56 protein-coding genes and 1 riboswitch (2 of these 57 only partly in view) are annotated in these 55,952 nt (G+C 63.2%); of the genes, 26 read left to right on the top strand and 30 right to left on the bottom strand.

The annotated features are described in order from the left end of the window. The 3 genes from MUO32_RS10910 to sugE all read left to right on the top strand — a co-directional run. Positions 1 to 449, top strand: partial view of a DUF1345 domain-containing protein gene (locus MUO32_RS10910; RefSeq protein WP_257948310.1) — the 3' portion only. 208 nt of this gene lie to the left of the window's left edge; 449 of the gene's 657 nt are visible here — the last part of the coding sequence; its start codon lies off the left edge, out of view; it ends in the stop codon at positions 447 to 449. An 18-nt stretch (positions 450 to 467) separates the two neighbouring features. Continuing rightward, positions 468 to 1,301 carry an S-formylglutathione hydrolase gene (gene fghA, locus MUO32_RS10915; RefSeq protein WP_257948311.1) on the top strand — a complete coding sequence of 278 codons (834 nt, stop codon included), beginning with the start codon at positions 468 to 470 and terminating at the stop codon, positions 1,299 to 1,301. 163 nt (positions 1,302 to 1,464) lie between these two features. After that, positions 1,465 to 1,779 (top strand): quaternary ammonium compound efflux SMR transporter SugE, encoded by a 315-nt coding sequence (gene sugE, locus MUO32_RS10920; protein WP_257948312.1) that lies wholly within the window; start codon positions 1,465 to 1,467, stop codon positions 1,777 to 1,779. Here the strand turns inward: sugE and MUO32_RS10925 are convergent. The 7 genes from MUO32_RS10925 to MUO32_RS10955 form a co-directional block, all read right to left on the bottom strand. Next, positions 1,776 to 2,171, bottom strand: coding sequence for a DoxX family protein (locus MUO32_RS10925; RefSeq protein WP_257948313.1), 396 nt, complete (start codon positions 2,169 to 2,171; stop codon positions 1,776 to 1,778). The genes sugE and MUO32_RS10925 overlap by 4 nt on opposite strands. Positions 2,172 to 2,186: 15 nt before the next feature. Then, a complete protein-coding gene (locus MUO32_RS10930) occupies positions 2,187 to 3,719 on the bottom strand; it encodes an acyl-CoA carboxylase subunit beta (RefSeq protein WP_257948314.1) in 1,533 nt (510 codons plus the stop codon). Positions 3,720 to 3,818: 99 nt separating this feature from the next. Beyond that, positions 3,819 to 4,472 (bottom strand): hypothetical protein, encoded by a 654-nt coding sequence (locus MUO32_RS10935; RefSeq protein ID WP_257948315.1) that lies wholly within the window; start codon positions 4,470 to 4,472, stop codon positions 3,819 to 3,821. A gap of 74 nt (positions 4,473 to 4,546) precedes the next feature. After that, the gene (locus MUO32_RS10940; RefSeq protein WP_257948316.1) at positions 4,547 to 5,332 is read right to left on the bottom strand and encodes an ATP12 family chaperone protein; all 786 of its coding nucleotides are present in this window, start codon (positions 5,330 to 5,332) and stop codon (positions 4,547 to 4,549) included. After that, complete coding sequence (locus tag MUO32_RS10945) at positions 5,332 to 5,991, bottom strand: HAD-IA family hydrolase (protein ID WP_257948317.1); 660 nt, start codon at positions 5,989 to 5,991, stop codon at positions 5,332 to 5,334. Before MUO32_RS10945 ends, MUO32_RS10940 begins: the two co-directional genes overlap by 1 nt. Then, the gene (locus tag MUO32_RS10950; RefSeq protein ID WP_257948318.1) at positions 5,991 to 6,983 is read right to left on the bottom strand and encodes an RluA family pseudouridine synthase; all 993 of its coding nucleotides are present in this window, start codon (positions 6,981 to 6,983) and stop codon (positions 5,991 to 5,993) included. The genes MUO32_RS10945 and MUO32_RS10950 overlap by 1 nt, the downstream gene beginning before the upstream one ends. Before the next feature lie 56 nt (positions 6,984 to 7,039). Continuing rightward, positions 7,040 to 7,276: an Lrp/AsnC ligand binding domain-containing protein gene (locus MUO32_RS10955; protein WP_257948319.1), complete on the bottom strand. Its 237-nt coding sequence runs from the start codon at positions 7,274 to 7,276 to the stop codon at positions 7,040 to 7,042. 213 nt (positions 7,277 to 7,489) lie between these two features. Here MUO32_RS10955 and MUO32_RS10960 point away from each other — a divergent pair, with 213 nt between their 5' ends. From MUO32_RS10960 to gcvP, 4 genes are all read left to right on the top strand, one after another. Next, positions 7,490 to 7,777 carry a hypothetical protein gene (locus MUO32_RS10960; protein ID WP_257948320.1) on the top strand — a complete coding sequence of 96 codons (288 nt, stop codon included), beginning with the start codon at positions 7,490 to 7,492 and terminating at the stop codon, positions 7,775 to 7,777. Positions 7,778 to 7,920: 143 nt separating this feature from the next. Then, a riboswitch (glycine riboswitch) is annotated at positions 7,921 to 8,022 on the top strand. Positions 8,023 to 8,176: 154 nt separating this feature from the next. Continuing rightward, positions 8,177 to 9,316 carry a glycine cleavage system aminomethyltransferase GcvT gene (gene gcvT / locus MUO32_RS10965; RefSeq protein WP_257948321.1) on the top strand — a complete coding sequence of 380 codons (1,140 nt, stop codon included), beginning with the start codon at positions 8,177 to 8,179 and terminating at the stop codon, positions 9,314 to 9,316. Positions 9,317 to 9,359: 43 nt separating this feature from the next. Continuing rightward, the gene (gene gcvH, locus MUO32_RS10970; protein ID WP_257948322.1) at positions 9,360 to 9,722 is read left to right on the top strand and encodes a glycine cleavage system protein GcvH; all 363 of its coding nucleotides are present in this window, start codon (positions 9,360 to 9,362) and stop codon (positions 9,720 to 9,722) included. Beyond that, on the top strand, positions 9,722 to 12,583 hold the full coding sequence (gene gcvP, locus MUO32_RS10975) for an aminomethyl-transferring glycine dehydrogenase (protein ID WP_257948324.1): 2,862 nt from the start codon (positions 9,722 to 9,724) through the stop codon (positions 12,581 to 12,583). Before gcvH ends, gcvP begins: the two co-directional genes overlap by 1 nt. Positions 12,584 to 12,654: 71 nt before the next feature. Here the strand turns inward: gcvP and MUO32_RS10980 are convergent, their stop codons facing one another. From MUO32_RS10980 to MUO32_RS11025, 10 genes are all read right to left on the bottom strand, one after another. Beyond that, on the bottom strand, positions 12,655 to 13,062 hold the full coding sequence (locus tag MUO32_RS10980) for a response regulator (protein WP_257948325.1): 408 nt from the start codon (positions 13,060 to 13,062) through the stop codon (positions 12,655 to 12,657). Then, positions 13,046 to 14,908 (bottom strand): ATP-binding protein, encoded by a 1,863-nt coding sequence (locus tag MUO32_RS10985; RefSeq protein ID WP_257948326.1) that lies wholly within the window; start codon positions 14,906 to 14,908, stop codon positions 13,046 to 13,048. The genes MUO32_RS10980 and MUO32_RS10985 overlap by 17 nt, the downstream gene beginning before the upstream one ends. A 117-nt stretch (positions 14,909 to 15,025) precedes the next feature. Continuing rightward, a complete protein-coding gene (gene sufA, locus MUO32_RS10990; protein WP_257948327.1) occupies positions 15,026 to 15,415 on the bottom strand; it encodes a Fe-S cluster assembly scaffold SufA in 390 nt (129 codons plus the stop codon). A gap of 135 nt (positions 15,416 to 15,550) precedes the next feature. After that, the gene (locus MUO32_RS10995; protein ID WP_257948328.1) at positions 15,551 to 15,931 is read right to left on the bottom strand and encodes an SUF system Fe-S cluster assembly protein; all 381 of its coding nucleotides are present in this window, start codon (positions 15,929 to 15,931) and stop codon (positions 15,551 to 15,553) included. 12 nt (positions 15,932 to 15,943) lie between these two features. Continuing rightward, complete coding sequence (locus MUO32_RS11000) at positions 15,944 to 17,182, bottom strand: cysteine desulfurase (RefSeq protein WP_257948329.1); 1,239 nt, start codon at positions 17,180 to 17,182, stop codon at positions 15,944 to 15,946. A 67-nt stretch (positions 17,183 to 17,249) separates the two neighbouring features. Then, a complete protein-coding gene (gene sufD / locus MUO32_RS11005) occupies positions 17,250 to 18,524 on the bottom strand; it encodes a Fe-S cluster assembly protein SufD (protein ID WP_257948330.1) in 1,275 nt (424 codons plus the stop codon). Positions 18,525 to 18,546: 22 nt separating this feature from the next. Then, positions 18,547 to 19,302, bottom strand: coding sequence for a Fe-S cluster assembly ATPase SufC (gene sufC / locus MUO32_RS11010; protein WP_257948331.1), 756 nt, complete (start codon positions 19,300 to 19,302; stop codon positions 18,547 to 18,549). 49 nt (positions 19,303 to 19,351) lie between these two features. Further along, the gene (locus tag MUO32_RS11015) at positions 19,352 to 19,513 is read right to left on the bottom strand and encodes a hypothetical protein (protein ID WP_257948332.1); all 162 of its coding nucleotides are present in this window, start codon (positions 19,511 to 19,513) and stop codon (positions 19,352 to 19,354) included. Between the two features lie 113 nt (positions 19,514 to 19,626). Beyond that, entirely contained in the window at positions 19,627 to 21,096 is a 1,470-nt protein-coding gene (gene sufB, locus MUO32_RS11020) for a Fe-S cluster assembly protein SufB (protein ID WP_257948333.1), read from the bottom strand. A gap of 138 nt (positions 21,097 to 21,234) precedes the next feature. Next, positions 21,235 to 22,404, bottom strand: a complete 1,170-nt coding sequence (locus MUO32_RS11025; protein ID WP_257948334.1) for a cysteine desulfurase family protein — start codon at positions 22,402 to 22,404, stop codon at positions 21,235 to 21,237. Positions 22,405 to 22,616: 212 nt separating this feature from the next. Here MUO32_RS11025 and MUO32_RS11030 point away from each other — a divergent pair, with 212 nt between their 5' ends. After that, complete coding sequence (locus MUO32_RS11030; RefSeq protein WP_069058938.1) at positions 22,617 to 23,294, top strand: alpha/beta hydrolase; 678 nt, start codon at positions 22,617 to 22,619, stop codon at positions 23,292 to 23,294. A gap of 63 nt (positions 23,295 to 23,357) precedes the next feature. Here MUO32_RS11030 and MUO32_RS11035 read toward each other — a convergent pair whose 3' ends face one another. Together MUO32_RS11035 and MUO32_RS11040 are read right to left on the bottom strand one after the other, a co-directional pair. Then, the gene (locus MUO32_RS11035; protein ID WP_257948336.1) at positions 23,358 to 24,536 is read right to left on the bottom strand and encodes a diguanylate cyclase; all 1,179 of its coding nucleotides are present in this window, start codon (positions 24,534 to 24,536) and stop codon (positions 23,358 to 23,360) included. Between the two features lie 91 nt (positions 24,537 to 24,627). Beyond that, the gene (locus MUO32_RS11040; RefSeq protein ID WP_257948337.1) at positions 24,628 to 25,758 is read right to left on the bottom strand and encodes an anhydro-N-acetylmuramic acid kinase; all 1,131 of its coding nucleotides are present in this window, start codon (positions 25,756 to 25,758) and stop codon (positions 24,628 to 24,630) included. Positions 25,759 to 25,846: 88 nt separating this feature from the next. On the opposite strand from MUO32_RS11040, the gene tyrS reads away from it, so the two are divergent. After that, entirely contained in the window at positions 25,847 to 27,100 is a 1,254-nt protein-coding gene (gene tyrS, locus MUO32_RS11045) for a tyrosine--tRNA ligase (RefSeq protein WP_257948338.1), read from the top strand. A gap of 47 nt (positions 27,101 to 27,147) precedes the next feature. Here tyrS and MUO32_RS11050 read toward each other — a convergent pair whose 3' ends face one another. Beyond that, a complete protein-coding gene (locus tag MUO32_RS11050; RefSeq protein WP_257948339.1) occupies positions 27,148 to 30,543 on the bottom strand; it encodes a DUF3971 domain-containing protein in 3,396 nt (1,131 codons plus the stop codon). A gap of 151 nt (positions 30,544 to 30,694) precedes the next feature. Here MUO32_RS11050 and MUO32_RS11055 point away from each other — a divergent pair, with 151 nt between their 5' ends. From MUO32_RS11055 to MUO32_RS11075, 5 genes are all read left to right on the top strand, one after another. Then, positions 30,695 to 31,162: a peroxiredoxin gene (locus tag MUO32_RS11055; protein ID WP_257948340.1), complete on the top strand. Its 468-nt coding sequence runs from the start codon at positions 30,695 to 30,697 to the stop codon at positions 31,160 to 31,162. A gap of 22 nt (positions 31,163 to 31,184) precedes the next feature. Then, positions 31,185 to 32,012, top strand: coding sequence for a ferritin-like domain-containing protein (locus MUO32_RS11060; RefSeq protein ID WP_257948341.1), 828 nt, complete (start codon positions 31,185 to 31,187; stop codon positions 32,010 to 32,012). Between the two features lie 97 nt (positions 32,013 to 32,109). Then, positions 32,110 to 33,399, top strand: coding sequence for a M23 family metallopeptidase (locus MUO32_RS11065; protein ID WP_257948342.1), 1,290 nt, complete (start codon positions 32,110 to 32,112; stop codon positions 33,397 to 33,399). A gap of 192 nt (positions 33,400 to 33,591) precedes the next feature. Further along, positions 33,592 to 35,097 (top strand): DEAD/DEAH box helicase, encoded by a 1,506-nt coding sequence (locus MUO32_RS11070; protein WP_257948343.1) that lies wholly within the window; start codon positions 33,592 to 33,594, stop codon positions 35,095 to 35,097. 9 nt (positions 35,098 to 35,106) lie between these two features. Then, complete coding sequence (locus MUO32_RS11075; protein ID WP_257948344.1) at positions 35,107 to 35,526, top strand: NUDIX domain-containing protein; 420 nt, start codon at positions 35,107 to 35,109, stop codon at positions 35,524 to 35,526. Between the two features lie 99 nt (positions 35,527 to 35,625). On the opposite strand, the gene MUO32_RS11080 is transcribed toward MUO32_RS11075, so the two are convergent. From MUO32_RS11080 to MUO32_RS11115, 8 genes are all read right to left on the bottom strand, one after another. Beyond that, the gene (locus MUO32_RS11080) at positions 35,626 to 37,737 is read right to left on the bottom strand and encodes a TonB-dependent receptor domain-containing protein (protein WP_257948345.1); all 2,112 of its coding nucleotides are present in this window, start codon (positions 37,735 to 37,737) and stop codon (positions 35,626 to 35,628) included. A gap of 103 nt (positions 37,738 to 37,840) precedes the next feature. Beyond that, positions 37,841 to 38,161 (bottom strand): TfoX/Sxy family protein, encoded by a 321-nt coding sequence (locus tag MUO32_RS11085; RefSeq protein WP_257948346.1) that lies wholly within the window; start codon positions 38,159 to 38,161, stop codon positions 37,841 to 37,843. A 3-nt stretch (positions 38,162 to 38,164) separates the two neighbouring features. Further along, positions 38,165 to 39,775, bottom strand: coding sequence for a molybdopterin-binding/glycosyltransferase family 2 protein (locus MUO32_RS11090; RefSeq protein ID WP_257948347.1), 1,611 nt, complete (start codon positions 39,773 to 39,775; stop codon positions 38,165 to 38,167). Continuing rightward, positions 39,772 to 40,470 (bottom strand): XdhC family protein, encoded by a 699-nt coding sequence (locus MUO32_RS11095; protein ID WP_257948348.1) that lies wholly within the window; start codon positions 40,468 to 40,470, stop codon positions 39,772 to 39,774. Before MUO32_RS11095 ends, MUO32_RS11090 begins: the two co-directional genes overlap by 4 nt. Then, positions 40,470 to 40,796 carry an XdhC family protein gene (locus tag MUO32_RS11100; RefSeq protein WP_257948349.1) on the bottom strand — a complete coding sequence of 109 codons (327 nt, stop codon included), beginning with the start codon at positions 40,794 to 40,796 and terminating at the stop codon, positions 40,470 to 40,472. Before MUO32_RS11100 ends, MUO32_RS11095 begins: the two co-directional genes overlap by 1 nt. Before the next feature lie 10 nt (positions 40,797 to 40,806). After that, on the bottom strand, positions 40,807 to 42,048 hold the full coding sequence (locus MUO32_RS11105; protein WP_257948350.1) for a VWA domain-containing protein: 1,242 nt from the start codon (positions 42,046 to 42,048) through the stop codon (positions 40,807 to 40,809). A 3-nt stretch (positions 42,049 to 42,051) separates the two neighbouring features. Beyond that, positions 42,052 to 42,927: a MoxR family ATPase gene (locus MUO32_RS11110; RefSeq protein ID WP_257949201.1), complete on the bottom strand. Its 876-nt coding sequence runs from the start codon at positions 42,925 to 42,927 to the stop codon at positions 42,052 to 42,054. A 78-nt stretch (positions 42,928 to 43,005) separates the two neighbouring features. Beyond that, a complete protein-coding gene (locus MUO32_RS11115; protein ID WP_374708635.1) occupies positions 43,006 to 43,518 on the bottom strand; it encodes a flavin reductase family protein in 513 nt (170 codons plus the stop codon). A gap of 155 nt (positions 43,519 to 43,673) precedes the next feature. Here MUO32_RS11115 and MUO32_RS11120 point away from each other — a divergent pair, with 155 nt between their 5' ends. The 6 genes from MUO32_RS11120 (at position 43,674) to purB (ending at position 49,150) form a co-directional block, all read left to right on the top strand. Then, positions 43,674 to 44,753 carry an ABC transporter substrate-binding protein gene (locus MUO32_RS11120; RefSeq protein ID WP_257948352.1) on the top strand — a complete coding sequence of 360 codons (1,080 nt, stop codon included), beginning with the start codon at positions 43,674 to 43,676 and terminating at the stop codon, positions 44,751 to 44,753. 3 nt (positions 44,754 to 44,756) lie between these two features. Beyond that, positions 44,757 to 45,758 (top strand): P1 family peptidase, encoded by a 1,002-nt coding sequence (locus tag MUO32_RS11125; RefSeq protein ID WP_257948353.1) that lies wholly within the window; start codon positions 44,757 to 44,759, stop codon positions 45,756 to 45,758. A gap of 69 nt (positions 45,759 to 45,827) precedes the next feature. Further along, a complete protein-coding gene (rpe, locus tag MUO32_RS11130) occupies positions 45,828 to 46,505 on the top strand; it encodes a ribulose-phosphate 3-epimerase (protein WP_257948354.1) in 678 nt (225 codons plus the stop codon). Then, on the top strand, positions 46,502 to 47,236 hold the full coding sequence (locus MUO32_RS11135; RefSeq protein ID WP_257948355.1) for a DUF2259 domain-containing protein: 735 nt from the start codon (positions 46,502 to 46,504) through the stop codon (positions 47,234 to 47,236). The genes rpe and MUO32_RS11135 overlap by 4 nt, the downstream gene beginning before the upstream one ends. A gap of 1 nt (position 47,237) precedes the next feature. Continuing rightward, positions 47,238 to 47,780 (top strand): hypothetical protein, encoded by a 543-nt coding sequence (locus MUO32_RS11140; protein ID WP_374708636.1) that lies wholly within the window; start codon positions 47,238 to 47,240, stop codon positions 47,778 to 47,780. A gap of 62 nt (positions 47,781 to 47,842) precedes the next feature. After that, positions 47,843 to 49,150, top strand: coding sequence for an adenylosuccinate lyase (gene purB, locus MUO32_RS11145; RefSeq protein WP_257948357.1), 1,308 nt, complete (start codon positions 47,843 to 47,845; stop codon positions 49,148 to 49,150). 171 nt (positions 49,151 to 49,321) lie between these two features. On the opposite strand, the gene MUO32_RS11150 is transcribed toward purB, so the two are convergent. Next, positions 49,322 to 50,122 (bottom strand): DUF2189 domain-containing protein, encoded by an 801-nt coding sequence (locus MUO32_RS11150; RefSeq protein WP_257948358.1) that lies wholly within the window; start codon positions 50,120 to 50,122, stop codon positions 49,322 to 49,324. 173 nt (positions 50,123 to 50,295) lie between these two features. Here MUO32_RS11150 and MUO32_RS11155 point away from each other — a divergent pair, with 173 nt between their 5' ends. After that, complete coding sequence (locus MUO32_RS11155; protein ID WP_257948359.1) at positions 50,296 to 50,856, top strand: alpha/beta hydrolase; 561 nt, start codon at positions 50,296 to 50,298, stop codon at positions 50,854 to 50,856. Between the two features lie 86 nt (positions 50,857 to 50,942). Then, complete coding sequence (locus tag MUO32_RS11160; protein WP_257948360.1) at positions 50,943 to 53,531, top strand: EAL domain-containing protein; 2,589 nt, start codon at positions 50,943 to 50,945, stop codon at positions 53,529 to 53,531. A gap of 66 nt (positions 53,532 to 53,597) precedes the next feature. On the opposite strand, the gene MUO32_RS11165 is transcribed toward MUO32_RS11160, so the two are convergent. Next, on the bottom strand, positions 53,598 to 53,918 hold the full coding sequence (locus MUO32_RS11165; RefSeq protein ID WP_257948361.1) for a DUF1476 domain-containing protein: 321 nt from the start codon (positions 53,916 to 53,918) through the stop codon (positions 53,598 to 53,600). 225 nt (positions 53,919 to 54,143) lie between these two features. On the opposite strand from MUO32_RS11165, the gene purC reads away from it, so the two are divergent. The 4 genes in view from purC to purQ are tightly spaced (at most 46 nt apart) and all read left to right on the top strand, a layout consistent with a single transcriptional unit that may run on beyond the window. Continuing rightward, positions 54,144 to 54,908, top strand: a complete 765-nt coding sequence (gene purC, locus MUO32_RS11170; protein WP_244759074.1) for a phosphoribosylaminoimidazolesuccinocarboxamide synthase — start codon at positions 54,144 to 54,146, stop codon at positions 54,906 to 54,908. Positions 54,909 to 54,954: 46 nt separating this feature from the next. Next, on the top strand, positions 54,955 to 55,197 hold the full coding sequence (gene purS / locus MUO32_RS11175; RefSeq protein ID WP_257948362.1) for a phosphoribosylformylglycinamidine synthase subunit PurS: 243 nt from the start codon (positions 54,955 to 54,957) through the stop codon (positions 55,195 to 55,197). A gap of 17 nt (positions 55,198 to 55,214) precedes the next feature. Then, positions 55,215 to 55,475 (top strand): hypothetical protein, encoded by a 261-nt coding sequence (locus MUO32_RS11180; RefSeq protein ID WP_257948363.1) that lies wholly within the window; start codon positions 55,215 to 55,217, stop codon positions 55,473 to 55,475. Further along, positions 55,472 to 55,952, top strand: partial view of a phosphoribosylformylglycinamidine synthase subunit PurQ gene (gene purQ / locus MUO32_RS11185; RefSeq protein ID WP_257948364.1) — the 5' portion only. It continues 191 nt past the right edge of the window; 481 of the gene's 672 nt are visible here — the first part of the coding sequence; its start codon is at positions 55,472 to 55,474; its stop codon lies off the right edge, out of view. The genes MUO32_RS11180 and purQ overlap by 4 nt, the downstream gene beginning before the upstream one ends.

Genomic DNA, 55,952 nt, shown 5'->3' on the forward strand with positions numbered 1-55,952 from the left:
CGACAGATGCCGACGAGCCTGTTGTCACCATTTTCGCCGTCACATTCCTGGCCGTGGCCGTTTCCACGGGCTCGCTCTTCGTCGTCCTCAACGAACCCGCCGCGTCGGGCGTCGAGTTCGTTCTCGCCTTCGCCTCCGTGGCACTCGGCTGGCTCACCATCCACACCATGGCGGCGCTGCACTATGCCCATCTCTACTGGCGCCCCGGCAGCACGGAAAAGAGCGAAGACGCTGGCCGCGGCCTGGATTTTCCCGGTAAGGCACCGCCCGGCGTTTACGATTTCCTCTATTTCGCCTTCGTGATCGGCATGACGGCGCAGACTTCCGACGTCGCCATCACCTCGACGGCGATGCGCAAGGTAAACCTGCTGCACGCCGTGGTTTCCTTCTTCTTCAACACGGTGCTGGTCGCCGCCGCGGTTAATGCGGCGGTGTCGCTCGCCTCCTGAAAACCATCGGAGTTTTTGATGAAAGTGCTTTCCCAGAACACGGCCTTCGGCGGCATGCAGGGCGTATTCGCCCATGAGTCCGAGGCCTGCAAGACCGAGATGACCTTCGCCGTCTTCATCCCGCCGCAGGCGATCAGCGAACCGCGCCCGGTGCTCTGGTATCTCTCGGGCCTCACCTGCAGCCATGCGAATGTCATGGAAAAGGGTGAATACCGCCGCATGGCCGCCGAACTCGGCCTCATCGTCGTCTGCCCGGACACCAGCCCGCGCGGCAACGACGTGCCGGACGAGCTGACCAACTGGCAGATGGGCAAGGGTGCCGGCTTCTATCTCGACGCCACCGAACAGCCCTGGGCCGAGAACTACCAGATGTACAGCTACGTGACGGAAGAGCTTCCGAACTTCCTGCGCCAGCATTTCCGCATGGACATGGACCGCCAGGGCATTTTCGGCCATTCGATGGGTGGCCATGGCGCCATGACGATCGCGCTGAAGCATCCGGACCGTTTCAAGAGCTGCTCGGCTTTCGCGCCGATCGTCGCTCCGTCCAGTGCCGACTGGTCCATGCCTGCCTTCGAAAAGTACCTCGGCGCCGACAAGGCGGCCTGGCGGAATTACGATGCCTGCGCGCTCGTCGAGGATGGTGCACGTTTCCCGGAATTCCTGATCGATCAGGGCAAGGCCGACGGCTTCCTCGACAACGGCCTGCGTCCGTGGCTGTTCGAGGAAGCGATCAGGGACACCGACATCAAGCTGACGCTGCGCATGCACGAACGCTACGACCATTCCTACTACTTCATCTCGACCTTCATGGACGAGCACCTGAAGTGGCACGCCGAACGCCTCGGCTAAAGAGCGGTTCGATATGGCGGGGGCGCATGGCTGACATGCCACCTCCGCCCTTGCCCTTCCGCTCGCGATCGGCAATATTCCGCTCCGGTAGACGGCTACCGCCGGGAACAATCCCGGTCACGATCGCGGGGACGGCCTCGCTCCTTTGAAACGGAGTAGCCACATGCCCTGGATCCTTCTTACCCTCGCCGGCATCTTTGAAATCGGTTGGGCCATCGGCCTCAAATACACCGATGGTTTCACCAAGCTGGTCCCCACCGTCCTGACCGCTGGCTCCATGGTGATCAGCATCGTGCTTCTCGGCCTCGCCGTGAAGACGCTGCCCATGGGCACCGCCTATGCCATCTGGACCGGCATCGGCACGGTCGGAACCGTCATTCTCGGCATCGTCCTCTTCGCCGAGCCTGTCACCGCCATGCGTATCGGCTGTATCGCGCTGATCGTCACCGGCATTCTCGGCCTGAAGTTCGTCGCCTAACGGTTACGATTGTCGAGGGCGAAAGCGCCCGGCCCCGCTGCCGTAAGGTAGAGGAAGACGAAGCAGAAGAGGATCGCGGCATCGCCGCGATTGTTGACCGGGAAGAAGCTCTGCGGCGCGTGCGCCATGAAGTAGGCGACAGCCATGAAGCCGCAGAGCACGAAGGCCACCGGCCGCGTGAACAACCCGATCAGCAGCAATATCCCGCCGACCACCTCCAGCCCGCCCGCAAGCCCGATAAGGTTCATCAGGTCGCCGAACGGCTGTTCGGCCGGCGGGAAATTGAAGAATTTCTGCGTGCCGTGCTCGATGAAGAGCAGCGCCGAGACGATGCGCAGCACGGCAAGCGCCTGCGGCTGATAGGCGGACAAGCGATCGAACACGGCGTGCACTCCCTCCCGTTTCACTCAGAGGGGAATGTTATCATGTTTCTTCCAGGGGTTTTCCAAATCCTTGTTGCGCAGCAGCCGCAGCGCCCGCGCAATGCGCTTGCGCGTGGAATGCGGCATGATCACCTCATCGATATAGCCCCGCTCGGCGGCCACGAAGGGTGAGAGAAAACGATCCTCGTACATCTTCGTATGCGCAGCGATTTTTTCGGGATCGGCGATATCCTTGCGGAAGATGATCTCCACCGCCCCCTTGGCCCCCATGACCGCGATCTGCGCCGTTGGCCAGGCATAGTTGAAATCGCCGCGCAGGTGCTTTGACGCCATCACATCATAGGCGCCGCCATAGGCTTTTCGGGTGATCAGCGTCACCTTCGGCACGGTCGCCTCGGCGAAGGCGAAAAGCAGCTTTGCGCCGTGCTTGATGAGGCCGCCATATTCCTGCGCGGTGCCCGGCAGGAATCCCGGCACGTCGACGAAGGTGACGACGGGGATGCTGAAGCAATCGCAGAAGCGCACGAAGCGCGCCGCCTTGCGGCTGGCGTCCGAATCAAGCACGCCTGCCAGAACCATCGGCTGGTTGGCGACGAAGCCGACCGTCGAGCCCTCGATGCGGCCGAAGCCGCAGACGATGTTTTTGGCAAAACTCTCCTGGATCTCGAAGAAATCGCCCTCGTCGACGGTCTTGAGGATCAATTCCTTGATGTCATAGGGCTTGTTGGCATTGGCCGGGACCAGCGTGTCGAGCGAACCGTCCGTCTCTTCCACGGACTGGAAACATTCGATTTCCGGCACGGGCGACGTGTTCGACTGCGGTAGGAAATCGACGAGGCGGCGCACCTGCAACAGCGCATCGACGTCATTGTCGTAAGCGCCATCGGCGATCGACGATTTCGTGGTGTGAACCGAAGCACCGCCGAGTTCTTCCGACGTCACCGTCTCGTTGGTGACGGTCTTCACGACATCGGGGCCGGTCACGAACATGTAGGACGTGTCGCGCACCATGAAGATGAAGTCGGTCATGGCTGGCGAATAGACGTCGCCGCCGGCGCAGGGCCCCATGATCACGGAAATCTGCGGGATGACGCCGGAGGCCAGCACGTTGCGCTGGAAGACTTCGGCATAGCCGCCGAGTGCCGCCACGCCCTCCTGGATGCGCGCGCCGCCTGCGTCGTAAAGACCGATGATCGGCGCGCGGTTCTTCAGCGCCATGTCCTGGACCTTCATGATCTTCTGGGCATGGGTTTCGGACAGCGATCCGCCGAAAACGGTGAAATCCTTGGCGAAGACGAAGACGGTACGGCCGTTGACGGTGCCCCAGCCGGTGACGACGCCGTCGCCGGCGATCTTCGACTTCTCCATGCCGAAATCCGTCGAGCGGTGCTCGACGAACATGTCGAATTCCTCGAACGAGCCCTCGTCCAGAAAGATGTCGATGCGTTCGCGCGCCGTCAGCTTGCCGCGCTTGTGCTGCGCATCGATGCGCGCCTGGCCGCCGCCCATGCGGGCGCGCTCGCGCCGGACTTCAAGCTCGTGGAGAATTTCTTTCATAATCCCTCGGTTCCTCCCGTTGTGACAACGGCTTAGCATGGGGAAACGGGGGCTTGAAGGGGCAGTGCCTAGGTCGATGGTCTTAGACGGCGGGGAAGATCAGTCGCAGCTGATCTTCTGCGTGACGACGCAGGGAGCGACCTTTTTCGTGGACCCTTCGCCCAGCGCGCGCGAACGCACCGTCAGCGCCGCATCCGTCGGAACGACCAGCGGACGGTCATCCTTGCGCGGGCGGGACTGCACACTGCGCTGCTCGGCCGGTTTGCGCTTTCCGCCGGCATATTTGCGGCCCTTGGAGGGGCGCTTGCCTTCATTGAGCTTACCGGCAGCGACCGGCGACAGGCGGTAGGCAATGGCCACGCGCTTGGCGATGGCGTCGCCCAGCGCCGCCTCGCGTCCCTTGCTGGACGGCATGAAACTGTTGACGGTCAGCGTGTTGCTTGATGCAGCGCCTCCCTTGAGGTCGGAAAGCGTGACCGTGACATTTGCCGAACTTGCACCATTCGCCGCTTGCTTGACGCCGGTCACGCGCACATCCATCGACGCCCGGTCGATCGTCACGGCCCGACGCGTCGCCTTGGCGGCGCGTTTCAGGTAGGCATCGGTGCGCTTAAGAACCGCAGGCGGCACGTTCCCGTCGCCGCTGACGACGACCTTGCGGATATCGCGGACGGGAAAACCCTCGGCGCTGGCGGCATATGGCGCGGAAAAGACGAGGATGGCGGAAAGAGCGGCGCGGAGAAGAAACTGCATGATACTCTGTGCGGGTCGGCTATGGCTGTTGAAACGATGCGCCAAAATGCGGCGGGAATCTTAAGAAACTCTGGTCAGCGCGGCATTTCGAGAAACACCGAAACGGCAACGTCCAGTTCCTCGCGACGCATTTCGCGGCGATGGAAGGCTTCTTCGTCGGTGCCCCAGTGCTCGATCTGCCAGTCCTCGTCGATGTGAGCGAGCAACCAGACCCTGTCCGCATCGATGATACCTTCGGCGAAGGCCAGGCCCAGCAGCGCCGATCCGGTCAGCGTCGTGACCGTGTGGACGCAGGCGAGCGCCAGCGGATCGCGCCAGGCCGACAGCGCTGCGGCGAAAGCCGCGATGGCAGGAGCCGGCTGTTCCTGATGCATCACGCCTTCGACAAGAATGAAGCGAACACCTTTGGCCTCCGCAGCCCAGCGGATGACCGGATCCCAGCCTTCGCGCTGGCGTTCGACGAGGCCATCGGGAGAATCCGCGCGGTAGCAGAGCATGTCCGTGCCGGCAAAACGCACGATCTCTTCGAAAACGGCATCGAGATTTTCCGCCACGCCGTCGATGGCCGTGTTGACCAGACGCGTCACCGGCATTTTCGCGGGATCGATCTCTTCCGCCTGCCCGTCCCACTCCGCCCTGAGGCGGTCGGCGATCGGCTGCGTGGGCACCGCGAGCACATTCTTGCGGGGCGTGCGCACCGGACGGCCATCGAGAAGGATACGGAACCCCTCTTCCGCCTTGTCCGTGGAAACGTCCTTGTAGAACCGCTTCGGCAGCGGCCGCTTCATCTGAATCTGCGCGCGACGCACCGGATCGGGATCGCTCATCGCATCGGAAAGGTCGCTCAGGATGTCACGCATCAAAAAGTCTCCAACCATTCGACAAGGTCGGCGGGCGTGCGCAGGATATGATCCGCGCCGGCCTCGACCAGTTCGGGCACGCTGGCATAGCCCCAGGAAACGCCGATGGCCTTCGCCCCGGCCGCCTTCGCCATCTGCATATCGTAAATCGCGTCGCCGATGACAACCGTGCGGGCCGCATCGATGCCGGCTTCGCTGCAGCATTCCGTCACCATGGCGGGGTGCGGCTTGGACGGGCAATCATCCGCCGTGCGCGAGACGAAGAAGGTCTTGTCGAAACCATGCGCCGCGCGGATGAGATCGAGACCGCGACGGGACTTTCCCGTAACGGCGCCGATCAGCAGGTCGTCCTGGCGTTCCAGCGTCGCCATCATATCGGCGATGCCGGGAAACAGCGGCTCCTGGAAGCCAGGCTCGGCGCGAACGCCGGTATAGGTCGCCTTGTAATGCGCCGTCATCGCCAGCGCCTCGTCGTCGACATGCGGCTTGCCCTGCATGCGGGCAATGGCGATGTCGAGCGTCAGGCCGATGATCGCCTTGGTTTCGGAGATATCGGGCCGGGCGTGGCCGAAATCGACGAAGGTACGGGCCATGACCTCGTGGATCAGCCGCGCGCTGTCGACCAGCGTGCCGTCGCAATCGAAAAGCGCAAGCCGCATCAGTCTTCCTCGTCCCCGGCGGTCATGTCGAAGCCGAAGAGATTCCAGGTCTGCACCATATGCGCAGGCATCGGCGCGGTCACGCGCAACCGCCCCCCGGAGGGGTGCGGGACGTCGATGCGGCGCGCGTGGAGATGCAGCTTGTTCTGGACGCCGCCCGGGAAGGCCCAGTTGAACTCGGCCTCGAAATATTTCGGATCGCCGATAATCGGATGGCCGATATGGGCGGCGTGCACGCGAAGCTGGTGCGTGCGGCCGGTATAGGGTTCCATCTCCAACCAGGCGAAATTCTGGGCGGCCTGCTCGATGATGCGATAGAAGGATACCGCGTGATCGGCGCCGTCCTCGCCATGTTTGGCAATGCGCATGCGGTCGCCGTCCGGCGTCTGCTCCTTGACGAGCCAGGTCGAAATCTTGTCCTCGCGCTTCTTCGGCACGCCCATGACCAGCGACCAGTAGGTCTTCTTGGTATCGCGCTCGCGGAAGGCGGCGGTCAGCTTCTGCGCCGCACCACGCGTGCGGGCGATGACGAGCACGCCTGATGTATCGCGGTCGAGCCGGTGTACAAGGCGCGGCTTCTCGCCCTTCGGGCTTGTCCAGGCTTCGAGCATCTGGTCGATATGCCGGTTGATGCCCGATCCGCCCTGCACGGCGATGCCGGGGGGCTTGTTCAGCACGATGACCTTGTCGTCCTCGTGCAGCAGCATACGGGAGAGCAGTTCGTGATCCGAGGAATGCTTTAGATCGCGACCGGCGATCGGCCCGGCCTTCGCAGCCTTGGCGTCGACCTCCATCGGAGGGACGCGGATCATCTGTCCCGGCTGCACGCGAGTGTCGCTCTTGACGCGGCCGCCATCGACACGCACCTGTCCGGAGCGCAGCAATTTCTGGAGCGGGCCGAAGCCGAGGCCCGGATAATGGGTCTTGAACCATCGATCCAGGCGCATGCCCGCTTCGTCGTTCTCCACCTGCCTGTGTTCAATGCCTGCCATGTCAGCCTTCTTTCGTTGCGCGTGCTTTAACGCAAGAACGGGCGAAGGGGAACAGCTTAGAACGCGCGGAAAGTCAGCGTGGTCAATGAGCGGACGATACCGGGGATGGCGGCAACGTGGTCGTTGATGAACTTGCCGATGTCCTCCTCGCTGTCGACATAGACCTTGAGGAGCAGATCGTATTCGCCGCTGGTGGAGTAGAGCTCCGAGATGAGTTCCGTAGCGTAAAGCGCATCCGCGACCTCATAGGTCTTGCCCGGAGCGCATTGCAATTGCACGAAAATCGGCTTCATCGGTCCTCCCGCACCACTGGCGGCCTCTTTTTCAGCCGCGCGATTCCGCCGGCATTTCCACTCTCTTATGACGGAATTTTCACGGCAAAGGCAAGGCCGGCCGAAATTCGCACAGATCGTTAAAAGTCGATGAAAATGCAACCTCCACGTTTCACACACGCGAAAGGCGCAAATGATAAATTGCACAGACCCGAACCAGCAATGTTGAATGCCATGACACAGATCGTGACGGTTTCGCCCACCACAGCCGCTTATGCCTCGCAGGGCATGAAGATGCAGACGCGCGCGAACACGCTTTTCGAGGAGCGCATCCATAGCTGGAGCGAGGACGCGAAGACCCGTGGCGATGCCCGTGTGATCGCGGTGCTCAACGTCATACAGCCGCCCGCGCTCGCACTTGCCCTCATCACGGCGCCCGGCATGACGCCGCAGGTGACCGTCGCGGAGGCGCAGCGCCTCTATGACGAGAACGGCGCGCCTCTCCTCGAAGAACCCGCCTGATCCTCCCCCAACAACAGCAGCGTCCTCCAACCAGCTAAGGCCCCGTCCGGGGCCTTTTCTTTGCCCTTCTGCCTGAACGACAAAAATATGTTCGAGAGCGACGCCGCCTCTTGCCAAAACACGGGCAAGGCCGTTATCTGGGGCCAACCTCGCTGGGAGAAGTCGGCCACCTTTAGACAGGTAGCGCCGGTGCCGAAGGAGCAACCGCCCCGGAAACTCTCAGGCAAAAGGACCAGCAAGGTGCCGTCAGAACTCTGGAGAGAAGCGTTTTTGAAACGCTCGCCGAAGGGATAACAATCTCAGGCGAAGGGACAGAGGGGGCTCAGGAGAACGGCGCAGCTGCGCCTGATTGTGAGCCGGCGCCCTGAAAACGGGCGCCCAGGGACTGGAGGGCGCCTTTTGGACGGATCGTCTGAACTCAAGAAAACACCGCTTCACGCGCTGAACGTATCGCTCGGCGGTCGCATGGTGCCGTTCGCCGGCTACGAGATGCCGGTGCAATACACGGCCGGCGTGATGAAGGAACACCTGCACACCCGCACGGCCGCCGGCCTGTTCGACGTCTCGCATATGGGCCAGGTCACCGTACGCGCCCGCTCCGGCGACAATGCCGATGCTGCCCGCGCGCTGGAAACGCTGGTGCCGGTCGATGTCGTCGGTCTCGGCGAAGGCCGCCAGCGCTATGCGCTGTTCACCAATGATGAAGGCGGCATTCTCGACGACCTGATGATCGCCAATCGCGGCGACCATTTCTACGTCGTCGTCAACGCCGCCTGCAAGGATCAGGATTTCGCCCATATGCAGGCGAAGATCGGCGACGTCTGCGAGCTGACGCTGCACGACGACCGCGCGCTGGTCGCCCTTCAGGGGCCGCATGCGGAATCGGTGCTGGCCGAACTCTGGGCCGACATCTCCTCCATGCGCTTCATGGATGTGCGCGCCTGCGACCTGCACGACGCCGACTGCATCGTCTCGCGCTCCGGCTATACCGGCGAGGATGGGTTCGAGATCTCCATCCCGGCGGCCCTCGCCGAAACCGTCTGTCGCCGCCTGCTCGACCATCCGGACGTGCTGCCGATCGGTCTTGGCGCCCGCGATTCGCTGCGCCTCGAGGCTGGTCTCTGCCTCTACGGCAACGATATCGACACCGGCACGACGCCGGTGGAAGGCGCGCTCGAATGGGCGATCCAGAAGGTGCGCCGCAAGGGCGGCGAACGCGAAGGCGGTTTTCCGGGCGCTTCCGTCATCCTCGACCAGCTTGAAAACGGCGCGGCCCGCCGCCGCATCGGCCTCCGGGCCGAGGGCCGCGCGCCCGTGCGATCCGGTGCGGTGCTCGCCACCGACCCCGAGGGCGAGGATGTCGTCGGCACGGTCACGTCGGGCGGTTTCGGCCCCAATGTCGATGGCCCCGTCGCCATGGGCTACGTGATCAAGTCGGCCATCGCTCCCGGCACCCAGCTCTATGCCGGCGTGCGCGGCAAATTCCTGCCCGTGACCGTCGCCGCCATGCCCTTCGTCACGAACACCTTCAAGCGCTGACACCAGCACGCCGAACCAAAATCATTCCGAGAGAGGAACAAACATGCTGAAATTCACCGAAGAACACGAGTGGCTGAAGATCGAAGGCGGCGTTGCGACCGTCGGCATCACGGTTCATGCGGCCGAACAGCTTGGCGATCTCGTCTTTGTCGAACTGCCCGAGGTCGGTGCGACCTTCGAAAAGGGCGGCGACGCGGCCACCGTCGAGAGCGTGAAGGCTGCTTCCGACGTCTATTGTCCGCTCGATGGTGAAATCGTCGGAGTCAACGAGGCGATCACTGCCGATCCCTCCCTCGTCAACAGCGATCCGCAGGGCGCCGGCTGGTTCTTCAAGCTGAAGCTTGCCAATGTTTCCGATGCCGATGGCCTGATGGATGAAGCCGCCTACAAGGAGCTTGTCGGCTGATGTCTCTTCCCAAGGACTTTGCCTTTACCGATTACCAGCCCTACGACTTCGCCAACCGTCGCCATATCGGCCCCTCGCCGAAGGAGATGGAGGCGATGCTCAAGGTGATCGGCTATCCGAGCCTCGACGCGCTGATCGACGACACCGTGCCGAAATCGATCCGTCAGGAAAAGCCGCTCGAATGGGGCGCGCCGATGACCGAGCGCGAAGCGCTCGACAAGTTGCGCGAGACCGCCAACCGCAACAGGAAGCTCGTCTCGCTGATCGGCCAGGGCTATTACGGCACGATCACGCCGCCGGTCATCCAGCGCAACATCCTGGAAAACCCGGCTTGGTACACGGCCTATACGCCCTATCAGCCGGAAATAAGCCAGGGCCGTCTCGAAGCGCTGCTGAACTACCAGACCATGGTCTGCGACCTCACGGGCCTAGACGTCGCCAACGCCTCGCTGCTCGATGAAGCAACGGCAGCGGCCGAAGCGATGGCCATGGCGCAGCGCGTCGCAAAGTCCAAGGCGACCGCCTTCTTCGTCGACGAGAACTGCCATCCGCAGACCATCGCGCTGCTGAAGACCCGGTCCGAACCGCTCGGCTGGAGCATCGTCGTTGGCGATCCCTTCACCGATCTCGACCCGGTCGACGTCTTCGGCGCGATCTTCCAGTATCCCGGCACCTACGGCCATGTGCGCGATTTCACGGGCCTGATCGCCCGTCTGCACCAGACCGGCGCCATCGCCGTCATCGCCGCCGACCCGCTGGCGCTGGCGCTGCTCAAGTCGCCCGGCGACATGAATGCGGATATCGCCATCGGCTGCACCCAGCGTTTCGGCGTGCCGGTCGGTTACGGCGGCCCGCATGCTGCCTATATGGCCGTCAAGGACGCCTACAAGCGCTCCATGCCCGGCCGCCTCGTCGGCGTCTCCATCGATGCGCGCGGCAACCGTGCCTATCGCCTGTCGCTGCAGACGCGCGAACAGCACATCCGCCGCGAAAAGGCGACGTCGAACATCTGCACCGCGCAGGTCCTGCTCGCCGTCATGGCCTCGATGTATGCCGTCTTCCACGGTCCTCAGGGACTGAAGGCCATTTCGCAGAGCGTGCACCAGAAGACCGTGCGCCTCGCCATGGGCCTTGAAAAGCTCGGTTACACCGTCGAGCCGGAAGTGTTCTTCGACACGATCACCGTCCATGTCGGCAAGCTTCAGGGCATCATCCTGAAGACGGCCGTCGCGGAAGAAGTGAACCTGCGCAAGATCGGCGAGGACCGCATCGGCATCAGTCTCGACGAGCGCTCGCGCCCCGTCACGCTGGAAGCCGTCTGGCGCGCCTTCGGCGGCGATTTCGAGGTGGCGGAATTCGAGCCGGGTTACCGGCTGCCGGAAGACCTGCTGCGCACCAGCGAATACCTGACGCATCCGATCTTCCACATGAACCGCGCGGAAAGCGAGATGACGCGCTACATCCGCCGCCTATCCGACCGTGACCTGGCGCTCGACCGCTCGATGATCCCGCTCGGCTCCTGCACGATGAAGCTCAATGCGACGGCGGAAATGCTGCCGATCACCTGGCCGGAATTTGCGGAAATCCATCCCTTCGTTCCTGCCGACCAGGCGCAAGGCTATCGCTACCTCATCGAGGACTTGTCAGAAAAACTCTGCGACATCACCGGCTACGACGCTCTTTCCATGCAGCCGAACTCCGGTGCGCAGGGTGAATATGCCGGCCTTCTGACCATCCGCGCCTATCATATCGCCAACGGCGACACGCATCGCGACGTCTGCCTGATCCCGACCTCCGCGCATGGCACGAACCCCGCGTCGGCCCAGATGGTTGGCATGAAGGTCGTCGTCGTGAAGGTGTCGGACAATGGCGACATCGACATGGAGGATTTTCGCGCGAAGGCCGAGAGCCATGCGGACAACCTGTCCTGCTGCATGATCACCTATCCCTCCACGCACGGCGTCTTCGAGGAGAACGTGCGCGAGATCTGCGAGATCGTGCACAAGCACGGCGGCCAGGTCTATATCGACGGCGCCAACATGAACGCCATGGTGGGCCTTGCCCGCCCCGGCGATATCGGCAGCGACGTCAGTCACCTCAACCTGCACAAGACCTTCTGCATCCCGCATGGCGGCGGCGGTCCCGGCATGGGGCCGATCGGCGTCAAGGCCCATCTGGCGCCCTTCCTGCCGGCAAATCCGACGACCGGCGAGGCCGGCGCGGTCTCGGCCGCTCCTTTCGGTTCGGCCTCCATCCTGCCGATCTCCTGGAGCTATTGCCTGATGATGGGCGGTGCGGGCCTGACGCAGGCGACAAAGGTGGCGATCCTCAACGCCAACTACATCGCCGCCCGCCTCAAGGGAGCCTATGACGTGCTCTACAAGTCCGCCAAGGGCCGCGTGGCACATGAATGCATCATCGACACGCGCCCGCTGGTCGATAGCGCCGGCGTCACCGTCGACGACGTCGCCAAGCGCCTGATCGACAGTGGCTTCCACGCCCCGACCATGAGCTGGCCAGTCGCCGGCACGCTGATGATCGAACCGACCGAATCGGAGACCAAGGCGGAAATCGACCGTTTCTGCGACGCGATGCTGGCGATCCGCGAGGAAGCCCGCGCCATCGAGGAAGGCCGGATGGACCGGGAGAACAACCCGCTCAAGAACGCCCCGCACACGGTGGAAGACCTCGTCGGCGAATGGGATCGCCCCTACACACGCGAACAGGCCTGCTACCCGCCGGGCGCCTTCCGCGTCGACAAGTACTGGTCGCCGGTCAACCGCGTGGACAATGTCTATGGTGACCGCAACCTCGTCTGCTCCTGCCCTCCGCTCGAGGACTACGCAGACGCTGCCGAGTAAAAACGGCACGCAAAACATTTGCCCCGGCCAATCCTATCGGCCGGGGCTTTTCATTTTCGGGCAGGGACTGGTCAGGGCGAAACGGCGACGTCCACCCAGAAGCGGGTAAAGCCCTCGGCGAAATCTCGGTAGCCGCTCAGCGTCGATGGTTTCACGGCATAAGCGTTGGCGCCGTTCTCATAGGCGCGGTTGACATCAGCCGTATTCGAAGAGGACGACAGCATGATGACCGGCGTCACCGCCGTACGGGCATCGCCGCGCAAACGCTTGAGAAGCTCCATGCCGTTGGTGCCGGGCATGTTGATGTCGAGCAGGATATAATCGAAGGCTTCCGTCGCGAGACGATCGCTTGCCATATCCGCATCGGCAACATGGGTGATTTCAATGGTGCTGCCGGCATCACTGAAGGCGCGCATCACGAAGCGCACATCCACCGGATCGTCATCGACGACAATCAGCTTCCTAGCCAAGCCTACCACGATCGCTCCCCCTTGATTTTACGGGTTGCGGAAACGTCACAATGAATCGTGCGCCCTGACCATAGGTCGTGTCAAGCACGATCACGCCGTTGTGGCTTTCGACGATCCGCCGCGCCAGCGCGAGGCCGATACCGGTGCCCTGATAGACCGTTTCATCCCGGTGAAGCCGCTGAAAGACTTCGAAAATCCGCCCGACATGCTGCGGGTCGATACCAATGCCGTCATCCTCCACGACGAAGTCGATCCCCTCGCCGTTTTCACGGCAATAGACACGCACCGTGGGGGATTCGCCGGGCCTTCGATACTTCAGGGCATTGCCGATGAGGTTCTGCGCAAGGCGCTTCAGGAGCTCCTGATCCCCCATGATTTCCGGCAGCGCGGCGACCTCCACCGAGCCGCCGACCTCCTGCACATGGGTTTCAAGCAGGACCAGCGCATCGCGCACGACGTCGGACAACGAGACGGGTTTCGGCGCCCCGATGCGGTAGGTGATCTGGGAGAATTCCAAGAGACTGTCGATGATGCGCCGCATGCGCGCTGCACTCTTGCGCACATGGTCGGCGTAGTGCGGCAATTCTGCATGTTCACCGCGGTGCAGATCCTCCGAAATCATCTCGGCGAACATCGAGAGGTGGCGCAGAGGGGCCTTCAGGTCATGCGAGACCGTGGCGGTGAACTGGTCAAGCGCCTCGTTCTTGCGCCGCAGCTCGTTCGTCTGGGTCTCCACCTGCTGCTGCTGGCGCTTGGCCTCGGTGATATCACGGCCGACGCTGACGATCTCGCTGACACCGTCTTCATCGAAGGTCGCCACGGCCGTCCAGAACATCCAGTCCTCCTGCCCATCCGGTTCCTCGGTGCAGACCTCGAGCGACCGCACGGGCACGTCCCGCGTATAATTTGCGATGTTGATCAGATCGGCCGTCTGCTCGGGTGCGCAGGCGACATCCGGCAGGTAACGGCCGAGCAGCTCATCCGTCGTCGATCCGACATGGGCGGCATATTTGTCATTGGCGAAGCGGATGGTGAGGTTTCTGTCGAAGCGCAGGATCATGTCCGGCAGGATCTGCAACAGCGAAAGATAGTCGCGGCGCTTCTCCTCCAGCGCCGCCTCGGCGCGCTTCAACTCCGATATATCGACACGAAGCGCGACGATGTCGCCGGTTTCGGCCACATGGCTCTCGCCACGGATCCAGCGGTCCTTGCCGAATTCGAAGACGCTGCCGCCGCTATCGGTGTTGCGATGGCTTTCGAGACGCTCGCGCACCGTCGCCTCGGCTTCAGGCGTACCTTCGACAATGCCGGGAAACATGCCGGCGCGGATGCCCGCGCGCGCAATGCTCTCCAGCGTCGCACCGACACGCACGGCCTCACGCGCCACGCCGCAACGCTCCTTGTAGGAGCGGTTGAACATGACAAGGCGCTCTTCCTGGTCGAAGATCGCAAAACCCTCGTTCATCGTGTCGAGTGCGGAGGCGATGCGTTGGCCAAGCAATATCTGCTCGCCGTGGCTGCCACCGCTGAGCAGGCTGCGCAGGAGGAGCGCATAGTTTACGCCTCCCGTTTCGTCCGGAACGGGAATGACGTGGGCGGTCGCCTCGAAATAGGACCCGTTGTCGTGGCGGAAGGCGAAGGGGTAAGCATTTTCGCGGCCCGCCGCAGCGTGGCGTGCAAGCAATCCGGCGGTGTCGGCTCCGTCGATGACAGGCGAATCGGAAGGGCTCTGGCGGTCTTTGTTCCAGCCAAAGGTGCGCGCGGCGGCATCGTTGTGCGACACGACATGCGCTGCGGCATCGACGATGAGCACGGGAAACGGCAGATTTTGGTAAAGTGCGGCGGCAAAACCCATTGTCGCGCGCCCTCCCCGTTGCGACACCACCGGCATCAAAAAGCCGGTAGGGGAAGACTAGGCAAAAGTGTCAGCGAAGGAAAGGTGCAAGGATTTGCAGTGCCCTTGCCGCCGACTTCAGGCGCGGACCGTCGGCTGGCCGGCAGCGGCAAGGGCCGCAAGGTCGGCGGGCTTCAGTTCGACCGATTCGCCGCAACCGCAGGCGGACGTCTGGTTCGGGTTGTGGAAGGTGAAGCCGGAGCGCAGCGTCGTTACCTCGAAATCCATCTCGGTGCCGAGAAGATAGAGCACGGCTTCCGGTGCGACCCACACACGGGCGCTGTTCCGCTCGATCAGGTCGTCCTTGGCGTTCGGTTCGGTCACGAGGTCGATGGAATATTCCATGCCCGCGCAACCGCCCTTCTTGATACCGACGCGAATGCCCTTGGCGTGAGCGCCAGCATTGTCGACGATCGCCTTGACGCGGTCTGCCGCCGCATCGGTGAGCTTCATAACTGCAAAGGCCATGGGCCATTTCTCCTTCACCGGCCAGGTTCAAGGCCTGACGGTTTCCGAATCCGAATCTAGTGCCGCACGGTTAAGCGATCAATACTGTCTGCCGCATGATCTTGTCCGAAAAGCCTGCAACTTTTCGGGATCACGCTAGTACCAACCAACAGCAACCTGCGCTTCTTCCGACATGCGGTCCGGCGTCCACGGCGGATCGAAGGTCATCCTGACCTCGACGCCGGACACACCTTCCACAGCGCCAACCGCGTTTTCCACCCAGCCCGGCATTTCGCCGGCCACCGGGCAGCCGGGCGCGGTCAGCGTCATGTCGATCTTGACCATGCGGTCGTCTTCGATGTCGATCTTGTAGATCAGCCCGAGTTCAAAAATGTCGGACGGGATTTCCGGGTCGTAGACCGTCTTCAGCGCAGAAATGACGTCGTCGCTGAGACGCGCCAGTTCATCGGCCGGGATCGCCGAGTGAACGATACCGTCGCGGACGTCGATCTTCTTTTCCGTTGCGTCGAGGGACATGGGTCCACCTCCTCAGGCAAAAAACTTGCGGGCATGATCAAGCGCGTCGGCGAGAGCATCCACCTCGGCGCGCGTATTGTACAGGCCGAACGATGCACGGCATGTGGAGGTAACGCCGAAGCGTTTCAAGAGCGGCTGCGCACAATGGGTGCCGGCGCGCACCGCGACCCCTGCCCGGTCGATGACCATCGAGACGTCATGGGCATGGATGCCTTCCAGCTCGAAGGAGAAGATCGAGCCCTTGCCCGGCGCCGTGCCGAAGATTTTGAGCGAATTGATCGCCGACAGCCGCTCATGGGCATAGTCGCGCAAATCCGCTTCATGGGTCGAAATCGCCGCGCGGCCGATCTTTTCCATATAATCGAGCGCATGGCCAAGGCCGATCGCCTGCACGATTGGCGGCGTGCCGGCCTCGAAGCGGTGCGGCGGCTCATTGTAGGTGACGATGTCCTCGGTGACGTCGACGATCATCTCGCCGCCGCCCTGGAAGGGCCGCATCTCCTTGAGGCGATCCATCTTGCCATAGAGCACGCCGATGCCCGACGGGCCGTAAAGTTTGTGGCCGGTCATCACGTACCAGTCGCAATCGATGTCGCGCACGTCGACCGGCATGTGCACGGCGCCCTGCGAGCCATCGACCAGCACAGGAATGCCGCGCTCGCGGGCGATGCGGCAGATTTCCTTGACCGGAACGATGGTGCCCAGCGCATTCGACATATGCGTGATCGCAATGAGCTTGGTGCGCTCCGTCAGGCACTTTTCAAACTCCTCGATGTGGAACGCGCCCGTCTCGTCCACCGGCGCCCAGACCAGCTTGGCGCCCTGCCGCTCGCGGATGAAATGCCACGGCACGATGTTGGAGTGGTGCTCCATGATCGACAGCACGATCTCGTCACCCTCGCCGATAACAGGCATGCCGTAACCGTAGGCAACGGTGTTGATCGCCTCGGTCGAGGACTTGGTGAAGATGATCTCATCGACCGAAGAAGCATTCAGGAAGCGGCGCACCTTTTCGCGCGCCGCCTCATAGGCATCCGTGGCAGCATTCGACAGGAAGTGCAGGCCGCGATGCACGTTTGCATATTCGTTGGAATAGGCATGTGAAATCGCGTCGATCACCGACTGCGGCTTCTGCGCCGAGGCGCCATTGTCGAGATAGACCAGCGGCTTGCCATAGACCGTCTTCGACAGGATCGGGAAATCCTTGCGGATCGCCTCGACGTCATAGGCCTTTGCGGGTGCGTGTTCCATCTCGACTTCCTTGTTTACGCAATCCCGGACGCAAAACCGCTGCACACTTTTGCGGGGATTGCTCCTGTTACGCGTGCTTTTCGAGCCAGGCGGCGATGACGCCTTCCAGCGCCTCGACCAGCGGCTCGTCTTCCAGCTCCTCGACGATCTCGGCGACGAAGGCGTTGACCAGCATGGCGCGCGCCTTGTTTTCCGGGATGCCGCGGGCCATCAGGTAGAAGAGCTGGACGTGGTCGATGTCGATCACGGTCGCACCGTGGCCGCATTGCACGTCGTCGGCGAAGATTTCCAGCTCCGGCTTGGCGGAGAAATCCGCCTCGTCCGACAGGAGCAGCGTGTTGCACGACATCTTCGCGTCGGTCTTCTGCGCATCCGGAGCAACGCGGATCTGGCCCTGGAAGACGCCGCGAGCGCGATCGAAGATCACGTTGCGGAGGACTTCCGTCGATGTCGTGTGCGGCACGTTGTGGCCGACCGTGAAGGTCACGTCATTGTGCGTCTCGCCGCCGAGCAGGTTGATGCCGCGCAGCTGGAGATCGGACCCTTCGCCGGAAACAACGACATGAATCTCCTGCCGCACGAGCTTGCCGCCGGCATTGATCACGTAGAGGCGGAGTTTTGCATCCGTGCCGAGCGTGATGCGGATCTGGCCGAGATGCGTGTCCGCACCGCCCTGCCCCTGGAAGATGATCCAGGTGATTTCCGCGCCGTCCGCCAGCGAAATGTCGCTGACCGTCGTCACGAAGGCGGCGTTATCGCCGGTCGCCACATGGCGCTCGATCACGGTCGCCTTGACGTTTGCGCCGAAGGTTGCCGGGAAACGCGTGTGCGTCTGGCCGGCATTCTGCGTCGTCTGGATTTCCAGCGGCGCTGCAAGCTCGGTGCCATCAGGGAAATCCAGCACGAAACCGTCGCGCACGAAGGCACCGTTGATGCGGCCGATCGTGTCGTCGCTGTCGCGGGCGGTGAGGCCTTCTGCGGCGGTGCCGTCAGCAAGCGCTTCCGCGAAGGTGCGCAGCGTCACGCCATCCACCGAACCGCGGGTATCCGCAACGCCGTTGACAACCGAAAGCACCGTCGAGCCTTCGACCAGCGGCGCGACCTTGGCGGCAGACGCCGCCGGATCGAACGCAGGCACGGCGCGCAGCAGCGCCTTGAGGTCCGTATAGTGCCAGGCCTCGACGCGGCGCGTCGGAAGACCAGCGTCCTTGAAGTCGCTGATCAGAATGTCGCGGGCCGCGATTACGGCACCATCGCCCGGCAATTCGCCGATCGCGTGGTCGTAGGCTTCGCAGAGCGCGGTCTCGGCGACCGAGAGCTTCATGCCTGTCTGCATGTTCATGAGATTACTCCTTCACGATGCCTCAGGCAGCGGCATCGATGATGTCGGCATAGCCATTTGCTTCCAGCTCATGCGCCAGCGTCTTGTCGCCGGACTTGATGACCTGGCCCTTGTAGAGAACGTGGACCGTATCTGGCACGATGTAGTCGAGCAGGCGCTGGTAGTGCGTGATGACGATGACAGCGCGATCCGGCGAACGCAGCGCATTGACGCCATCGGCGACGATCTTCAGAGCATCGATATCGAGGCCGGAGTCCGTTTCGTCGAGAACGCAGAGTTTTGGCTCGAGCAGCGACATCTGCAGGATTTCCGCACGCTTCTTCTCACCGCCGGAGAAACCGACGTTCAGCGGACGGCGCAGCATTTCCGGCGCGATCTTCAGCTCGGCAGCGGCTTCCTTGACGCGGCGCATGAAGTCCGGCGTCGTCAGTTCCGCTTCGCCGCGCGCCTTGCGCTGCTCGTTCATCGCGACCTTGAGGAACTGCATCGTGGCGACGCCCGGGATTTCGACCGGGTACTGGAACGCCAGGAAGATGCCCTTGGAGGCGCGCTCGGCCGGATCGAGTTCCAGAATGCTCTCGCCGTTGTAGAGGATCTCGCCTTCGGTGACTTCATAGTCTTCGCGACCGGCGAGGATGTAGGAGAGCGTCGACTTGCCGGAACCGTTCGGGCCCATGATGGCGGCGACTTCGCCGGCCTTCACCGTGAGGTTCAGGCCGCGGATGATCTCGGTGCCGTCTTCGGCGATGCGAGCGTGCAGATTCTTGATTTCAAGCATGGTTTCTCGGTCCTGCGTTCGGAGCACATCCAGCGCTCCCGTCTTGGTTTCAGAAGCCGAGGAAGAAGTGAACCACCGGGAGCATCGTGGCGGCAAAACCGCCGAGACCAAGCCCCACTACCGTGCGTATCGCCAAATTCCGAACATGGGGCGCATACGCTGCAAGTCCACCGCAAATCACGGCATAATATGTCAGATTGACCGGATCCATGTCGTCTCTCCCGATGAGAAGCGTACCCGTCTACTATAACGGATCACGCGAAAACTTCATCGAACGGCTTGTCCGGCCACCCGGCGGAAAACCGCCGGGGTATTCTTATTCGATCAACCGACCGAGCCTTCCAGCGAGATGCCGATCAGCTTCTGCGCCTCGACGGCGAATTCCATCGGCAGTTCCTGGATGACTTCCTTGACGAAGCCGTTGACGATCAGCGCGATCGCCGCTTCGGTCGGGATGCCGCGCTGCAGGCAATAGAACAGCTGGTCCTCGGAGATCTTGGAGGTGGTCGCTTCGTGCTCGAACTGCGCGGTGGCGTTCTTCGCCTCGATGTACGGCACGGTGTGCGCGCCGCACTTGTCGCCGATCAGGAGCGAGTCGCACTGCGTGAAGTTGCGGGCGTTCTCCGCCTTACGGTGGGCCGAAACCTGGCCGCGATAGGTGTTGTTGGAGAAGCCGGCGGAAATGCCCTTCGAGACGATGCGGCTCGACGTGTTCTTGCCGAGATGGATCATCTTGGTGCCACTGTCGATCTGCTGATGGCCGTTCGAGACGGCGATCGAGTAGAACTCGCCGCGCGAACCATCGCCGCGCAGGATGCAGGACGGGTACTTCCAGGTGATCGCGGAGCCGGTCTCGACCTGCGTCCACGAAATCTTGGAGTTCTTGCCCCGGCAATCGCCGCGCTTGGTGACGAAGTTGTAGATGCCGCCCTTGCCATCCTTGTCGCCCGGATACCAGTTCTGGACGGTGGAATACTTGATCTCGGCATCATCGAGCGCAACCAGCTCGACGACGGCAGCATGCAGCTGGTTTTCATCGCGCTGCGGCGCCGTGCAGCCTTCGAGATAGGACACGTAAGCGCCCTCTTCCGCGATGATCAGCGTGCGCTCGAACTGGCCGGTGTTCTTCTCGTTGATACGGAAGTAGGTCGACAGTTCCATCGGGCAGCGAACGCCCTTCGGCACGAAGACGAACGAGCCATCCGTGAAGACGGCGGAGTTCAGCGTCGCATAAAAGTTGTCGGTCGTCGGAACGACGGTGCCGAGATACTTCTTCACGAGATCGGGATATTCGCGGATCGCTTCCGAGATCGACATGAAGATCACGCCGGCCTTCATCAGCTCTGCCTTGAAGGTCGTGACGACGGAGACCGAGTCGAACACCGCATCGACGGCGATCTTCGAGGTCTGCACGCCGGCCAGGATTTCCTGCTCGCGCAGCGGAATGCCAAGCTTCTCGTACATTTTCAGAAGTTCGGGATCGACCTCGTCGATCGACAACGGGCCGCTCTGGTTCTTCGGAGCGGCATAGTAGTAGAGATCGTTGAAGTCGATCTTCGGGTACTCGACGCGCGCCCAGGTGGGTTCCTCAAGCGTCAGCCAGCGCTGATAGGCGTCAAGGCGCCATTCGAGCATCCATTCCGGCTCGTCTTTCTTGGCCGAAATGAAGCGGATGATCTCTTCGGACAGGCCCTTCGGGGCCTTCTCCATTTCGATGTTCGTCTCGAAACCGTATTTGTACTGGTCGACGTCAATCTGACGGACCTGATCGATCGTTTCCTGCACCGCAGGCATATCGTTCTCCAATCTCGCCGGATCCAAGGTCCGGCAGTTTGTCAACGTGTGGCGGGTGTTCCACCGGTTATGTAAGGGCCAAAGGGCTGGTTTCCCACCTTTTGGCAAGCGAAAACTTGAGTTTCCGCAAGATTCCGCTCAGGCCGCATTTCCCGTCATGCGCCGCCTGGAGACGACGCGCGAAAAGGCCGCCAGGAAGCGTTCCACATCGGCCGTGGTCGAGCCCGGACCGAGCGAGACGCGAAGCCCGCCAAGCGCCGCATCGAAGCCCATCGCTGTCAGCACATGGCTCTGCCCGACCTTGCCGGACGAGCAGGCCGAGCCTGCCGACAGCGCGATGCCCTCGAGATCGAAGGCGATCTGCCCGGTTTCCGATTTCAGGCCCGGCAGGCTGAAGAAGGAGGTGTTGGCGACCCGCTCTCCATCCGCGCCGTGGATGATGATGTCGTTCGTCGTTGTCCGCATCCCCGCTTCCAGCGCGTCCCGCAGGGTGGCGATCCGGGCATTGCGTTCAGCAAGATCGGCCACGGCAGCGCGGGCGGCGGCGGCAAAGCCGGCGAGTGCCGCCGGGTTTTCCGTGCCGGATCGGTGCCCTTTTTCCTGTCCGCCACCGCGGATCAACGACACCGGCATCAGCACCTCGCCACGCGAGACGAGCGCGCCGACGCCCTTCGGGCCGCCGAGCTTGTGCGAGGAGACGATCAGGAAGTCCGCGTCGAGCGCCTCTATATCCACCGACATGCGGCCAACCGCCTGAACGGCATCGACGACCAGCAGGCCGCCGTGACGACGCACGATTTCCGCCGCGGCCCTGACCGGCTGCACGATACCCGTCTCGTTGTTGGCGAGCATGACGGCGGCCATCGGCAGGCCCCTGGCCTTGTCGTGGGCCTGAAGGCGCGCGTCCAATGCGTCGAGATCGACGATGCCGGCACGGGTGACCGGGATGGTCGTGACATCCTCGCGGGAAAACCGCCCGCCCTCACGGATCGCCGGGTGCTCGATCTCGGACACATAGAGATGGCCGATCGAAAGCGGCGTACGGCCCATGCGGTAGTGAGGCGTCAGAACGAGGTTTGCGGCCTCCGTCGCGCCGCTGGTGAAGATCACATGAGCAGGCGCCGTATTGACGAGCGCGGCCACGTCGCGGCGCGCGGCTTCCACCAGCATGCGCAGCGCCCGGCCTTCACCATGAACCGAGGATGGATTGCCGACCATGTCGAGCGCCGCGACACAGGCCTCGCGCGCCGCCGGCAGCAGGGGTGCCGTGGCGTTCCAGTCCAGATATGTGCGCTCGATCTTCGTCATCCGTTTTCCGTGCCCGCGTAGCCAAGTTCCATGCGACGTGCATTTTTCTTGAAATTGCCGTCTGGCTTGCCTTATGACACCAAGCTCACGGCGCCCGATGCGCCTATACAGTTTCGAATTGTTCTAAACTAGGTTCTAGAAAAGCTGACTGCTTTCGTCAAGACTTCAGTTGACAAGAATCCGGTCTGGAACGCGAACTTGCCGGAGTAAGAATGCCCGAAATCATCTTCAACGGACCCGCCGGTCGCCTCGAAGGCCGTTACCAGCCGTCCAAGCAGAAGAACGCCCCCATCGCCATCGTGCTGCATCCGCACCCGCAGTTCGGCGGCACGATGAACAACCAGATCGTCTACCAGCTCTTCTACATGTTCCAGAAGCGCGGTTTCACGACGCTGCGCTTCAACTTCCGCAGCATCGGCCGCAGCCAGGGCGAATTCGACCACGGTGCCGGCGAGCTGTCCGATGCGGCATCTGCGCTGGACTGGGTGCAGAGCCTGCATCCCGATTCGAAGAGCTGCTGGGTTGCCGGTTATTCCTTCGGCGCCTGGATCGGCATGCAGTTGCTGATGCGCCGCCCGGAAATCGAAGGTTTCATGTCGATTGCGCCGCAGCCGAACATCTACGACTTCTCCTTCCTCGCTCCCTGCCCGTCGTCCGGCCTGATCATCAACGGCGATGCCGACAAGGTGGCACCGGAGAAGGACGTCAATGGCCTCGTGGAAAAGCTGAAGACGCAGAAGGGCATCCTGATCACCCACCGCGTGGTGCCGGGCGCCAACCACTTCTTCAACGGCCAGACCGAAACGCTGATGGCGGAATGCGAGGACTATCTCGACCGTCGCCTCGCCGGTGAACTGACGCCGGAACCGGCCGCCAAGCGCATCCGCTGACCGGCCGACGAGCCCGAAAATGCCAAAGCCCGATGGTTCCGCCATCGGGCTTTTTCTTTGGGATCAGTTCGCGCGCTTGACGACTTCCAGCACCACGGCCGCTGGCTCTGCCTCGCGCACGCAATCGCGCCCGGCGTTCTTGGCGGCATAGAGCGCATCGTCGGCGCGGCGCATCGCCAAACGCAGGGGCTCGTTCTGGCCGATTTCCGCCACGCCGAAGCTCGCGGTAACGCGAACACCCGACGGCAGGCCGGGGACCGACGACACGGACCGCGTCGCGCGCAGTACATGGGCAAACAGAGAGGCCGCTTCCCTGCTCGTACGCGGCAAGAAAATCGCGAATTCCTCGCCGCCGATCCGGGCGACAAGTGCGCCTTCAGGGGCTGCGGCCTTCAGCATCTCGCCAAATGCTCGGATCACGGCGTCACCGCCCTGATGGCCGTAGGTGTCATTGACCGACTTGAAGCGGTCGAGGTCGCAGATGACGATGCTGTGCGGCCCGTGTTGCGCCATCAGCGCATCAACGCGATTGTCGAAACCACGTCGGTTGAGGACGCCGGAGAGAACATCGACTTCCGCGTTGGCCTTTTCGTCCTCCATGATTTCCAGCACCAGCACACACAACAGAACGAGGCCGATGGTGACGATAAGAACGGCGCCGATGCTCTGCGAGTAGAGTGCGAACCGGCTGGACAGGTAGTCACTCGCGATGCTGCCGGACCCCGCATGAACGGCAATCGCGGCCTTCAGCGGAAAATGTACGCTTGTCAGGACCAGGAGACCGACAAGCATCTTGTCGGAAAAAGCCCTCGCGCTTGCACGCCATACAACCCACGCGCTCATGGCAACCGAGACGGCCAGTGGGGCCTGATAGGCCAAAGCATGTGTCAGCGTTCCGCGTGGCAGATCGTAGATCACATAGTTGAAAGCCACGAAAACAGAAAAAAGTACGCCCAAGTGCTTTCGATTGGTCCGGACGTCGTAAAGATGACCGATACCAACCCGCAGCAGGAACGCGCCACCGAGTATTGATGCGAAGGCCAGGACCGTCCAAAGCCTGGCCGGTGGAAAATTGGCAAGGAGAAACTCGAAAGGAATAGAAAGCGACGCAACCGCAAAGTTGCCGGCAAACCACCGGGCGGCAACACGGTTGCGGCTCCGGGCGGACACCGCCAGAAAGAAAAAGCAGAAACACTGGGCGATGAAAAAATTCGCCGCCATCAGAAAGCCAGCGCTACTCATCGGCCACTCTACGCAAGACAACAAGGCCGCTCCGTTCACTCCGTCCCGGATCGACCATGAGCGATGCTAGAGAATGCGGGCAAACAATGCGTTAACCCGCAGCGGCCGGTTTCCGCAGGACGCCGCCTGTGACAGGCTTTCTCACCCCCGTCGTGCCCGGATAGGTGAGCGGCAGGCCGCGCAGCGAGCGTACGGCAAGATAGGCCCAGGCCTCGGCCTCCATGCTGTCGCCGTTGAGACCGACCGCCTCGGTGGCCACGACCTCCGCGCCCTCGATGCCGGCGAGCGCCGCGAGGTCTCCCATGATGACCCGGTTGAGCCGGCCGCCGCCGCAGACGACATAGAGTTTCGGTTTCTCCGGCAGGTGGCGGGCCGAACGCAGGATCGCCGCGGCCGTCACATGCGCGAGCGTGCGCGCACCATCCTCAAGGCTCGCGTCACGGCCCTCCGGCGGGCGGAAATCGTTGCGGTCGAGCGAGCGCCGCACCGCATCGGTAAAGAAGGGATGGCTGAGGTAGCGGCCGGCAAGTTCGGGATCGACCTGCCCCTCCGAGGCGATCATGCCGCCCTGGTCGTAGGGAATGCCGGCATGAGCCTCGACCCATTGGTCGATCAGCGTGTTCCCCGGCCCGCTGTCATAAGCGACGATTCGGTCACCGCCGCCGATGAAGGTGAGATTGGAAATGCCGCCGATATTGACGAAGACCACTGCCTTGCCACGCGCATCGGAAAGGCCAGCGGCAAGGGCTGCGTGATAGGCGGGGATGAGCGGTGCGCCCTGCCCGCCATGCACCATGTCGTTGGCGCGCATGTCGTAGACGACTTGGATGCCGGTCTCTTTCGCCAGCAGGCCGCCATCGCCGAGCTGCACCGTGAGCGCGGCATCCGGCCTGTGCAGCACGGTCTGGCCATGGAAGCCGATGGCGTCGATATCGGCGGGCTTCAGGTCGTTTTCGGCAAGCAGGGCGAGTACGGCCTCGGCGTGGCGCAGCGTCAGTTCCTGCTCGATTTCCTGGAGATCACCGGGCCGTTCGGTGCGTTCAACAATGGCTTTGGCGGTTTCAAGCGCGCCCTGCAGCCGGCGGCGGAAGGCGGCGTCGTACGAACGTCCCAGCGACGGGCCGCGCTCCACGACGGTTTCGCCATCTGTGCGCAGCAGCGCCACGTCGATGCCGTCGAGGCTCGTGCCGCTCATCAGACCGATCGCCGTCCATACCGTCATCGTCGACTCCAGAATCAACAAAAAGGTGATTATTCAACATAAAGGTGGTAAACGCCCGACCGAAACAATCCCACCAGAGAAACAGGCCATGTCCGAATTCAAATCCGATTTCCTTCGCACGCTCAAAGAGCGCGGTTTCATTCACCAGATCTCCGATGAAACCGGCCTCGACGACCTCCTGGCCAAGGAAACCGTGACGGCCTATATCGGCTTCGACCCGACGGCGCCCAGTCTCCATGCTGGCGGCCTTATCCAGATCATGCTGCTGCACTGGTTCCAGCAGACCGGCCACCGTCCGGTCTCGCTGATGGGCGGCGGCACGGGCATGGTCGGCGACCCCTCGTTCAAGGACGAGGCGCGCCAGCTGATGACACCACAGACGATCAACGACAACATTGCCAGCATCAAGAAGGTCTTCGCCAACTACCTGACCTATGGCGACGGTCCGAAGGACGCGCTGATGATCAACAACGCGGACTGGCTGCTCGGCATCAACTACCTGGAATTCCTGCGCGATGTCGGCCGCCACTTCTCGGTCAACCGCATGCTCTCCTTCGACAGCGTGAAGACCCGCCTCGAGCGCGAGCAGTCGCTGTCCTTCCTCGAATTCAACTACATGATCCTGCAGGCCTACGACTTCGTCGAGCTCAACAAGCGCTACGACGTGCGCCTGCAGATGGGCGGCTCCGACCAGTGGGGCAATATCATCAACGGCATCGACCTCGGCCACCGCATGGGCACGCCGCAGCTTTACGCGCTGACCTCGCCGCTTCTGACCACGTCATCCGGCGCCAAGATGGGCAAGTCGATCAACGGCGCCGTCTGGCTCAACCCGGATATGCTGTCGGCCTATGACTTCTGGCAGTACTGGCGCAACACTGAAGATGCCGACGTCTCGCGCTTCCTGAAGCTCTACACGACCCTGCCGATGGACGAAATCGCCCGTCTCTCCGCGCTCGGCGGTTCGGAGATCAATGAGGTGAAGAAGATCCTCGCGACGGAAGTGACGGCCGTGCTGCATGGTCGCGCCGCCGCCGAGCAGGCTGCCGAGACTGCCCGCAAGACGTTCGAGGAAGGCGCGATTGCCGAAAACCTGCCGTCGGTCGATGTCGCCACGGGCGAGCTCGAAGCCGGCATCGGCCTGCTCTCGCTGATCGTCAAGGCCGGCCTTGCCGCCTCGAACGGCGAAGCCCGCCGCCATGTGCAGGGCGGCGCGGTGCGCATCAACGATATCGCGATCACCGACGAACGCCGGGTGATCGGAACGGCCGATGTTTCTGCCGACGGCGTGATCAAGCTGTCGCTTGGCAAGAAGAAGCACATTCTCGTGCGTCCGGCCTGAGGCAGCGACGGAGACCGACGATCAAGGCCGCCTCCGGGCGGCCTTTTTTATTGGAATTCGAAGATGTTGCGGAAGACACCCGGCGCGATGATCGACAGCGGGTTGATGGTGAGCCGCGGTTTGTCGAAGGGGCCGGACAGTTTGAAGGTAATGCCGATCAGGCCGCGATCGTTGCCGTTGCCAAGGATGATGCCGATAAGCGGCAATTCGGCAAAGAGCCGGTTGAGGCCATAGGCCGGCATGAAGGTGCCGGTCATCTCTGTCTGGCCATTGGCATCGCGCACCACGCCCTGGAAGGTCGCCCCCACCGCCTCGCCGCGTACCACGCCGTTTTCCAGCGCCAACGTGCCGCCGCCGACGCGGACCTGAGCAAAACCGCGCGAGAACTTGACCGCGCTCACGTCGATCTCCTTGCGCACCGCGTCGTTGAGGCTGCGTCCGTCGCCACTGGCGGGGGTGGAGACCAGGGAACGCAAACGCTCTTCGCCGACCAGCGCGAAATCGCGGATATCGACCGAACCACGCCACCCGCTGTTCGTGGTTTCGCGCAGACGCACGTTGAGAAGCCCGCCCCGCATATGGCTGTAGATATCGGCAAAGCGGGCGATCGCACCGGCATCGCCGCTCGTCAGCTGAATGACGTCCGAGCCGTCGCTTTGCACCATCTGCCCCACGACAGGAGCACCGTTTTTGGTGACCGCCGAAAGATCGATCGCGGAAATACGGCTGCCGGACGTCGAGTAGCTGAGGCTCACATTGTTCAGGCTTTCGCCGTTGAAGCCGACGGCCCGCGCCAGCTTGGCCTTGATCGTCGCCCCCTGCTTGCTGCTCTTGCCGCCGCTGGCACCCGACGCCGTCTTGAGGCGCGCCAGCACCGCCCGGACATCGGCCGAATCGCCATTCACGGCAACCGAATAGCCCGCCTTGTTGCGATCGACCACCAGGCGGAACCGGTCGTCAGCCGATAGTTTCACGGTAGAGAAGTTCGCGGAATCGAGCACCGCACCGTTGAAAACGAGAGCACCCGCCACATTGAAACCATCGCCGGAGAAACGGAAATCGGAGACGCGCGTCGCGCCGTCCTTGGTTTCGGCCGTCAGCTTGACCTTACCGCCGATGCCCGCGCCCTTCGTCCAGCCGAGCCAGGGCACCGACACGGCAGCAGCCCCCAGATCCGCCTCGACGGTGCGCGGACCATCACCCTCCTGCTCCATCCGGATGGAGACCTCTCCTTCGACAATGTCGTCGAGGCCCGGAAGCAGCTTGCCCCGATCCTTATTGCCGAGCGTGCCCGACAGCACGGTCCGGCGCGTGATACCGGCCGTTTTGCTGACGGGCTCGACCAGTTCGAGATCGAGCGTCACACCGTCGATATCGGCCTTCGCCTTGAGGTTCGCCCGCTGCGGATCGATGGCGAGGACGCCGCGCAGCGCTGTCACATTGCGACCGGCGATCGGCTTGTTGACATCGACACCGTCCAGATCGAGCGTGGCCGACCACTGCGGCGGCGGCGGTTTGTGGGCGGAGATCACGCCGAAATGCGCCTTGACCTTCGCGTTGACGAGACCGCTGAAATCATCCGGTGAGAAGCCCGTCGCGGGAAGTGCGCGGATCGGCCTATAGGTCACGAGTTCGGCGATAGCGTCCGCATTGCCGGCAACGTCGATGTCCATGTCGGCCATCAGCGGCTTGGTGTAGTTGTCAGGCAGCACGAAGGTGCCGCCGGTCAGCGCAACGGAGCGGCCCGAAGGGAAGTAGGCTGCCCCTCCGGTGATGCCGATCTCCGTGCGCGGGCCGCGCAGGCGGAATGTGCCCGATGTATCGCGCAGCGGCGGAATATCGCCGGCGATATTCATGCGCGCGCCCTTGATGTCGAAATCGATCTTCAGCTCGTCGGCGGTGAGATGCATCGGAACGCCCGGCTCGCGCTTGCGGCCGGCGGCGAGGTAGAATTCGATACGGCCGTTGGTGACGGTCCCGCCGAAAATGTTCTTCGCCACCCAGCCGCGCGCCGTCTTCGCCATCCAGAACGGCCAGAACTGCTTGACGGCGGCGGATTGCAATTCGCTTGCGATCATCACGAAACTGACTTCCGGCTCCTTCTCGCCGAATTGCAGGGCGAGCGAGCCGGCGATGCTGCCCTTTTCGCTCGCGACCGCCATTTCCTCGAACCTCAGGCTCTTCGACTGGGCGAGATAGTAGCCGTTCACCTTGGCGTCGAACCGGATCGGCGCCTCGCCGGTATCGCTTGGCCGGGTCATGGCGTTGCTGAAGACGAGGTCGATCGCAAACCCCTTCTCCGTCCGGTCGGAGACCCGGTCGAGGTCGATCAGGCCGCCGGTGAACGGAAACAGCGACTGGCCGACACCGACATCCGTCGAGGCAAGCTCGATCGAGCCCTTTTCAAAATTGTACCGGACCTTCACCGAGGAAGGACGCAGCTCGGCCGCAACGCCATCGCCATAGACCGAGCCGGCGGAAAGCTTGACGTCGAGGCCGAGGGCGGGCTTTGTCCCATCTGCCTCGCGCAGGGCGTTGACGGATACATCCGCGGCCGTATCGACGCCGGCATGAATCTCGCCCTGCGGATCATGGCTCAGCATGAAATCGCCGAGATCGACATTACGGATCGCGCCATCGATCGCGCGGATGGCGCCGGCGGCGCCCGATGTCGTCAGATCGATCTCGCCCTGCTCGCCGTTGATGGTGAAGTGACCGTCGATCGACATGCTCTGGGCACCCTCGCGGGTGAACTGCAAACTGGCGACATCGAGCGTGACAGGCTTGCCGTCCGGCCCGCGAAACGTCGCGCCGAGATCGGAGATGCGAACGGTCTGCATACCATTGGCCTCGATCAGGCGGCTGACGCCGTCGAGGCGCTCGAACGTGGTTTCGAGATAGTCCGGCACATCGGAAATCCGCAAGGATGCGAGGTCGAGCGGTGCGCTTTTCGGCAAAAGCGCCGCATTGAACATCACGCCATCGACATCCAGCCTCGAAACAGCGACGCGGCCCGAAAGCAGGGCTGTCGGATCGAGCACGATATCGACGGAAGCCGTCGTCGCGAGCTCGAGGCCCGATTCAACGTCGACGATGCGCGCATCCTCCGCTTTCAGCGCTAGGCCGCCGAAGCCGGACAGGCGCACCACGGTGTGATCGACCGAAGCACGATAGCGCGGTCCTAGCGCCTTGTTGAGCGCCGCAACGGCGCGGGCGTTGAGCGTGCTGTCGAACGTCCCCATCTCCACCAAGCCGACAACTATGGCGCCGATGAAGAGCAGCAGTGCGACCATAGCGGCAGCCAGGCGCATGCAGATGCTGGTCCGGCTCGCATCCACCGCATGCAGCACGATGGGCTCATGCGCCTGCGCAGACGGCAAGTCATGCAGCGGGACGATGTCCTTTCTGCGGAACACAACCTTCTCGCCGCGGGCTTCGTCCATCTCGCGCTGGTTTCCTTATTCCCGGTCTCGCGACATTATCCCACGGAATCGCTGCGCGTCGTCCTGTCGTCGCTGGACGATTCTGTCAGCCACTATATATGCGGGAGGCCGGCTGCTTGACTCAAAAAGCCGGCCAAAGAAAGGAAATCCCATGGCAGAACTGGTACCGGGCATCGAAGCGCCGGATTTCACCCTCCCGCGCGATGGTGGCGGCACGCTTTCGCTCTCGGACTTCAGGGGCAGGCCCGTCGTCCTGTTCTTCTATCCCAAGGACGACACCGAAGGCTGCACCATGGAAGCCAAGGATTTTACCGCCGCGAAGGCCGATTTCGATGCAGCCGGCGTGGCGATCATCGGCCTGTCGCCCGACCCGGTGACGAAGCATGACAAGTTCGTCAAGAAGCACGAACTCGGCGTGCCGCTCGCCTCGGACGAAAGCCTTCAGACGCTGCAAGCCTATGGCGTGTGGAAGGAGAAGAGCATGTATGGCCGCACCTATATGGGCGTCGAACGCACGACCGTCCTCATCGATGCCACCGGCAAGATCGCCGAAATCTGGCCGAAGGTGAAGGTCAAGGGCCATGTCGAGGCCGTTCTCGAAACGGCGAAGACGCTTTAGGCTCTTCTGGCAAGGGACTGGAATGACTGACCTTCCGTATATCGAAAGCTTGCGCGGCGGCGCCACGGCGGCTATCGCCTCGGCCGATCTCGACCTGAAGGCGGACCTGACGCAGGAGACCGCCCGGCGCTGGTTCGCCCGCACGCTCTCCATGCGCTCGCCACGCGACCCGGCTCTGCCGGTGCGGCCCGGGCGGCCGGATAAACCGGAGCTCATTCCGCCAAAACATATGGAAAAGCGCTCGCTACACACGCAGAAGGGCCGCATCGCGCTGCTTCATGCGCTTGCCCATATCGAGCTCAACGCCGTGGATCTCGCGCTCGACATCGTCGCGCGCTTCACCACGGAGCGCGTGCCGCATTCGTTTTTCGACGGGTGGATGCAGGTGGCCTTCGAGGAGGCCAAACATTTCCGGCTCATTCGCGACCGGTTGCGTGAACTGGGCGCCGAATATGGCGACTTGCCGGCCCATGACGGCCTGTGGAAGGCCGCGCACGATACACGCAACGACCTCACCGCACGCCTCGCCGTCGTGCCGCTGATCCTCGAAGCGCGCGGCCTCGACGTAACGCCGACGCTGCAGATGAAGATGCGTGAGACCGGCGATCACGCCAGCGCCGATATCCTCGACATCATATACAACGACGAAAAGGGCCACGTGGCCGTCGGTGCGAAATGGTTCCGCTTCCTCTGCGCCCGCGAGAAGAAGGATCCGTCCGCGACCTTCAAGGCGTTGGTGCGCAGCAATTTCCGCGGTCCGCTGAAGCCGCCGTTCAACGATGTCGCGCGGGCCGAAGCAGGCCTCACACCATCCTTCTACCGCTCGCTCGTCTCCGTCAGCCAAAGCTAATATTTCGCGCTAAAAATGCCACCCCGAAAGGCTTTGTTAACCCTAACAATGTGTAATTCCCCGCACGAGACCAAGTGAATCGGTCGGGGAGTTTGTGGTGGCGGAGCGTCCTGAAAACCGCGTATTCGGAAAGCGCGCGCAGCAGCATGTCGTAATCCTGGCAAGCGGCGACAAAATCCGCCACATGACCATTCGCCCCTGGATGGCGGCCGCCACCTTCTGTTTCGCCGGCATGTTCACCGTCGGGTACCTTGCCGCGACCTCCTACCTCGTGCTGCGCGACGACCTGATCGGCGCCACCATGGCGCGCCAGGCGCGTATGCAGCATGACTATGAGGACCGCATCTCCGCCCTTCGCGCCCAGGTCGACCGCGTCACCAGCCGCCAGCTTCTCGACCAGCAGGTCGTGGAGGAGAAGGTCGCAAAGCTGATGCAGCAGCAGCTTGCGCTCTCCGAGCGGCACGGCAAGCTGGACGCCCTGCTCAATCGCGCCGACACCGACGGCGTTTCCGGCGACATGCCGCTGTCGGATGCAAGGTCCCTCACGGAGGACCGGCGCGCGGACGCCACCGGCGCAATCAACGCCATCATGGGATCGACAGGCGGCGCATCGAAGAAATCGGCGGCGCTCGCCTATGCGACGACAGGCGAATCGGTCGCCGATCGCGCCGACCGCCTGTTTTCCAGGGTCACGCTCTCCCTCAAGGATCTGGAACACGACCAGATCGGCCGCATCCAGTCTTTGACGACAGGCGCCTCGGAAACGGCCGATGCCATCCAGACCATCCTGCGCCGCACGGGTTTTGACGTCGCGGAAACGACGATCGAGGACAGACAGGACGACATCGAAACCGGCATCGGCGGTCCCTTCGTCGAGCCCGAGGCCTTCAACGATCCTTTCGAAGAGTCGATCAACGACCTCGATGCCGCGCTCGAACGCCTGGACACAGCCCGCCGCACGGCGCGAAAACTGCCCTTCGGCAATCCATCGCCGGGCAGTGGCATCACAAGCCGTTTCGGCAACCGCACGGACCCGTTTCTTGGTCGTCTGGCGCTGCATGCCGGCATCGATTTTCGCGTCAGCTCCGGAACGGAGGTGCGCTCCACCGGGGCTGGCACCGTCGTCGTCGCGGGCCGCAACGGCGGGTATGGCAACATGGTCGAGATCGACCATGGCAATGGCCTGACCACCCGCTACGCCCACCTTTCGCGCGTTCTCGTGAAGGTCGGCGATCATATCGAGGCTGCGGACACGGTCGGCCTCTCCGGCACCACGGGCCGCTCCACCGGTCCGCATCTGCACTACGAGGTTCGCCGCGACGGCAAGGCGCTCGACCCCATGCGCTTCCTCACCGCGGGCATGAAGTTGACGACCTATATGAATTGACGTAACGCAAAGCGAAGCGCCTTCGAAGGCCAAAAATTATAGCCACGCGCTTCAAATTGCTTGCGGATTTACCAAATTCGCTGATTTCCTTGACTTTCCGGCGCTTTGGGCCTAAGTGCGCTGCATCCTAGCGGCGATGTGCCCGCTGCAACCCATTGCGTTCGCAAGAACCGGAACGGAAACCTTTTCCCTTTGACCACTTTTGCTGATCTTGGCCTGAGCCCGAAAGTCCTGTCCGCCGTCACAGATTCGGGCTACACGATCCCGACCCCCATCCAGGCTGGCGCTATTCCTCCGGCTCTTTCGCGGCGCGACATTCTCGGAATCGCCCAGACAGGCACCGGCAAGACCGCATCCTTCGTGCTGCCGATGCTGACGCTGCTGGAAAAGGGCCGCGCCCGGGCCCGCATGCCACGCACGCTGATCCTTGAGCCGACGCGCGAACTGGCAGCCCAGGTTGCCGAGAACTTCGAAAAATACGGCAAGAACCACAAGCTGAACGTCGCGCTGCTCATCGGCGGCGTTTCCTTCGACGAACAGGACCGCAAGCTGGAGCGCGGCGCGGACGTTCTCATCTGCACCCCCGGCCGCCTGCTCGACCATTGCGAACGCGGCAAGCTCCTGATGACCGGTGTCGAGATTCTCGTCATCGACGAAGCCGACCGCATGCTCGACATGGGTTTCATCCCCGATATCGAGCGCATCGCCAAGCTCATCCCCTTCACTCGCCAGACGCTGTTCTTCTCGGCCACGATGCCGCCGGAAATCCAGAAGCTGGCCGACCGCTTCCTGCAGAACCCGGAACGGGTCGAAGTGGCGCCGCCCTCCTCCACGGCCAAGACCGTGACGCAGCGTTTCGTCGCCACCCACAGCAAGGATTACGAGAAGCGCGCCACGCTGCGCGACCTCATCCGCGCGCAGGACGACCTCAAGAACGCGATCATCTTCTGCAACCGCAAAGTCGATGTCGCCGATCTCTTCCGCTCGCTCGATCGCCACGGCTTCTCCGTCGGCGCGCTGCATGGCGATATGGACCAGCGTTCCCGCACGACGATGCTGGCCAACTTCAAGGAAAACAAGCTCACGCTTCTCGTGGCCTCCGACGTCGCTGCCCGCGGCCTGGATATCCCCGATGTGAGCCATGTCTTCAATTTCGACGTCCCGATCCACGCCGAGGACTATGTCCACCGCATTGGCCGCACCGGCCGTGCCGGCCGCTCGGGCGCCGCCTTCACCCTCGTCTCCAAGCGCGACGGCAAATTCGTCGATGCTATCGAAAAGCTGATCGATCAGAAGGTCGAATGGCTGAGCGGTGGCATCGAGGACCTGCCGCCGGCCGCCGAGAGCGAGGAGCGCGAACGGCCCCGCAGCGGGCGCGATCGCGGTGGTCGCGACCGCGACCGTGATCGTTCCCGTGGACGCAGCAAGGGCGAAGCCCGCGTTCCGGAACCCCGCATCGAGACCGTTGAGACCGAAGAGAAGGTGGAAGTCGTGAAAGCTGAACGCAAGGCGGAAGGGCGGCCGCAGAATAATCCCGCTCGCAACCCGCGGGCTGCAAACCATGCCGCACCGCGCCCGGCCAACGACGACAGCCGTGACCGCCGCAACCGTTACCGCCGCGACGACGACGATGGTCCGACGCCGCTCGGCTTCGGCGACGACGTCCCGGCCTTCATGCTGATCGCCGGCAAGGCCTGATCCGAGCGAATGCCCGTTCCCGGTATCGATGTGCCAGGCCTCGGATGCGGCCTGGCGCTTTTGCGTGAGGACAAGGTCCTTCTCTACCGGCGCCTGCAGGCGCCGGAGGCCGGCTCGTGGAACATCGTCGGCGGCAAGGTCGACCATATGGAACGGGCAAAGGACGCCGCACGCCGCGAGGCCGAGGAAGAATCCGGTCTCGCCATCGGCGCCGTCGATTTCCTCTGTATTTCCGAGCAGATCATCGCGGAAGAGCGACAGCACTGGCTGTCGCTCATCTATGTATGCAGGGATTTCTCAGGCGAGGCACGCGTCGTGGAGCCGGAGAAGCTGCCGGAATTCGGCTGGTTCCCGCTCGATGCCCTGCCCGCGCCGCTCTCGCGTTTTGCGGCCGATGCTGTCGAAGCACTCCGCCGACGCCAGGGCTAAAGCAATTCTGCTGAACTCCGGCTCACCGGAATTGCTTTAGTCTAATATTTTTAGTGCATTCTCCGACGCTGAAGCGATGCCGCTTGGACTGGAAACGCTCTAGAATTTGGCGGTTGCACCGAAGATGAAGGTGCGGCCGCGGCCGTTCTTGATACCGGCGTAATTGTCCATCAGGCCGGAATTCGCCTTCATGTAATCCTTGTTGAAGACGTTCTCGACATTGAAGAACACCTTTGCGTTCTCGTTGATCTGCCAGGAGGCGTGGGCGTCGAAGAGCGTGTAGCTCGGCAGGTTGTAGGCCATGGCCTCGTTGATATAGGCCTGCTTGCTCTTGCCGGTGTAGCGCATGCGTCCGCCAACCGTCAGCGCCTCGTCGAAGAAGCGCATGCCGAGATCGAGCGTCGCGAAATCGTCCGGCAGCTTGCCGACGTCACCGACGCCGGCGGCAGCGCCTTCCGGCTGGGCGGTATCGGCGATCGTGACCGAGAAGCCGGCATAGTATTGGCCGGCATCGTAACCGCCTTCGATTTCCACGCCCTTCATGATCGTCGTGCCATCGACATTCACCCAGCGCATCGTGCCGTCCGTGTCGAGGTCGAAGGTGATGTAGTCGCGGATGCGATTGTGGAAGTAGCCGATCTTCAGCCAGCCCTCGTCGCCACTGGTCAGGAGATCACTGCCGGTGAGATTGACACCGAGATCCACACCCCGGCTTTTTTCCGGCAACAGGTTCGGGTTGTTGTTGATCGGGTCGGACGAACCGTCGAAGCTGTGGCCACCCGGATAGAACACTTCGGAGGCCGTCGGCGGGCGCGAGGTGTGGGCGTAGGTGATGTAGGGCTGTAGCCAGTCGAACGGCCGCGCCGAAACGGTAATCTTCGGATTGAAATCGCTGCCCGAACGGGACAGCGTGTCGATCGGGCACGGATCGCCCGTCGGGGCGCAGCCGTTTGTGCCCGGCGTGTAATAGCCCGTGATGCCTTCAAGCGACCAATAGTCGTAGCGCAGGCCGCCGGTCACATCGAAGATACCACGGCTGATCGTGGCTTCGGCAAAGGTGCCGGCCTTGACGAGTGTCCCGTCCGGATTTGCGCCGCGCTTGGCATTGCCCTTGTATCTGTCCCGACTGTAGGCCGCCCCGTAATAGAGCTTCAACTCGGTTTCGTCATTGAGATCGAAGCGCATGCGGTTGGAAATATCGAAGCCGGTCGTCGTATTGGTGCCTTTGCGGCCATCGAACGAACTGACATTGCCGTTGGTGCCGTCGAATTCCAGGTCCGTGATGTTGAGATAGGCGTTGGCGTGCAGATCGAAGAGATCGTCGCCGGGCGTGTAGGAATATTTCGCCGTATAGGTCTGATTGTTGATGACCCAGTTGTAGCCGGAGGTGCCGGGCAGGAACTCGTTGCCATACCAGATGCCGCCAAGCTGCAGCTTGTGATCCGAATTCGGTGACAGGTTCACCTTGAAGAGGCCGGACTTCGGGTGCTGGTCGCCGCCGAAGGGGTAGATGATACCCGCGCCGTTCTCAAAAGGGCTCTTCTTGGTATCGCTGAGGGCGCCGACGACGCTCATCTCGCCCTCACCCAGGTCCGTGCGGGCAGCCCCCGCCAGGAGCCGGGAATAGTCGAAGCCGTTGGTACCGGCACGCACGCTCGACATCACGCCGACATCCTTGCCCGAAAGCAGCACGTCATCGACATCGAGCGTGCGGAAATTGGCGGCGCCAGCCAGCGTGCCCATGCCCTCGGCGCCGGAAACCGCACCGCGCGTGACATCGACGCCGACGAGCATGTTCTGCTCGACATAGAGGAGATTGTCGAAGGTGCCGCCGTGGCCGGACAGGTTGCTGAAGGTCTGCGGCACGCCGTCGATCATGCTGTTGACGCGACCCATGCCCTGCATGCCGCGGATATTGACGGTGATGCCCGGCTGGTCGGCCGGCTCGCGGGTGAACGTGCCCGGCGTCGAGCGCAGCACCTGGGTCGCGTCGCCGGCGTAACGCTCCTGCACCTTGATGCGATCCGACTTGGAAACGGCTGCCGGGATATCGACGATGCTGTCACCGTTGCTGTCGCCTTCGACATTCACAGCCTGAAGCTCCGTCGCTGCCGCGTCCTGCGCCCGGGCCGGTGCGGCAAGAGCCAGAAGCGCAAGCGCCATGGCCGAGCCTGCCAGAAGCGTCGACGCGTGAAAACGATTATATTGCATGGGAACCTCATCGGACTTCACGCCGCGCGCAGGCACGCGGAACCGTCCGGTAATGGACAACATGATAAATAAAGTCAAGTTTGATCGCGGAGAATTCCCGGCTCTATTTGGCCCTCAACGCCGCCTCATAGGCGCGCCGCACCCACACCGCCATCTCATCCGGATCGTCGAAAGCGGCTTCTGGAACGGACCAGTAGGGCATCTTCACCGGCTTGCCGCTCTGCTTGCCGTCATAGGCCCATTGCCGGCTGCCGGCAGCCTCGAAATCCGGCGCGCTGCGGGCGTCCGCCTTGAGCAGGATTTCGCCCTGCACCTCCAGCGCGAGGATGCGCCCTTCGTGATAGATCCCCTTGCCGCCGAACATGCGCTTGATCGTGACCGGCCCCAGCGCCTGGAACATTTCCTCGATCCCGTCCCGATCCATGCCCTACCCTTTCAGAACGCCGCCCGCGGCAAGCACCGCCTCCGGCGTATCGACATCGACATGCGCCGCCGCGCCGATCTCCACATCCACGACATCGAGCCCGACGCTTTCCACGATATGCCGCGCCCCGACATCACCTTCAAGCTGGAGGATCGCTGAAAATGTACTCCGCGGCAGGATGACGGGATTGCCCCGCTTGCCACCGGAGACCGCGCGCACCACCACCTGGCCACCCGATGCCACGAAAGCTTCCAGCAGCCTGCGCACATCCGCGCCGGTGACATGCGGCATATCGGCCAGCATCACCGCGACACCGTCGCAGCCGGGACCGAGCGCGGAAACGCCTGCACGCAGCGACGTCGACATGCCTTGCGCGTGATCCGGGTTGCGAATGATATCAACCGCGAGGCCGGCCAGTTCCGCCTCGATTTCGTCCGCGCGATGCCCCGTCACGACCAGCACGCGCGCTGGCCTTGCGGCAAGCGCCGCCTCCACCGAGCGCCGCACCAGCGCCTGGCCATCGAAGGCGGCGAGCAGCTTGTGGCTGCCGTTCATGCGGCTGGCGCGACCGGCCGCCAGCACGAGGGCAGCGACCGAAAGCGACCGCTCCGGCGCGCGCAGGTCGCGCGGCTGCGGACGGCTCGGGATTTCCTTCAACAAGCCTCCGACACCCATGCCGGTAATCTCCTCAGGCCCGGGCTTTTCACCGGCGAAAATGCGGGCGAGAACCCAATCGAAACCGTTCTCCTTGGGGCTGCGCGCGCAACCCGGAGCGCCGATAACCGGCGCGGTGCCGACGCGGCCGAGAACCAGCAAGTTACCCGGATCGACCGGCATGCCGACATGCTCGACCACGCCGCCCGCCGCACGGATGGCTGCGGGGATGACATCGTTCGCGTCGGTCACCGCGGAGGCGCCGAAGACAAGAACGAGATCGTTTTCCTTCGCCGTTTCCACAATGGCCGCAGCCAGTTCCGACGTGCGATGCGGCACACGCCTCTCATTCGTTAGCCGGCTACCGGACGCGTGCAGCCGTTGCTCGACGAGCCGCCGTGTCTTGTCCATGACCGACGTCTTGAGCGTAGGCAGCTCCGTCGCAACGAGGCCGACGCGATGCGCGACGAAGGGTTTGACCTCCAGCGCCCGGCTCGAGGCCATCACCGCCGCGGCCTTTCGGACGAGGTTATCAGGCACCGCGAGCGGAATGATCTTGATCGTCGCCACCATGTCGCCGGCGGTGACGCTTGCATGATCCGGCAGGGTGGCGATGGTGATCGAAGGATCGACCCGGTTGAAGCGGTCGATCGCCGCCCGGTCGGCGACGAACAGGCCATTGGCTGCTGCATGCAGATTGATGCGGCCCGTGGCGGGCGGGGTGAAGGCGAGATGGTCCGGCGCAATCGCCGCCGCGATCAGCGACGCCGCCTCGTCCTCACCGATGTCCTCCGCGTCCAGCCGCACGGCTATGACGGTGTCGACGCCCTCGGCAACAAGGGCTGCGCGATCCGCCGTCGTGATCACATGGCCCTTGTGCAGCGAGAGGCCCGCAGTGCGTACGCCATGCGCCAACCGCGCCCCAACCGCGTCGTGGACGGGGACCTCGCCAAAGATCATGATGCGTCCCCGCGCAGAGGCCGGCGGCGTAAAGATGCGATGATATCGGCGAGAATGGCGACGGCGATCTCGGCCGGGCTTGCGGCACCGATATCAAGGCCGATGGGCGCGGAAATGCGGGCGATTTCGGCCTCGTCATGGCCAAGAGCCGTCAGGCGCTCGACGCGCCTGGCGTGCGTTTTCCGGCTGCCGAGCGCACCGACATAGAAGCAACCGGTCGCGAGCGCCCGCGACAGCGGAAAATCGTCGATCTTCGGATCATGCGTCACGGCAACGAGTGCGGTATAGGCATCGAGCGGGCGTGTTGCCAGCACATCCTCGGGCCAGTCCGCGACGAGATCGATGCCGGTAAAACGCTCCTCCGTGGCGAAGGCCGTGCGCGGATCGATGATGGTGATATCGAAGCCCGCGACGACGGCCATCTTCGCCAGCGCCTGGCTGATATGGACCGCGCCGATGACGACGATGCGGGCGGGCGGCAGGTGGACGTTGAGGAAGAAGCTTCGCTCCTCGGCCTCCACCAGCCCGGATTTCCCCGAACGGAAAGCGCTTGCGAGCGCGTCGCCAAGTGGTCCGGCCACCGGGTCGCCTTCACGGATAACCCGGTCGCGCCCGTCGCCGAGATCCGTCAGATGAATGACGGCGCGCCGCGCTGCGCGCTCCGTGTTCAGTTTGCGCAGGAGAAACGGATCCATCAGCCGACGCGCTCCACATAGACCCGGATACGCCCGCCGCAGGACAGGCCGACGCGCCAGGCGGTCTCGTCCGCGACGCCGAATTCCAGCATCCTCGGCTCACCGTCGCCGATGACCTCCATCGCCTCGCCGATGACCGCTCCCTCCACACAACCGCCGGAGACCGAGCCGTGGAAATGCCCCTCCCCGTCGATCACCAGATGGCTGCCGACAGGACGCGGCGCCGAACCCCAGGTCTCGATCACGGTGGCGAGCGCTACCATGCGCCCGTCGTCCATCCAGCGTTCCGCGATGGCCAGCGGGTCGAGCGTTTCATTCACGTCCATCTTTCCCTCCTCATGCCGCCGGCAGAACGCGCCGCGGATCGCCGGCACGGCTCGGCGCGGCACTGGAGAGCGCCGCCACCAGTTCGGCCATCGACTCCAGATTGTGCACCGGGCGCAATTCATCGACATGCGGCAGCATGGCCCGCACACCCCGCGCCCGCGCCTCGAAACCTTCGAAGCGCAGCAGCGGATTGAGCCAGACCAGCCGTCGGCACGAACGGTGCAGGCGGTCCATCTCCTTTTCGAGGAGCTCTATGCCCTCGCGCTCCAGCCCGTCCGTGATGAGCAGCACGATGGCGCCCTGCCCCAGCACCCGGCGCGACCAGAGACGGTTGAATTCCTTCAGCGTCTCGCCGATGCGCGTTCCGCCGGACCAGTCGCTGACCGTCTGGCTGCACGCCTCCACCGCAAGATCCGGATCCCGATTGCGCATCGGGCGCGTGACATTCGTCAGCCGCGTGCCGAACAGGAAGGCGTGCACACGCCTGTGGCTTTCGCCGAGCGCATGCAGGAAATGCAGGAAGATGCGCGTGTACTGGCTCATAGAGCCCGAGATATCGGCGAGCACGACGAGCGGCGGATGCACCGTCTTCGGCTCCCGGTGGCGCGGCAGGATGAGCGTGCCGCCCGTGCGCATGGCATGGCGCATCGTGGCGCGCGCATCGATGGCAACCGCCCTGTTGGATGGGCGGAAGCGGCGCGTACGCACCTCGTCCATAGGCAGGACGAGGCGGGAAATGGCGCGTTTGGCGGCGGCAAGCTCGGCGGCGGACATCTGGGCGAAGTCGGTGCGGCGCAAGACCTCGCTGCCCGAGGCCGTCAGGCGCGAATCGATCTCGATATCCGGCTCGTCGCGCTGGCGCTTCTCATTTTCGCGCCCGCCGAACAGCGCGTCGGAGACGCGCGTTTCGCCCGCCTTGCGCTTTTCCCGCTCCTCATGGCGCGCCACGACCGGCGACATCAGCGCGATCATCTTGCCCACGAGGTCGCGCGAACGCCAGAACAGGCGGAAAGCCTCGTCGAACACGGCGTCGTATTCGTGGCGCTTGACGAGCGTCGCATGGAGCGCCGTGTAGAATTCCTCGCGCTCGCCGATGCCGATGGCCCGTACCGCCTCGATCGCGTCGGTGACGGCAGCAGGGCCGAGCCTTAGGCCTGCCTTGCGCAGCACCCGGGCAAAAAACACGATGTTATCGGCAAGCCGCCCGTCCGTAGCGGTGCCCAGAATCTCGTTTTTCGCCCAAACCGCCATCCTTCAGCCCGTCGCCGCCAGGCCGGCTTTCACGTCGTCGAGCAGCTTGCTCCCTTCGGCCCCGTCGATGCGCGCGATATCGTCCTGGTATTTGAGCAACGTGCCAAGCGTGTCGGAGACGGTTTCGGGGTCGAGCGCCATGCGGTCGAGTTCGGTCAGCGCCGTCGCCCAGTCGATGGTTTCGGCGACACCGGGGTTTTTGAAGAGATCGAGCGCGCGCAGTTTCTGCACATAGGCGACGACCTGCCGCGACAGCGTCTCGTTGCAACCGGGCACCTTGCGGCGGATGATCTCCAGTTCCTGCGCAGCCTCCGGATAGTCCACCCAGTGATAGAGGCAGCGGCGCTTGAGCGCGTCATGCACTTCGCGAGTGCGGTTCGTGGTGATGATGACGATGGGCGGTTCGGCAGCGCGGATGGTGCCAAGCTCCGGCACCGTCACCTGGAAATCGGACAAGACCTCCAGGAGGAAGGCCTCGAAGGCCTCGTCCGTACGGTCCAGTTCGTCGATCAGGAAAATCGGAGCGCGACCATCCGGCGAGGAAAGCGCCTGCAACACCGGGCGGCGGATGAGATAGCGCTCGGAGAAGATATCGGCCTCGATACGGCTGCGGTCCGTCGTTCCCGAGGCTTCGGCGAGACGGATTTCCAACATCTGCGCCGGATAGTTCCACTCGTAGACGGCGGAGGAAATGTCGAGGCCCTCGTAACATTGCAGGCGGATCAACGGCCGGTCGAGCGCTGCCGACAGGACCTTGGCGATCTCCGTCTTGCCGACGCCCGCTTCCCCCTCGAGAAAGAGCGGCCGTTTCATGCGCAATGACAGGAAGAGCACCGTCGCGAGCGAACGCCCGGCCAGATAATTACCCGATGCCAACATGTCGACGGTTTCGTCGATCGATTGCGGGATGTGTCCACGCTGATAGGGCACGCAACTCCTCCACTCCGGAGGGTGAGACTATAGCGTGCGGTAGCCCCGGTCCATATAGAGAAGCGCCGGTTTGTGCTCTCCGACGGAAACGCCCTTCACCTCGCCGATCAGCATCATGTGGGTCGCCATGACCTTGAGCTCGATGAGCCGGCAATCGAAAGAGGCAAGCGTGCCTTTCAGCACCGGTGCACCTGTCACCAGCTCCTGCCAGTCGCCCATCGCAAAACGTTCTTCGGCGGAAAGCGCGGGATCGCGGCCGGAAAAGGCATTGGCGAGATGCATCTGGTTGGCGGCAAGCGTGTTGAGAGCGAAGTTGCCGCTTTTGGAGAAAATCGCGTTCTTCGGGTTGGACGCGTTGACGCAGGCAAGCACCATGGCCGGGCTGTCCGAGACCGAGCAGGCGGCGGTGATGGTCACGCCGCGTTTCTCACCCTCGTGAGCCGTCGTCACGATCTGCACATGGCCGGCATACCGGCTCATCGCATCGCGGTAGAGCGACGCATCCAGCATCAACCTGTCCAACACGGCATTCTCCTTCATCACAGGTGATACATGGCGAAAGTGAAGAAAAATGTAACCCCTGATGTCGAATTTTCCTGTCCTGTCAGAGACAAGAGGCGAAAGCTGTCCATATTTCCCTTTGACCTGTGAAATCCCGACCGTACAAAGGGGCCATCGCGACCGATGGATTGAGAATGAAGACCGTTTTCCTTGCGAGCCTCCTGGGCGGCGTCCTCCTGGCCGGCGGACCGGCCATGGCGGCCGGCCTCACCTTCGCTGTGGTCGCTCCCGATGCGGGGCCGCTTGCCATCCTCGGGCAGCAGGTGCGCGACGGCGCTCGTTTTGCGGCGGAAGCGAACGGCGACACGGTCGTGGAAATCCCGGAAGCCTGCGACGAGACGGACGGCGACAACATCGCCAAGGCGATCCTTTCGGCGGGTGCCGATGCGGCCGTCGGTTTCCTCTGCACGGAAGGACTTGCCGCATCGCTTCCGGCGCTCGCGGAGGCGAAGGTGCCGGCCATCACGCTCTCGGTGCGCTCCGGCATCCTCATGGAGGATGCGCTGAAGAAGAATTGGCCGCTTTTCCGCCTCGCCCCCGGCCCCAGGGCGGAGGCAGACAAGGCCGTTGAAATCATCACCCGCGACTGGAAATCCGAACCCTTCGCGCTCATCGACGACGGCACGATCCATGCGCGCGAACTCGTGGAGACCGTCCGCCTGCGGCTTGAGGACGTGGGCATGAAGGCAGCCTTCGTCGATACGTTCCGCTCGGCGCAGGAACAACAGCTCACCCTCGTGCGGCGGCTGGCCAAGACCGGCGTCACCCATGTCTTCCTCGGCGGCGACCGAACGGATGTGGCCGTCATCGCGCGCGACGCGGCGGCGGAGAAGCAACCGCTTACCCTCCTCGGCGGCGAGGCTCTGATCGGCGCCGATCCGACCGTGGCAATGACAGACGGCGTGCAGGCGATCGCCTTGCCGGACTACCAGTCGCAACCGGAGGGCGAGCCGGTGGTCAAGGCCATGCTGGCGCGGGACATCGTCGCGGAAGGTTACGTGCTGCCCGCCCACGCCGCCGTGACGGCGCTTGCGGCGGCTGCGCGGACAGAAGGCGGCGACCTCGCGGAAAAACTCGCGACCGGCCGCTTCGAAACGGCGATTGGCCCCATCGCCTTCGGCGCGGATCACGAACTCGGTACCAATCCCTACCGCCTGCTCGTCTGGAAGGCCGGCGCTTTCGTGCCCGCCGACACTGCACCGGAAAGCGAATAGACGATGCGCCCGGGCGTGAAGAACCTCATTACCGATGTCGCAGGCCTGAAGGTCGGCAACGCAACCGATCACGTTTTGCGATCCGGCGTCACCGTGGTGCTTTGCGAGGAACCGGCGACGGCCGCCGTACAGGTGCTGGGCGGAGCCCCTGGCACACGGGAAACCGACCTGCTGGAACCGCACAATATGGTGCAGACGGTCGATGCCGTCGTGCTTTCCGGCGGCTCGGCCTTCGGGCTGGATGCGGCGACGGGCGTACAGGCGGGTCTGCGCGAAAGGGGGCGCGGCTTCGCCGTCGGCCCGCACCGCGTGCCGATCGTTCCCGCCGCGATCCTCTTCGACCTGATGAACGCCGGGAACAAGGACTGGGGCCGCTATTCGCCCTATCGCGAACTTGGCTATACGGCGCTGGAAAACGCGGGCGTCGATTTCAACACGGGAAGCGCCGGCGCCGGCGCCGGAGCGCTCACCGCCAGCTTCAAGGGCGGCCTCGGCTCCGCTTCAATCGTGCTTGCCGAAGGTTTTACCGTTGGCGCGCTGGTGGCGGTCAATGCACTCGGTTCGGCCACGGTCGGCGACACAAGGCATTTCTGGGCTTCCCCCTTCGAGGAGGATGGCGAATTCGGCGGCCTCGGCCTGCCCGCCCCCTTTCCGGCTGACGCCCGCATCCCGCGCACGAAACTCTCGTCCCGCCCGACCGGCACGGAAAACACCACCATCGCGGTCATCGCGACCGATGCCTTGCTGACCAAGGCGGAGGCGAAGCGCCTTGCGATTGCCGCCCATGACGGCTTTTCCCGCGCGCTCTGGCCGTCGCATACGCCGCTCGACGGCGACCTCGTCTTCGCGCTTGCGACGGGAAAGAGTGGCCGCACGCCCGCCCCGGAGGATTTCATCGCACTCTGCGCCGCCGCGGCCTCCACCATGGCGCGCGCCATCGCCCGTGGTGTGCACGATGCGGCGCCGATGGATGGGGATGTGCTGCCGAGCTGGGCGATGCGGTGAATTCGCCCGTTGTTCCCCTCTGCCGGGGATGATATGGCGACGCGAAAATCTTTGCCGATGGAGCCAGACATGACCCTTCCCATGCGGATCGCCCCTTCCATTCTTGCCGCCGACTACGCCAAGCTCGGGCAGGAAGTGCGCGACGTCGTCGCGGCCGGAGCGGATTGGATCCATCTCGACATCATGGACGGCCATTTCGTGCCGAACATTTCCTTCGGCCCCGATGTCATCAAGGCGTTGCGCCCGCATACCGACGCCTTCTTCGACTGCCACCTGATGATCGCGCCAGCCGACCCCTATCTCGAAGCCTTCGCCAAGGCAGGATGCGACGGAATCACCGTCCATGCCGAGGCCGGCCCGCATCTCGACCGCTCGCTGCAGGCGATCCGCGCGCTCGGCAAGCGCGCCGGCGTCGCGATCAACCCGGCGACGCCGGAAAGCGTGCTCGACTACCTGCTCGACAAGATCGACCTCATCCTCGTCATGACCGTCAATCCCGGTTTCGGCGGCCAGAAGTTCATTCCGGCGATGCAGGAAAAGCTGCGCCGCGTGCGCAAGATGGTCGGCGACCGACCGATCGAGATCCAGGTCGACGGCGGCATCGCCGTGGATACGATCGCCATGCCGGCCGCGTCCGGCGCCAATGTCTTCGTCGCGGGCTCCGCCATCTTCGGCGGCGGCCATGTTGACGCCTATCGCAAAACCATCGACACTCTGCGCAGCAATGCGGAGGGTGCGCGGGCGTGACGATTTTCCGGAAAACGGCAGCCGCCTTCCTTGGCTCCATGCTGATGGCGTCCAGCGCTTCGGCGGGCGATTTCTCGACCTTCCAGCCACTTGGGTTCTCGCCTGACGGCAAGGTTTTCGCCTTCGAGGAATTCGGCGTGCAGGACGGTTCCGGCTTTCCCTACTCCAACGTCTACTTCATCGATACGGAGAAGGACTCCTATCTCGCGGGCACGCCGATCCGCGTGCGCATCGACGACGAGGCGGCAGGCCTTGGTAAAGCGCGAGCGGAAAGTCGTGGCAAGGCCGCGAACCTGATCGATCAGCACAAGCTGGCCAACAATCCGGGCGTGCTCGCGGCCTTCAACCCGATGGGCGAAGTGGGCGCCGATCGCGAGCGCATCGAATATCTCCCCCACGCGATCGAACCGACGCCCGGCGGCAGTTTCGCGCTGGCGCTTGAAAACATTCCGCTGCAGCCGTCCGACCGGTGCCGGGATATCACGCCCGAGGGCGGCAAGGGGTTCCGGCTGAAACTCGTCAAGCGCGATGGAGAGACGGCCGATACGGTGCTCTACGAGGACACGCGGGTGCCCGATAGCCGCAACTGCCCGCTCTCCTACCAGATTTCCGGCGCCATGACCTTCCATCCGCGCGGCGCCGATCCCGTCCATGTGGCGCTCGTGCTCGTCCGCAGCTTCGGCTTCGAGGGTGCCGACGGCCGCTGGATCGCCGTTCCCTTCCGGCCCTGACATGAATGCACGGGGAGCGGTCGCGGCAGGAAGGGACACGCCCCTTGGCGGCGGGTCCGTGCCTGTATTTCCCTCCCTTTCGCTGTGTCTCGGCGGTGCCTTCCTCTGGGGGCTGCTGATGACAGCCTGCGCGTTCCTTTCCCTGCGCATGGAAGGCCGCGACGAAAACTTTCACCTCGCAAAGCTGCTTGCCATCTATTTCGCCGGCGGTTTTTTCGCCTGGCCGGTCGCCTTGCCTGTCGCCCGCCTCCTGACGCGCAGGCGCAATATCGAAACCCGCTTTGCCGCCCACTTCGCCTCGCTCAGCCTCTGCACGATCGTCATGACGGCCTTCTTCTTCGCCATGGACTACCGGCTGTTCTACGCGCAGTGGCATCAACCCTTCGGCACGCGCGTCTGGATTTACCAGTTCATCTTCACCTCCATCGGGGCCACCTACCAGTTCCTCGTCATGGGCCTTCGGCTCTATCTGCCGGTCGGCCTGCCGCTCCTGGCAGGCGCCAGCCTGTGGCTTGCCCTGTCCATGCCTCGACACATGCGTTGAGCTTGCCGGCCATCTTTGCTAAAGCGGCGGCAATCCCACCTCCCAAGGAAAGTCTAGAACCGATGATCCCTCGCTATTCCCGACCGGACATGGTCGCCATCTGGTCGCCCGAAACGAAGTTCCGCATCTGGTTCGAGATCGAAGCCTATGCCTGCGACGCCTTGGCTGAGCTCGGCGTCATCCCGAAATCGGCCGCCGAGACGATCTGGGAAAAGGGCGGCAAGGCCGAATTCGACGTCGCCCGCATCGATGAGATCGAGGCCGTCACCAAGCACGACGTCATCGCCTTCCTCACGCATCTCTCGGAATTCGTCGGCCCCGACAGCCGCTTCGTGCACCAGGGCATGACGTCGTCCGATGTCCTCGACACGACCTTCAACATCCAGCTCGTGCGTGCCGCCGATATCCTGCTTGTCGGCGTCGACCGCGTGCTGACCGCGCTGAAGACCCGCGCCTTCGAGCACAAGGACACGATTCGCATCGGCCGCAGCCACGGCATCCATGCCGAGCCGACGACGATGGGCCTGACGCTCGCCCGCTTCTATGCCGAGATGGACCGCAACCGCGCGCGCCTCATTGCGGCCCGCGCCGAAATCGCGACCGGTGCGATCTCCGGCGCCGTCGGCACCTTCGCCAATATCGATCCGCGCGTCGAAGAGCATGTCTGCGCCAAGCTCGGCCTCACACCGGAGCCCGTCTCCACGCAGGTCATCCCGCGCGACCGTCATGCGATGTTCTTCGCCACCCTCGGCGTCATCGCGTCTTCCATCGAGAACGTCGCGACCGAAATCCGCCATATGCAGCGCACGGAAGTTCTCGAAGCGGAGGAGTTCTTCTCGCCGGGCCAGAAGGGTTCGTCGGCCATGCCGCACAAGCGCAACCCCGTCCTGACGGAAAACCTGACCGGCCTCGCCCGCCTTGTGCGCATGGCGGTCACACCCGCCATGGAAAACGTGGCGCTCTGGCACGAGCGCGACATCTCCCATTCCAGCGTCGAGCGCGGCATTGGCCCGGACACGACCATCACGCTCGACTTCGCGCTGAACCGCCTTGCCGGCGTTATCGAGAAGCTGGTGATCTATCCGGACAACATGCTGAAGAATCTCAACAAGTTCCGCGGCCTTGTTCATTCGCAGCGCGTCCTGCTTGCCCTTACGCAAGCCGGCGTTTCGCGCGAGGATTCCTATCGCCTTGTGCAGCGCAATGCGATGAAGGTCTGGGAACAGGGCAAGGACTTCCTGGAGGAACTGCTTGCCGACGCCGAAGTGCGCGCAGCGCTCACGGAAGAGCAGATCCGCGAAAAGTTCGACCTCGGCTATCACACCAAGCACGTCGATACGATCTTCCGCCGCGTCTTCGGCACGGTCTGATCTGTTTCCAAAGGAGCCGGCGAAACGCTTTCGCCGGCCGCCCGTCTGTATTCGTCTTCAATGCCGCATGTCCGACAGGAAAATAGCAGCGATGGCGCCAATGGCGCCATCGCTCCCCTCTGGCGGGCGACCTCCGCTCTCCTCCAGGCGGCAGCGCCCGCGAAACTGCGTCTAGCCTTCCTCCACAATGAGCTTGCGATAGAGATGCCACGTGGCATGGCCGAGGATCGGCATGACCACCGCGAGGCCGACGAAGACCGGGATCGTGCCGACGATCAGCAGCGCCGCGACGATGAGGCCCCAGCAGGCGATCGGCACGGGGTTGATCAGCGTTGCGCGCAGCGAGGTCTCGACAGCCGCCACGGCCCCGACATCCCGGTCGAGCATCATGGGAAAGGCCACAACGGTCGTCGCAAGCACGACGAGCGCAAAGCAGAAGCCGATGGCATTGCCGGCCAACATCAGCAGCAGCCCGTTCTCCGAACTGAAGATCGATGCGAGGAACAGGGCGAGCGAGCGCGGCGGCTCAGGCCCGAACAGATTGCTATAGAGCAGCTGGGCAAAGACCAGCCACGCGACGAAGAGCACCGTCAGCATGGCGCCGACCGCAAGGATCGACGGCAGCGCCGGCGAATGGCGAACCTCCAGCGCATGGCGCCAGGACGTATCCATGCCGCGTTCCCGCCGTCGGCTGATTTCGTAAAGCCCAAGCGCGAAGAACGGCCCGAGCAGCGCGAAGCCCGCGATCAGCGGGAAGATCAGCGGCAGCATGTTCGCCCCTGAGCTCCAGGTGATCAGTACGACGCCACAGATCGGATAGATGAGGCTGAGAAAGACGTAGTGAGACGGTTTGGCGCGGAAATCGTCAAAGCCGCGTGCCAGCGCATCCCAGATATCGGACATTCCGATCCGTCGCACGGCGGGGCGCGCCGCCATGTCGCCGGAGCCTGCCATCACATGAAAAGTCGCCATGACCATTCCTCCTTGCCGGTTGAAAACCGTCACGGCGTCCGCGCGTGGGGAGGGCAAATCGTTCGACACCACGATGGGCCGTGATTGGCATTGAGATCAGGTATCCTACACCCGCCGGGCCGATTTGTCCCACCCTCTTGACTTCAGCACTTCGTGAACGCACATCCGGGGCCATGAAAGCGTCCGAAGCAGAAATTCTCATCGTTCCCGGCCACACCAATTCCGGCCCCGAGCACTGGCAGAGCCGCTGGCAGTCCAAGCTTGGCTCGGCGCGCCGTGTCGAGCAGGCGGAGTGGTTGAAGCCCGTGCGCGAAGACTGGGTGCGGCGGGTGATCGAGGAAGTCGCGGCCGCGACGAAACCGGTCGTGCTCGTCGCCCATTCGCTGGGTGTCGCGGCGGCCATCCACGCCGCGCCGCATCTCGGTAACAAGGTTGCCGGCGCCTTCCTCGTCGCCCCGCCCGATATCGCCAATCCGGATATCCAGCCCGGGCATCTGGCGACCTTCGGCCCCTATTCGCGTGAACCGCTTGGTTTCCCTTCACTGGTCGTGGTCAGCCGCAACGACCCGTTCGGCACCTATGAGCATGCGGACGACATCGCAGCCAGCTGGGGTTCGCTGCTGCTCGACGCCGGAGAAGCCGGGCACATCAACACCGAGTCGGGCCACGGCCCCTGGCCGGAGGGAACCATGGTGTTCGCGCAGTTCCTCAGCAAGCTCAAGCCGCCGGCCTGACCGAGATCCGCATTTCGCCATTAAGAGGAATTTCATAGAAATCCTGCACGCTGTGACTGTTGAGTTCTTTTCAGGCGCCGCGTTTCATGGCCAAACCACCCGGTTCGACCTCCATCACCGTGGATAAAACGGAGCGCGAACCGCTGTATCGACAGCTTTTCGCGCGGTCCGGCTTCGGCTTTGCCGCACTTGATGCCGAAGGCCGCATCATCGAGGCGAATGCCACGCTGCTGCGTCTCTTCGCTGTCGCATCCATTGGCGATCTTCCTGTCTTCGATGCCTGCGTCTCACCCAAGGATCGTTCCATCATCGCCTATGCGATGCGCCCAAAGCTTACCGAGCAGGCGCCTTGGGAAATTCGTTTCCTGCGGCCGAATGGCGACGAATTCTGGGTGCTCGCCTCGTTCATGGAACCACCGGCTCTTCCCGATGACGGCGCGCCTGCGGCAATGATCGTGCAGGCCATCGACGTTGATGAGCGCAAGCGCAACGCGCTCGAGCTGGCCGAACGCGAGGCACGCTGGAACCATGCGCTGGAATCCGCCGGCCAGGGTGTCTGGGACCATGATTTTTCCCGCGGCGATCTCTTCTATTCCCGCCAGTGGCGCGCCATCCGCGGCCTGCAGCCGGACGATCCGATCGACGCTTCGCTGGAGACCTGGATTCAGAGCGTACATCCCGACGACCGGGCTCACGTCATCGGCCATATCAAGAAGCAGGAAACCGGCCAGACGCCGTTCAGCGTCTTCGCCTATCGCGAGCGGCACAAGGACGGCCGTTGGGTCTGGATCGAAAGCCGCGGCGCCGTCGTCGAATATGGCGCGGACGGCAAGCCGAGCCGCATCGCCGGCACGGATACCGACATTACCGAACGCAAGGAGGCGGAGGAACGCCTCGCTCAGATGTCCCGCCGCCTGGAACTGGCGCTCGATGTCTCGCGCATCGGCGTTTTCGAGGTCAATCTCAGGACCAGCGAAGTCCAGTGGGACGACCGCATGATCGAGATATACGGCCTGACCGAGGAGCCCGATGCCACGACCTGGGAACACGCACTGCACCCGCAAGACCGGCACAAGGCGATGGCGAAGGTCGATGAAGGCATATTCATAGGCCGGGATTTCGCCAACGAGTTCCGTATTGTCAGGGGGGATGGAGAAATCCGGCACCTGCGCGGCCGCTCGGCGCCCTATATCGACACAACTGGGGTGCCCCGTCTCATCGGCGCCAACTGGGATGTGACGGACGACGTGGAGCTTCAGGAGGAGCTGACGCACGCCAAGGAACTGGCCGAAGCCCGTGCTGGTGAACTCGAAGCCGCCAAGGCGCGCATCGAATACACCGCCCTGCACGACCATCTCACCGGCCTGCCGAACCGGCGATACCTCGACGCCTACATTGAAGACGCTGCCGAAAAAGCACAAAAGACCGGCAGCCGCCTCGCCGTGCTGCACATCGATCTCGACCGTTTCAAGGAAATCAACGACACGCTCGGCCATCTTGCCGGCGACCAGATGCTGGTCCATGCCGCCAGCGTCTTGCGTGCGCTGAAGGGTCCCGGGGATTTCGTCGCGCGCATAGGCGGTGACGAGTTTGTGTTCCTGTCCTCGGGGCCGAACGGGCGCAATCTCGCCGTGCTTGCGGAGGCGATCGTCGAGGCCATGCGCAAGCCCGTGACCTTCAATGGCCATATCTGTCGCTTCGGAGCGTCCGTCGGCATTGCCAGCCAGTCGGGTGCGGCCATCGATGCCAAGCAGCTGCTCGTCAATGCCGACCTTGCGCTCTACCGCGCCAAGAACCGCGGCCGCAGCCGGCACGAATTCTTCACCAGCGATTTCCAGGCGCAGATCATCGTCAACAAGCAGACGGCGGACGAAATCCTCTCGGGCATCGAGCAGAACCGCTTCCTGCCCTACTATCAGCCGCAATTCTGCGCCCGCACGCTTGACATCGTCGGCGTCGAGACGCTGGCCCGCTGGAACCATCCGACGCGCGGCATCCTGGCACCGGACACCTTCCTGAAGATAGCGGAAGATCTCGACTGCGTCGCAACCATCGACAGGATCGTGCTCGAAAAGTCGCTCGCCGATTTTGCCGAATGGCAGGCGCTCGGGCTCGGCATCGGAAAAATCTCGGCGAACGTCTCGTCCAAACGCCTGCACGACCCGGAACTGGGACGGTCATTGCGCACGCTAAACATACGGCCGCAGTCGCTTTCCTTCGAACTTCTGGAATCGATCTTCCTCGACGACTGCGACCGCACGGTGCTCGAAAACCTCGCCGAGATGCGCAAGCTCGGCATCGATATCGAGATCGACGATTTCGGCACCGGCCATGCCTCGATCGTCAGCCTCATGAAGCTCAGCCCCCGCCGATTGAAGATCGACCGCCAGCTCGTCAAGCCGGTGAACCGTTCGCCGGCGCAGCGCAAACTGGTCGGCACCATCGTCGAGATCGGCCGCTCGCTGAACATCGAGGTCGTGGCGGAAGGTGTCGAGACGCCGGCCCATGTCGCCATCATGCGCGATCTCGGCTGCGATATCCTGCAAGGCTACGCGCTTGCCCGCCCCATGCCGGCGCATGCGGTTGCGGATTTCGTACGCCAGGAGGAATGGCGCGTGGAGGCCGGCAATGTGCGGGACCTGCAAAGCGAAGTGCGCCGCGCTATCAACCGGTAGATCAAAAACGCAAAAAAGCCGCCCGGCGGGACCGGGCGGCTTTTCGATTGAACGCGATGGTCTCGCTTACTTGGCTTCGAGCTGCGAAATCGCGACGGCGAGCAGTTCGATCATCTGCACGCGAATTTCGTCTTCGCTGCGGGCAACGCCGCCAGCGTCGAAATCGGCCTTCACCTTGCGTACGACGTCTTCATGGCCGACTTCTTCGAAGTCCGCCGCAACGACCTCCTTGGCGTAGGCGTCCGCTTCGTCGCCGGTCTTGCCGAGCAGGCCGGCAGCCCACAGGCCTACCAGCTTGTTGCGGCGTGCTTCGGCTCTGAAGCGCAGTTCCTCGTCCAGCGCGAACTTGGCCTCGAAGGCCTTTTCCCGATCCTGCATGCTGGTCATCTATGACTCCCGTAGATTCTCTAACCCGTTAGGCTTCCACGCCCATAAATCAAAACGACGACAAAAGTGCAATGCGAACTTTTGTCCCCGCTGAAACTTGCCGAAGGGCCGGAAAACAGGGGATCGGCCGTCTCGGCGATTGTTAAAGTGCACCATTTCGTTTATGGGAGCGCAAAAGACAGACATCTGCGCGAACCCCAGCGCGCCAACAACAGAGACAAATCCATGAACCGTCGCCGCCGTATTTACGAGGGCAAGGCCAAGATCCTTTACGAGGGTCCCGAGCCGGGCACGCTGATCCAGTTCTTCAAGGACGATGCGACCGCATTCAACAAGAAGAAACATGACATCATCGACGGAAAGGGCGTGCTCAACAACCGGATTTCCGAGTATCTCTTCACGCAGCTGAACAAGATGGGCATTCCGACCCATTTCATCCGCCGCCTGAACATGCGCGAGCAGCTGATCAAGGAAGTCGAGATCATCCCGCTCGAAGTCGTCGTGCGCAACGTCGCCGCCGGCTCGTTGTCCAAGCGCCTTGGCATCGAGGAAGGCACGGTACTGCCGCGCTCCATCATCGAATTCTACTTCAAGGCCGATGCGCTGGAAGACCCGATGGTCTCCGAAGAGCACATCACGGCTTTCGGCTGGGCAAGCCCGCAGGAACTCGACGACATCATGGCGCTTGCCATCCGCGTCAACGACTTCCTCTCCGGCCTGTTCCTCGGCGTCGGCATCCAGCTCGTCGATTTCAAGATCGAATGCGGCCGTCTCTTCGAGGGCGACATGATGCGCATCATCATCGCCGACGAGATTTCGCCCGACAGCTGCCGCCTGTGGGATATCGCCACGCAGGAAAAGATGGACAAGGACCGCTTCCGCCGCGATCTCGGCGGGCTCGTCGAAGCCTATCAGGAAGTGGCCCGCCGTCTCGGCATCATCAACGAGAACGAGCCTCCGCGCGGCACCGGCCCGGTTCTGGTCAAGTAATCGGCGCCGTCTCCGGCGCTTTGCATTTCGGTTTGAAGAGGAAGACATGATCAAGGCACGCGTAACGGTCACGCTCAAGAACGGCGTTCTCGACCCGCAGGGCAAGGCCATCGAAGGCGCGCTCGGCAGCCTCGGCTTCGACGGCGTCGGCGGCATCCGCCAGGGCAAGGTGTTCGATCTCGAGCTCGCAACGGCCGACCGCGCCAAGGCCGAATCCGACCTCAAGGCCATGTGCGAGAAGCTTCTGGCCAACACGGTAATCGAGAACTATACTATCGCCCTCTCTTAATGGTTGAGGAGGTGATGATGGCCGAAGGTGTGACACAGGACTTGCTGCACGAGTTGCTCCGTCGAATGCATACGCGCTTCGACAAGATCGACAACGCCATCAATGAGCTGCGAAGCGACAATCTTTTCATCCGGGGCCAGATTCACAATCTGCAGGGTGACGTCAACAGCATGCGGGGCTCCATGGCCCAAATGGACCAGCGTCTCGACCATATCGAAAAACGCCTCGAACTGCGTGAACTCGCCGAGGCCCAGGCAAGGTTTGAACCACACCCATGAAGTCCGCCGTCGTCCAGCTCCCCGGCCTCAACCGTGACCGCGACATGATCGCGGCGCTGACCAAGATTTCCGGCATCGCGCCGGTTACCGTCTGGCAGACGGAAACGGACCTGCCGGATGTCGACCTCATCGTCATCCCGGGCGGCTTCTCCTACGGGGATTATCTGCGCTGCGGTGCCATTGCCGCCCGCATGCCGGTCATGCAGGCGATCAAGGCCAAGGCCGAAGCCGGCGTGAAGGTTCTGGGCGTCTGCAACGGCTTCCAGATCCTGCTGGAAGCGGGCCTGCTGCCGGGCGCGCTGATGCGCAATGCCTCGCTGAAGTTCGTTTGCCGTGAAGTGAAGCTGGAAGTGGTCAACGCCGAAACCGACTTCACCCGCGCTTATGAAAAGGGCCAGATCATCCGCTGCCCGGTCGCCCATCACGACGGCAACTTCTTTGCCGACGCCGAGACGCTCGCCGCCATCGAAGGCAACG

The sequence above is a fragment of the Shinella sp. CPCC 101442 genome (assembly GCF_024704725.1).
GTDB lineage: Bacteria > Pseudomonadota > Alphaproteobacteria > Rhizobiales > Rhizobiaceae > Shinella.

Excerpts from the sequence above, each read along its gene's own strand:
- MUO32_RS11030 (WP_069058938.1), top strand. The coding sequence starts at position 22,617 with ATGCCCGAAATCATCTTCAACGGACCCGCCGGTCGCCTCGAAGGCCGT.
- MUO32_RS11050 (WP_257948339.1), bottom strand. The coding sequence starts at position 30,543 with ATGGACGAAGCCCGCGGCGAGAAGGTTGTGTTCCGCAGAAAGGACATC.
- MUO32_RS11110 (WP_257949201.1), bottom strand. The coding sequence starts at position 42,927 with ATGTTGGCATCGGGTAATTATCTGGCCGGGCGTTCGCTCGCGACGGTG.
- MUO32_RS11100 (WP_257948349.1), bottom strand. The coding sequence starts at position 40,796 with ATGGACGTGAATGAAACGCTCGACCCGCTGGCCATCGCGGAACGCTGG.
- MUO32_RS10930 (WP_257948314.1), bottom strand. The coding sequence starts at position 3,719 with ATGAAAGAAATTCTCCACGAGCTTGAAGTCCGGCGCGAGCGCGCCCGC.
- MUO32_RS10960 (WP_257948320.1), top strand. The coding sequence starts at position 7,490 with ATGACACAGATCGTGACGGTTTCGCCCACCACAGCCGCTTATGCCTCG.
- MUO32_RS11090 (WP_257948347.1), bottom strand. The coding sequence starts at position 39,775 with ATGATCTTTGGCGAGGTCCCCGTCCACGACGCGGTTGGGGCGCGGTTG.
- MUO32_RS11080 (WP_257948345.1), bottom strand. The coding sequence starts at position 37,737 with ATGCAATATAATCGTTTTCACGCGTCGACGCTTCTGGCAGGCTCGGCC.
- gcvP (WP_257948324.1), top strand. The coding sequence starts at position 9,722 with ATGTCTCTTCCCAAGGACTTTGCCTTTACCGATTACCAGCCCTACGAC.
- tyrS (WP_257948338.1), top strand. The coding sequence starts at position 25,847 with ATGTCCGAATTCAAATCCGATTTCCTTCGCACGCTCAAAGAGCGCGGT.
- MUO32_RS11000 (WP_257948329.1), bottom strand. The coding sequence starts at position 17,182 with ATGGAACACGCACCCGCAAAGGCCTATGACGTCGAGGCGATCCGCAAG.
- sugE (WP_257948312.1), top strand. The coding sequence starts at position 1,465 with ATGCCCTGGATCCTTCTTACCCTCGCCGGCATCTTTGAAATCGGTTGG.
- MUO32_RS10950 (WP_257948318.1), bottom strand. The coding sequence starts at position 6,983 with ATGGCAGGCATTGAACACAGGCAGGTGGAGAACGACGAAGCGGGCATG.
- MUO32_RS11160 (WP_257948360.1), top strand. The coding sequence starts at position 50,943 with ATGGCCAAACCACCCGGTTCGACCTCCATCACCGTGGATAAAACGGAG.
- rpe (WP_257948354.1), top strand. The coding sequence starts at position 45,828 with ATGACCCTTCCCATGCGGATCGCCCCTTCCATTCTTGCCGCCGACTAC.
- MUO32_RS10940 (WP_257948316.1), bottom strand. The coding sequence starts at position 5,332 with ATGCGTGACATCCTGAGCGACCTTTCCGATGCGATGAGCGATCCCGAT.
- MUO32_RS11125 (WP_257948353.1), top strand. The coding sequence starts at position 44,757 with ATGCGCCCGGGCGTGAAGAACCTCATTACCGATGTCGCAGGCCTGAAG.
- MUO32_RS10935 (WP_257948315.1), bottom strand. The coding sequence starts at position 4,472 with ATGCAGTTTCTTCTCCGCGCCGCTCTTTCCGCCATCCTCGTCTTTTCC.
- sufA (WP_257948327.1), bottom strand. The coding sequence starts at position 15,415 with ATGGCCTTTGCAGTTATGAAGCTCACCGATGCGGCGGCAGACCGCGTC.
- MUO32_RS11075 (WP_257948344.1), top strand. The coding sequence starts at position 35,107 with ATGCCCGTTCCCGGTATCGATGTGCCAGGCCTCGGATGCGGCCTGGCG.
- purB (WP_257948357.1), top strand. The coding sequence starts at position 47,843 with ATGATCCCTCGCTATTCCCGACCGGACATGGTCGCCATCTGGTCGCCC.
- MUO32_RS11085 (WP_257948346.1), bottom strand. The coding sequence starts at position 38,161 with ATGGATCGGGACGGGATCGAGGAAATGTTCCAGGCGCTGGGGCCGGTC.
- MUO32_RS11115 (WP_374708635.1), bottom strand. The coding sequence starts at position 43,518 with ATGAAGGAGAATGCCGTGTTGGACAGGTTGATGCTGGATGCGTCGCTC.
- MUO32_RS11060 (WP_257948341.1), top strand. The coding sequence starts at position 31,185 with ATGACTGACCTTCCGTATATCGAAAGCTTGCGCGGCGGCGCCACGGCG.
- MUO32_RS10995 (WP_257948328.1), bottom strand. The coding sequence starts at position 15,931 with ATGTCCCTCGACGCAACGGAAAAGAAGATCGACGTCCGCGACGGTATC.
- MUO32_RS11180 (WP_257948363.1), top strand. The coding sequence starts at position 55,215 with ATGGCCGAAGGTGTGACACAGGACTTGCTGCACGAGTTGCTCCGTCGA.
- MUO32_RS11035 (WP_257948336.1), bottom strand. The coding sequence starts at position 24,536 with ATGAGTAGCGCTGGCTTTCTGATGGCGGCGAATTTTTTCATCGCCCAG.
- gcvH (WP_257948322.1), top strand. The coding sequence starts at position 9,360 with ATGCTGAAATTCACCGAAGAACACGAGTGGCTGAAGATCGAAGGCGGC.
- fghA (WP_257948311.1), top strand. The coding sequence starts at position 468 with ATGAAAGTGCTTTCCCAGAACACGGCCTTCGGCGGCATGCAGGGCGTA.
- MUO32_RS11165 (WP_257948361.1), bottom strand. The coding sequence starts at position 53,918 with ATGACCAGCATGCAGGATCGGGAAAAGGCCTTCGAGGCCAAGTTCGCG.
- MUO32_RS11055 (WP_257948340.1), top strand. The coding sequence starts at position 30,695 with ATGGCAGAACTGGTACCGGGCATCGAAGCGCCGGATTTCACCCTCCCG.
- MUO32_RS11040 (WP_257948337.1), bottom strand. The coding sequence starts at position 25,758 with ATGACGGTATGGACGGCGATCGGTCTGATGAGCGGCACGAGCCTCGAC.
- sufC (WP_257948331.1), bottom strand. The coding sequence starts at position 19,302 with ATGCTTGAAATCAAGAATCTGCACGCTCGCATCGCCGAAGACGGCACC.
- MUO32_RS11105 (WP_257948350.1), bottom strand. The coding sequence starts at position 42,048 with ATGGCGGTTTGGGCGAAAAACGAGATTCTGGGCACCGCTACGGACGGG.
- MUO32_RS10945 (WP_257948317.1), bottom strand. The coding sequence starts at position 5,991 with ATGCGGCTTGCGCTTTTCGATTGCGACGGCACGCTGGTCGACAGCGCG.
- MUO32_RS11155 (WP_257948359.1), top strand. The coding sequence starts at position 50,296 with ATGAAAGCGTCCGAAGCAGAAATTCTCATCGTTCCCGGCCACACCAAT.
- MUO32_RS11025 (WP_257948334.1), bottom strand. The coding sequence starts at position 22,404 with ATGACGAAGATCGAGCGCACATATCTGGACTGGAACGCCACGGCACCC.
- MUO32_RS10985 (WP_257948326.1), bottom strand. The coding sequence starts at position 14,908 with ATGGGTTTTGCCGCCGCACTTTACCAAAATCTGCCGTTTCCCGTGCTC.
- MUO32_RS11015 (WP_257948332.1), bottom strand. The coding sequence starts at position 19,513 with ATGGATCCGGTCAATCTGACATATTATGCCGTGATTTGCGGTGGACTT.
- sufB (WP_257948333.1), bottom strand. The coding sequence starts at position 21,096 with ATGCCTGCGGTGCAGGAAACGATCGATCAGGTCCGTCAGATTGACGTC.
- MUO32_RS11150 (WP_257948358.1), bottom strand. The coding sequence starts at position 50,122 with ATGGCGACTTTTCATGTGATGGCAGGCTCCGGCGACATGGCGGCGCGC.
- MUO32_RS10955 (WP_257948319.1), bottom strand. The coding sequence starts at position 7,276 with ATGAAGCCGATTTTCGTGCAATTGCAATGCGCTCCGGGCAAGACCTAT.
- purC (WP_244759074.1), top strand. The coding sequence starts at position 54,144 with ATGAACCGTCGCCGCCGTATTTACGAGGGCAAGGCCAAGATCCTTTAC.
- MUO32_RS11095 (WP_257948348.1), bottom strand. The coding sequence starts at position 40,470 with ATGGATCCGTTTCTCCTGCGCAAACTGAACACGGAGCGCGCAGCGCGG.
- MUO32_RS11120 (WP_257948352.1), top strand. The coding sequence starts at position 43,674 with ATGAAGACCGTTTTCCTTGCGAGCCTCCTGGGCGGCGTCCTCCTGGCC.
- purS (WP_257948362.1), top strand. The coding sequence starts at position 54,955 with ATGATCAAGGCACGCGTAACGGTCACGCTCAAGAACGGCGTTCTCGAC.
- MUO32_RS11140 (WP_374708636.1), top strand. The coding sequence starts at position 47,238 with ATGAATGCACGGGGAGCGGTCGCGGCAGGAAGGGACACGCCCCTTGGC.
- sufD (WP_257948330.1), bottom strand. The coding sequence starts at position 18,524 with ATGAACATGCAGACAGGCATGAAGCTCTCGGTCGCCGAGACCGCGCTC.